We start from the raw sequence: 56,335 nt of genomic DNA, 5'->3' as shown, positions 1-56,335 counted from the left end.
AGGCCGCTGAGTAAAGAAAGTTACCACACATCCTGGCCGGCGCCTGCGACTGACGGAGAAAATGTGCATACCCATGTCTGCAAAAGCGCTTTGTGCTTCTCCCCCTCCCTCTCACCGTGTATTCGTGTATCTCTTTATAATTTTAGCCGACATTCTTTTTGCATGTATTTGCACACCGTGAACGCAGGAGGGTGGGGGAGAGGAAAGAAACTGTTGCGGCTACCTCTGACAACATGGACAGACCGAGCAATCGCCGCTTTGTTGTTGCCGTCCTTGTTATTATTGCAGCCGCGGCGTCCTCCTCTTCTGTGATGTTGCGATTTTTATGCTATCGCCGTCATCATTACTGCATGCAGGCTCTGCTCAAAAGCCGGACGAAAGGATAGACGTGCGGGCAAGGGAAATAAGCGTCAACCTTCCCCTGTACGGCAGGACTCTCACCGGCTACCACCTCTATATCGTGTACTCTGATGCGGCAGGGAAAGAATTTGTATGCGAGGGCTTTCCCTTCTATTCTTCTGCCGGTCAGGTGCCATCCACGCACGCTCTCTTCTATGGCGCCCCTGGACTATTGACGCAGGGGCACTGCGGCTTTATGCGGGATGATGGTCCTGCCGCCGTCTATGGTGGAAACGGTGGGCCACTGCAGGGTCGTCGGCACTCTGTGACCGTCCTCTGGGGCAAAGGGGCAGGAGAGGCGTACCGGTGCTTTGAAGAAGAGACCGCCATGTTCAACGCCGAAAAGGTACCTTACCGGATGGCTACGGGCCCAAACAGCAACACTTTTGTCAGGACCATCCTCGACAGGTGCGGCGTCCCTGCGCTAAAGCCTGCAGGCGCCGTACCTGCGCCGGGGTGGGAGATCAGCCTAGTTCGTTGATTAAAGGAGTGCGTAAAGTTTGCTGGAAAAAGGAGAGAGCAGGCAACAATGGCCTGCCAAATGCAGGCACATGCATCAGACGCATTCGGCAAATGTCTGTGCTGTCTGCTTTTTCTGGCCGTTCTGAAACGTAGAACAAGGCCTGAAACATGTTCTGAAACGCAGTCAGCTAATTGCAACCGTAAACTAGGGCAACAAGATATGTCAACGGCAGGCAACAACAATAACATCCCGAAAGGAAAAAGCAGTAACAGCAGCAAGACCAGGCTTGCAGCGCTGGCAGGCGTGCTTGCCCTTGCGCTCTTGGCTTCCGGTTTGATTGGCAGCCAGATGCCTAGCATGGCAGCAGCGCAGACCGGCAGCAGCAGCGGTGGCGAAAGAGGCCCGGAAAAACGGTAACCAGCATGGACGACATTGACTGCAGCAAGGTAAAGTCGGCAGTCCACTGCGTAGATGATTACATGGTTGCCGGGGCGGAGAAGGAAAGCAGCACAAACGCCGGCATACACAACAACTCTGCAGCATCGTCCACCGTCTCGACCTCTGGCGCGGCTGTGACCAAGGTTCGGCCGCTCCGGACAAAGAGATGGTTCCGACGCCATGCTTTTTCATCTCCAAGCAAAGGTTCGACATAAGGGTGGCATCTTTGGCAGTGCTCCCAAGGAGGCAGAAAATCTTTAATGAAGCCGAGTCGTTACTCTTAGCGAAAGGCAATGGGGCCTGGCGTGCAGTTCGATCCGGTTCCCAAAGAGATAGATGTCCACCTGGCAGCATTTGGCAAACAACCTTGGGATGTTGACTATGACCTCTTTGGCTATTGCGACGTATGCAACTCTAGGATAGATGAATTTGGATACTGTGCCTGTGGCGGCTCTGCCGACTAGATCTAAACACCTTGAAATTAGACGCTGATCGATCTTGGGATATTTGGCAATAATGCGCGCTCAACATCACTATCGAGAGCAGATTTTGAACAGTGTAAAAATCCTTACACCGGTGACTTTTCGGCGACCGCTGAGAGAGATATCGTGAAGGGGATATGGCAAATCAGGTCAGGAATTACGATATGTGTTTATGACCCAAGTTAACTACCGGTACAATCACCTAAAACAGGAAAATGTATAAATTCTACACCAAGATCTACCAAACAATGAGCTTCTATCTCCCTTCGAACAGAAAGAAAATTCAGGCATCGTCGAGTCTGGCAGCAGTGCTGATAGCATCTCTTGTTGCCCTGTCAGGAACTGCTACGATCAGGCCTGTTCTGGCGCAGCCTGCCACCGACCCGCAAGACGATTCCCCTGAGCCTAACTTTGACATCAAGACATTTGGTTTCAAAGATGACGGCAAGATATTCATCCAACTTTATGGCAAAGCAGCTAGGACGCTCCCAGTCGAGGACCACGTGGGCTATGCGTATGTCTTTGACACAGACAATGGCGTGTGGGCCATAAACGGTCATCGGGAACCACACAGCACGGCCGTGCCGGAATGGCATGCTGAAAGGATCTTTGTGGATGGCGACTGCATAAGGGGAATTGACGTGCCATCTGAGCGGACACCGATGCTCGCAGGCACAAATGCGATGGTAAAGGCGACAGGAGTGACCAAGATCTTTTCTGTGCAGACGGTGCAATTCCGCCTAAACGTCGATGAGCCCGACAACCCTCCGCCGGGAACAGAATGTGTGGCAAACGTAGTTCGTATATTCGACTCGGCAGCAGGCAGCACTTAAAATTCGCGGGGAGGGAAAGACCCTCCTCTCTTTTTTCTTCATTCTGTCTTTCAAAGCACGCCTCACACTTTCAGCGCATCATCTTCGTGCCGCCGGGACTGGCCGTCTTATTGCTCTGCTCATTGCCTGTCGCCACTTTGGCAGAAGCGCTTGGCACTGTAACATTTACGGGTGTTGGTCTGTTGCAGGACTAATAACGGCACCCGTCAAGGTTACAGTATCTATTATCTAGGAGGCACCTTTGGTCGGACGGCAAACGTTCTTGCATGGACACACCTTATTCTCATGAATGTTGGTACAACAGCCGCAACTGGCATGATGATGTATGCCGGCTACCAAGGAGGAGCAGCGATGCTCCCTCCTGCTCTAGGAGGCAGAGGGTTTGATGCAGTACAGGCCCATGGCGCAATTGGATCATTTGTAGAACCAATCGCCATTTCCATACTACTAATCCTGGCAGGCGTCATGGCTGGAGGAGCAGGTTTCATTTCGAGCTACCAAAGACAAAAGAAGCGACAGCAGGAACCTCAGACGTCGTCGGATAGCGACAGAGGCGCCGGGACGGATGTAGGGGAGAAGAGTAGCACAAGTTCTTTTGGAAAGACAGTGGAGGATTGTTCGGGGTTCTTCCGGCTGTATCCGCAAGTTAATATCAAACATCAGCACGTTGTTGCATGTATCCAAAGGTTCTGGCAATGGTTACACTGGAGCGTGCAGTAAGAGAAATCGAGAGCGTGCGGGTGCAAGGCGCGAAACAGATTGCAGTCTATGGCCTCCAATTTCTGAGGCAGGTTGCATTGGAGCAGGGCTTTGACGAAAGGTTCGACAAGATTGCCGACCGTCTGAGAAAGGTTCGTCCAACAGCCGTCGTGCTTCACAACTGTATCGAGATGATAAAACAAGAGAGAAAGCTCTCTACCATAGACAGGCTAATGGCATATTTGTCAGAGGAATCCTCCGAAAAGATAGCAAAACATTCTGACAGGGTGCTAAGAAGCGGCATGACAGTAATGACGCACTGTCATTCTGGTGAAGCATTGCAATTTCTAAAGCACGGGCATGGCAGGCACGGAAAGAAATTGTCTGTGATAGCTACAGAGACCAAGCCCCTCGAACAAGGCATCAAGACTGCCAAAGAGCTGACGCAGGCCAGGATCCCTGTGACCCTCATCCTGGATAACGCAGTAGGGTTCTTCATGAAGGACGTAGATGCGGTCGTGGTTGGAGCAGATGCATTGCGCAGAGAAGGGGTCGTAAACAAGATAGGCACGTCCCTCTTGGCATTCTCTGCAAAGCACTACCACAAACCGTTCTATGTAGTTGCAAATGCCCTGAAGGTGGACAGGAGAAAAGATTTCAGTATTGAGGAGAGGCCTGCAATGGAGGTCTATAGACAAATTACCACCGCAAAAAGGAAGAGCCTGCACGGAATCAAAATTAGGAACCCTGCGTTTGACGTTACACCCTGGGAATATGTCACTGCCGTCATAACGGATGAGGGGGTGATGAAACCCTCGCAGATGAAGGAGCGACTAAAATGAGCAAGAGCGAGTGGTACGCAGACTTTGTAAAACTGGGATATGCCCCAAAAAAAGACGACATAGTCTGCCTTTTCAGGTTTGAACCCTCAAGCGGCATTGCAGACTCGGAAGCCATGGGCAGGATTGCGTCTGAAAGCTCTGTCGGCACGTGGACAACTTTGGCCGCCCTCCCAAAGATGTTGCCCAAGTTGAAGGCGTATGCATTCTGGAATGACAGAAATTTCTGTAAAGTTGCCTACCCGGGCGCCCTTTTTGAGCCAGCCAGCATCACCGGATTCTTGGCAGGGCCTGCAGGCAACATTTTTGGCATGAAGGCCATAAAGAACCTGAGATTGATAGACGTAGAATTTCCTCGCCACTACGTCAGGCAGTTCAGGGGGCCACATTTTGGCATAGATGCGATCAAAAAGATATTCAAGAAAAAGAGCGGCCCAATAACGGCAGTCGTCCCGAAACCAAAACTCGGCTACACTGCTACCGAGCACGCCGAAAAAGTCGCCTATGCTGTGTGGCGAGGCGGGATAGACTGTGTAAAGGACGACGAGAACCTGACAAACCAGGCATTCAACAAGTTTGGCGAAAGGGTCAACCGTCTGTCAAGGGTCAGGGACAGAGTAGAAAAGGAGACGGGCGAGGTCAAGGAAGCGTTCATCAACGTAACAGCGCCAGATCTCCGGGAACTGGAAAAACGCATCAAGGTGGTGCACGAGCATGGTTTCAGGTACTTTATGCTCGATGTCGTGATCTCGGGCTTTGCAGCCGTGCAAACGGCGTCCAACATCGCACACGATTATGAAATGGCCATCCATGCGCACAGGGCGATGCATGCAATGTTCACGAGGAACAGAAGGCACGGCATGTCCATGCTCTTGCTGGCAAAGCTCATGCGCCTGATCGGCGTGGACCAGCTTCATATCGGAACGGCAATCGGGAAGCTTGAAGGGAGCAGAAGCGAGATCATTGCCACAAAAGATATGGTCTTATCCAGAGAGGTAGGCGAGATTCCAATGTCGAGGCTGCATCAAGACTGGAATGGCATAAAGCCCATGCTCCCTGTCGCATCAGGAGGGCTGCACCCCGGGTTGTTGCCACACGTATTTGACATTTACAAGACTACGGACATGGTCGTCCAGGTTGGCGGGGGCACGCAGGGTCACCCCATGGGAATCGAAGCTGGGGCAAAGGCCGTAGTGCAGGCGATTGAAGCTTATCATCACAAAGTAAACCTTTACGAATATGGGGAGACCCACATGGAACTGAAGGAAGCCCTGAAAAAATGGGGTTCTGTGAGGCCGAGGTGACATAAAATGAGGCTGCGTGCAAAGTACCTCGGCATCGAGTCCGGAAGAAAGCCTGTTGTCACGCTTTGCGGCGATGATGCAGAGGAGCTCGGGGTGCGCAGCGGCGAGAGGGTAAGGCTGAGGTTTAACGGCCGGGAGATAAGCGCCATAGTCAACATCGTGACCAAATCTGTGAGGAAAGGCGTGGTCGGCATCTATGACGAGGTGGTAAAGCCCTTACAGGTAAAGGAAAACGACATGGTAGAGGTAGAGCCGGCGCACTTTCCTGTATCGCTCCAGTACATCCGCAACAAGTTGAAGAGGAGAAAGCTAAACTATGAGGAGATCTTGGAGATCGTCAAAGACACCGTCGCCGGCAACCTCAGCGAGGTGGAAATGGCAGCATTTGTGGTAGCGCTGGAGCAGCAGGGTCTGGACTTGGACGAAGCCACGAGCCTGACGGTTGCAATGGTCGAGACGGGGCAGCATCTGGAGATAGGCAGGGGTCCAGTTTGTGACAAACACTCGATAGGTGGCGTTCCCGGAGACAAGACTACGCTGTTGGTGGTCCCAATAGTTGCGGCAGCCGGCCTCGTCATACCCAAGACTTCGTCCCGGGCGATAACTTCGGCAGCAGGGACTGCGGACCGTGCAGAAGTGCTCATGCCAGTCACGCTTTCAGTAGAAGAAATGAAAGGCGTCGTGGACAGGACCAGCGGCTGTTTTGTGTGGGGAGGGTCGCTCCATCTGGCTCCTGCAGATGACGTTTTTGTGCAGGTAGAGTATCCTTTGTCTATAGACCCCATGCTGCTTCCATCGATAATGGCAAAAAAGAGGGCGGTGCACGCAGACTTTCTCGCCATCGACATCCCCACAGGCAGAGGGACAAAGGTCAAGACCATAGGCGATGCAAATCTGCTTGCCAAGGACTTTATAGAACTTGGAAGGAGGGTCGAGATCAAGACGCAGTGCCTCATCAGTTACGGCGAGCAACCCATAGGGCATGCCATAGGGCCTGCCCTGGAAGCGCGCGAGGCGCTCCAGGTGTTGCAGGGTGCAAGAAACGCGCCCGATCTTGTAGACAAGGCCGTGCACCTGTGCGGGCTGATTTTCGGCATGGCAGGAAAGGGCGGCGGCAACAGCAACGGTAGCAGGCTTGCCCTAGAGATCCTGAGGAGCGGCAGGGCAGATAGGAAGATGAGGGAGATAATGGGACAGCAGGGCGGCAATCCCGATGCAAAGCCGGATGACATAGAGGTGGGAGAGCACAGGGTAGACATTAGATCAGAGAGATCCGGGACGCTCTTGTGGCTGGACAACAACCTGCTTGTGGAAATTGCGCGGGCGGCAGGGGCGCCAAAAGACAAGAAGGCAGGAATATTGCTGTACAAGAAAATTGGAGAAAAGGTGAAAAAAGGCGAGCCGGTGCTAGAGATATACGCGGAAAAGACCACAAAGCTGGCGCTTGCTGAAAAGATCGTCCCAGAAGAGAGCCCGTTTGGGATTGGCGACAGAATGGAGATGCGGATAAGGGAGGTAAAGGAGATACCGGTAGCAAAGAAGGCGTTCATCCTGGAACGCTGATCTGCTCTCTATAGCCGACGTTAAATATGACCCCTCCCCTCTTCTCTTGAGAAGCAGGGTACATGACCAAAGGGGCGGCCGGCGGCAGGAATGATAAAGTCTTTGTCATAAAAAGGTCCGGAGAGCGCGAGCTGTTTTCTGACGCAAAATTGAGGCATTCCTTGGAGAAATCCCTAGCTCCGCCTGCGGCAATAAACGACATTGTCAACCACATAAAAGACGAACTGCGGGACGGGATGACTACTTCGGAGATATACCGGCACGCCTTTTCGCTGCTTAAAAAATACGATGCTCCTCTGGCCGCACGGTACAGCCTGAAAGAAGCGATCATGGATCTGGGCCCTGCCGGCTATCTGTTTGAAAAATTTGTCGGGGAGCTGCTGAAGCACAAAGGATTCGCAGTAGAAGTAGGCAGGCCTGTAGGAGGCTTTTGCGTTACACACGAAGTTGACATCGTTGGCGAAAAAGCTGGGCAACATATTATGGTCGAGTGCAAGTTTCACAACAGCCCCGGGGTGAAATCAGACGTTAAAGTCGCCCTGTACGTACAGGCGCGTTTTGAAGACATCCGAAAGCGGTGGGAGGCCCAGCCAGCCCACGAACAAAAGTTCCACGAGGCGTGGCTTGTAACCAATACAAAACTGACGTACGATGCTGTCCGTTATTCAGTCTGCGTCGGCTTAAAGGCCATAGGCTGGAACTACCCTGGCGGAGAAAGTCTACAGAGCCTCATAGAGCAATCCGGGCTCCACCCGCTCACATGCCTTGTCACTCTGAGCCGCTCCCAGAAACAACAGCTTTTGAACAGGGGGCTCATACTCTGCAGAGACATCGCCAGGGATGCGCGTCTCTTGAAGTCTGTCGGGGTCGACGGTCCGGCGGCAGCAAAAGTAACTGACGAGATCAGAGAACTGTGCAAGATCGTCTAGACGAGATTTTTTGGGTATGCTGGATTTGATGATAATGATCCTTTTGCCAGTCGCAGCCCGAGGGATTTCGGCAACCTACTTGACCACAATATCTGGCGAAACGCCATGCATTACCAGTCCGTCCTTAAGAAAGAGACTGTGTAACCAGTTCGTCAGAATGGCCTTCTCGAGGATCGCTTACAGGTAATCTTAACAGCCCGTCTGGCTCCTGCAGAACCTGCCACGACCCGACAGGCGCAGAGCCCATGACCCTGTGGAACGCAGGCCAGAGTATATAGAGTAGTGCAGGAATGCAGAGCAATCATCAAGACAGCACACGACGACCATGCAGGGAAAAAGTGCGTATGTGCCCTTTCTTTTAAAATTAGCAAACGGGCATATGCAGTTAAAGGTCTGTACCGGGAATTATAAATCTTATAAGGTGCAGACCTGTTGAAGTTCCGTGGACTATGTTGTCAGGCTCGACGAGGTAGACAAAGATGATCTGAGAATTGTGGGCGGCAAGGGAGCAAATCTCGGGGAAATGATCAAAATAGGCATCCCGGTGCCTGCAGGTTTTGCCGTAACTACCGCCTCGTTTGACCTGCTGATGAGCATGCACAACCTCGGCGAGAAGATAAAACAGGTCGTCAACGCCGTCGACGTAAACGACACTGCCAAGCTGCTGACAGCTTCCAAGGAAATAAAGGAAATGATCCTTTCCCATGAGATGCCGCCAGAAGTCCGATCAAAAGTTGAACAAGCCTATAGAAATCTGGCAGGCTCTGGCATTTCAGATAGCGGCGACCTGCCGCTAGTTGCAGTTAGGAGTTCTGCCACCGCAGAGGATTTGCCGACTGCCTCCTTTGCAGGACAGCAGGCCAGTTTTCTTAATGTCAAGGGCTCAAACGAGCTGGTCGACTCGATCAGGAAGTGCTGGGCTTCGTTGTTTGAGCCGCGTGCGATTTTCTACCGTGCAAAACACGGCTTTGCAAAGTCAAGTATTGCAGTAATAGTCCAAAGGATGATAGAGGCCGAAAAATCTGGCGTCATGTTTACAGTCGATCCTACCACCGGTGAAAACGTGGTTCTGATCGAAGCGACGTGGGGGCTGGGAGAGAGCATAGTCGGAGGCGAAGTTTCGCCGGATTCGTACAAAGTCAGCAAGAACGGAGAGATTATTGACGTGCAGGTTTCCAACAAAACAAAGATGCGCATACGTGATTACACTTCTGGCGCTACTGTGGAAGTCGCCACCCCGCAGAGCAAGGCCGCTGCCCAAGTGCTGACCCGAGAAGAGATTCTAAAACTGGCCGACTTTGCCGTGAGCCTTGAGCGCCACTATGGCCGACCACAGGATATCGAGTTTGCCATAGAGAAAGGCAGGATAGCAATCGTTCAGACGCGTGCGATTACCACCAAAGAAAAGGCTCAAAAAGTCAGGATTGGGGGCAACCTGCTTCTAAAAGGGGTGGGGGCCTCACCCGGAGCAGCCGTCGGGAAGGTGAGAATCGTTTTGGGCAAAGACGACATTACCAAGGTCAACTCAGGAGACATAATTGTGACTACCATGACTTCGCCTGATCTAGTCCCTGTCATGAGCAAATCGGCTGCGATCATTACTGACCTGGGCGGCAGAACTTCCCACGCTGCAATAGTTTCAAGAGAAATGGGCATTCCTGCCATCGTTGGCACGCAGCAGGCTACGGCGATTTTGAAAGACGGCCAAGAAATCACGGTTGACGCATACAACGGCGTCGTTTATGATGGACGGATCGAGATGGGCAGAGCTGCTGCCCCTGAAATGGCTTCAGAAATCCCTGCCAAGGCGACCAAGACAAAGGTGAAGGTAAACCTTGCGTTTGCGCAAAGGCTGGACGAGATTGCGCCCAGGGTCGATGGCGTAGGCCTGCTAAGGATAGAGCATTTGATTGCCCAGTTTGGCGTGCATCCTGCCAAACTGATGAAGGAGGGCAAACAGGAGGAGTATACACGGATCCTGGTCGACGGCATAAGACCTATCGCAAGAGCCTTCTACCCAAAGCCCGTTTGGGTAAGAACTTTGGATGCACGGTCAGACGAGTTCAGAAACCTGATGGGCGGCGAGGACGAGCCCCACGAAGCAAATCCGATGCTTGGCTGGCACGGGATACGCAGAAGCCTGGACGAGCCGGAGTTGCTAAAGTCGGAATTCATGGCAATAAAGAGGATGTACGAAGAGGAGGGTCTAACGAATCTGCACGTAATGCTTCCCTTCGTGATTTCTGTAGAGGAGGTGCAAAGTGCCAAAAAGATCGCCCGAGACGTGGGTTTATCCGATAAAGTAGACATTGGCGTAATGGTAGAGACGCCTGCTTCTGTGATGATCATTGAAGACCTGTGTAAGGATGGTGGCATAGCATTTGCCAGTTTTGGAACAAACGACCTCACACAGCTGACCTTGGGCATCGACCGAGGGGAGGAAAGGCTGGCAAAGATCTCCTCTCCCTTCCATCCTGCAGTCCTGCGCTCGATGAAAAAGGTGATAGATGTCTGCAATCGCTACGGTGTAGAGACCTCCATCTGCGGCGAGGCAGGAAGCGACCCGGAGATGGCCAAAATCTTGGTGGGCTATGGCATAAGGAGCATTTCCTGTAACATAGACGCCATCGCCGCCATACGGACAGCAGTGCATCAAAAAGAGCAGGAGCTCTCAGAGCAAGGCTTCTGACTACAGAATAGATAGGCATGCAATGCATACATGGAGACACGTCTCTTTCTCTCTTTTTCCCATCTTTTACGTGTGCCGCACAGATGTAGTGGTAGCAGCAGTAACTTGCGATGACGACGACGCCTGTTCAGGCAGCAGCACATCTTCAGGTGCAGGAACAAGCTCCTTTACCTTCACGCGCTTGAGCGACAAGGCATTGAGTGCCACAACAAGTGATGAGCCAGACATCGCAATTGCAGCGATTTCTGGCCTCAGAATCAGGCCTATCGACGGATACAAAATCCCTGCAGCTATGGGAAAAGCTATCATGTTGTAGCCTGCCGCCCACCAGAGGTTCTGCTGCATCTTTTTTCGCGTGGCCCTGCTGAGAAGAACTACTTTGGCGACATCGAGCGGGTCGCTTCTGGTGAGGACGACATCCGCAGTCTCCATAGCCACGTCAGTTCCTGCGCCAATTGCGATCCCCACGTCTGCCTGGGCCAGGGCAGGACCGTCGTTAATGCCGTCGCCTACCATGGCCACTCTTTTTCCCTGCCCTTGGAGCTCCCAGACCTTTGCCGCCTTGTCTCCGGGCAGGACATCGGCAAAGACAGTGTTTATCCCAAGCTCCGCTGCTATCCGCTCGGCCGTAGCGCGGTTGTCCCCTGTCAGCATAGCGACCTGGATGTCCATAGATGTAAGCCTCCTTACAGCTTCTCTGCTTGTCGGGCGTACTGCGTCAGCAACCGCAAAGGCGCCTTCGAGCCGGCCGTCTACGGCCGCCAGGATTACCGTTCTGCCTGCTCCTTGGAGCACCGCGGCGCGGTTATCAACGTCTGTAAAGGCGATCTGCCTGTCGCGCATGAGCTTTCGGTTCCCTATCAATACTCTTCTCTGACCGTCGACAAGTGCACTTACGCCGTGGCCCGGGATGGCATCAAAGTCTGTCACGTTGCCAGGGCGAACCCCTTTTTCATGGGCCTTTTCAAGAATCGCCTGCGCCAAGGGATGCTCGCTTCCTTGCTCAACCGAAGCGACGAGGCGGAGAACCTCTGCCTCCGAGAGCCCGTCCTTTGCAGTCACGATTTCTACAACCTTGGGCTGGCCGAGGGTGAGCGTTCCGGTCTTGTCAAGGATGACAGCGTTAATTTTGCCGGCTTCTTCCAGAGCCACAGCGTTCTTGTACAGGATGCCGTTCATGGCACCAAGCCCTGTGCCCACCATAACGGCCGTTGGGGTGGCCAGGCCCAGCGCATCAGGGCATGCGATCACGATGACGGTGATTGCAAGGGTGGTGGCAAATACCAGGGGCTCCAGTGCGACCCCGTACCAGATGAAAAAGGTGGCAATGGATGCAGCAATAGCTGCGATAACAAGCCACTGAGACGCCCGGTCGGCAAGCCTCTGGGAAGAGGCCTTGGAGTTCTGCGCCTCTTGGACAAGTTTCACTATTTGCGCAAGAGCCGTGTCTCGCCCGACCTTGGTTGCTAGGAACTTGAACGAACCTGTCTTGTTTATGGTAGCGCCGATTACCTCGTCTCTCTCTGATTTCTTGACAGGCACGCTTTCGCCCGTGATCATCGATTCGTCTACCTCTGACATCCCTTCGATCACGACACCGTCGACCGGGACCTTGTCGCCTGGCCTGATGACTACTATGTCTCCAACAAGGACATCAGAGGTGGACAGCTCGACCTGCCGCCCGTCACGGATCACGGTAGCTCTTGGAGGCGCCAGATTCATCAACGTGCGAATGGCTTGCGATGTGCCCGCGCGGGCCCGCATTTCCATCAGATGACCAAACAGCACAAAGACTAGCAGCAGCGAAGCAGCTTCATAAAAGACCTCGGACTCGAAAAAGAACGTTGCACCTACGCTGAACGCATACCCTCCCAAGACAGATAGTGAAACGAGCACTGCCATGTTGAGCACGCGGTTCTTCAAAGCCCGCCAGGCGCCAACATAAAAGACCCAGCCCCCATAGAGCACCGCAGGAGTCGCAAGAATGAACGACAACAGTTCATTGGAGACTCCAGACGGCAAAGGAGCCTGGATTTGAAAGACTTGCGTAAATAGCGGAGAGTAGATAAATACAGGGATTGCAAAGACGAGGGCAACGATAAAACGCCTTTGCATGTCTTGGACCATAGCTTCCATAGACATTCCTCCACCGTGACCCATTTCGTGCGCCATTGCAGCCTGGGCCCCCGCTTCTGCCATCCTGTCATCGTGGCCTGCATGTCTCGGCGGAGGAGCCGTCTCAGGCGGGCTTTCTGCCGATGTCGGCGGCATGCCTTTGTGCCCGCTCCCGTGCTCCTTTCCCTCTGCATAACGACCTTCATGTAGGTCTGACGGCGTGCGGATAATGTGCAGGGGAACCTGCTCGCCAGAACAGTGGTAGCTGCACTCTGCGATCATTCTTTTGACATCGGCCAACGTCACCTTGGACTCGTCGTATCTGACCGTCGCCGTGCCACTGAGGAAGTTGGCTTCGACGCCCAGTATGCCCGGACGGGTCAAGAGCCGTTTTTCGACTCCCAGTCCGTCGCATACAGACATCATGCCGTCGATGTTCAAGACGGCGGTCTTCATGACTACATGACGTTTTTGAAACTAATAAAGGATCATACCGGTGGAGCGCACATACGCATATGGGTATTCCACGGCCACACCAGCGAATACGACGGGTAGCAACCGAGGTTTTTCGTGGATGATACAACCGACATAACTGCCGTTTCGCAAACCTTGGCAGAGCGTCAACAAAAGGTTATGCGTTTGCCCATCGTCAAGAGAGACACGCACGGAAAACAATAATTAGAGAGAGACCTGCATTTTAACAACTTTCTGAAAGCCGGCGTAAAATTTCTGACAGGCGTTAACGTTGTTACTACTGGTCAGCAGTGCATTGCAGACTGCCTGCGCAGGAGCCATACCTTTTTCGCCTGTATTTTATCTCCCTGACGGAATTCTATGGTTACAGGCGATTTGGCCAATTCGTTATCTCCGGGAGTAAGGTAAACTGCCGACAGCCCCTCTCCACCGCCGACAAAACTCCCCGCAGTGCATTTCCATTCTGCTGTTTTTACAGCTGGGCTGAGGCCATCCACCTTGGTCTTTTTTGTACCATGGATCAGCCAGAACTCTCCTTTACGCTCCTCTGTTGCTGCAAGTTTGACGTATTCTGAAGTAGTCATGTATCTACTCACGTTTGCCGCAGACCATGATGATTGCTCAGCTTCGATCCTTATGTTGCATTCTCTGCATGGATCGTCTAGATCAGGGCCAGGTGCTTCTTCAGCATCAACATCTTGCGGCGGTAGCACTTGCAGCTGGGCGGAATAAGAGACTCCTTTGCCAAAACCATCCTGCCTCTTCAAAGTCAGGTATACGCTGTGGCGGGTTTCTTTCCCTGCAGAGGATGTCAAAATGAGCATGCCAGTTCTTACCTCCTGTCCGGTGGATATGTCGGGTGGTGGGTAGTAAATTACACACTCGCCGGCCTCTTTAGCTCGGTATTCGTCGCTTCCGCCATGACCGATCTTGAACGCGCCGCTCTTCTTTAATTCGCCCTGAATGAGCCACTCGATGTCTGGCTGTACGTCAAGCTCAAAGCGATGAAGGCGCCCGTGTCCACACGTAACTTCAATAAGGGCTGCGGAATTGACTGATAGCTTGATTGGAAGGCCTTCTCTGTGCCTGAATGAGACCGGGCCTGCCGGATAAGCAACGGTGACCACGGTCTGCATCTTTACCCTGTAAGAGACTAACGAGCCACTTTCACGATTCTGGTCAGCTATCGCCAACAACGGGATGTATGGCAGCAGCTTCTAAAAGCCTTTTTTGCAGCAGGAAAGCCGCCAAGCCCTTTCGATTTTAGATGCTTGTACCTCTGTTCAATTATAATATTGTTGGTACGCGCAGGGCCCCAGTGTGCTGCACTGCATTGCATGGAATTCTTGCCAGTGAAATGCCAGAGTGACGAGTTACTAACCATGGCAAAAGACCTTGCTCGTGGAATGGCAGCATACTTGACGACTGCTGACCTCCTGGCAGGTAGAGGTGAAAGGAGTCCAGAGCATGGTTGACGATGCACCACGCAGCCATTACGTCATGAAGTTAAGCGAGGCTTCACGCCCGGACACAGGATGCGCTGGAGTTAAAGCCTCAAACCTCGGCGAACTGGCCAGAGCAGGGTTTCCGGTTCCAATAAAGAAGGCTTTATCACTCCACGATGGCCCGGAAGCGACCGTGGATGGAAGTGCAGGAACGGTGGAGACAAAATAAAGGGAATTTGAAGGAGCGCCGAAGAAGATGATGATGTCTTCTGGCAGCATTGAAAGAAAAGCGGCTAAAGCACTTCCCATCAGATTTTGCTTGTGCACCGGGGTTCACGTGGATACTTTTGCAGCCTGCTCTAGAGTAGCCTCCGCCGGTACTGCTGTTTCTCTCATTTGCTGCGAGCTATCCAGATCGACTATTTTCATGCGCTTGAGCAGAGACGAGTTTGCTATCACGGATATCGAGCTGAGGGCCATAGCAGCCGCGGCTATGATCGGGCTGAGCAACCCTATTGCAGCAACCGGTATTCCTGCAGTGTTGTATATCAGCGCCCAGAACAGGTTCTGCTTTATCTTTTTCATCGTAGCCTTTGCAAGCTTTATGGCTCTTGCAACATCCCTTACGTCGTCTTTGATCAGTATTATGCCGCCCGTTTCTTTGGCAATGTCTGAACCGCTCCCGATGGCTATTCCAATGTCCGCCTGGGCAAGGGCAGGAGCGTCGTTTATGCCGTCGCCTACCATCGCCACAACCTTGCCTTCAGATTGCAGTTGCTTTATCACGCCGGCCTTTTCGCCCGGCAGTACGTTGGCAATGACTTTGTCGATCCCCACACTTTTTGCCACCGCCTTGGCCGTCTTTTCATTATCTCCTGTGAGCATCACTGCCTCTACTCCGAGTTCCTTCAGTGCCTTTACTGCGGCTGAGGAGGATTCTTTTAGGGTGTCTGCAACAGCGATTATTCCCACGATTTTATCATCAATGCCTATTATCATCGCCGTCTTGCCTGCCGACTCTAATTCCTCCATTTGCTCCTCTATGGATTCAGAATAGATGCCAAACTTGCGCATCAGTTTCCTGTTGCCAAAAAGGACGCGTTTCTTTTCAACGGTCGCCTTGACGCCCATGCCCGAGATGGCCTCAAAATCCTCTGGCTGTCCGAGGTCAAGGCGTTCATGTTTTGCCGCTCTTACCACAGCTTGGGCCAACGGATGCTCGGAGCCAGTTTCAACTGTCGCTGCAATTTGCAACACTTGCTCCCGGCTATGACCCGCATACGTAACAACATCCGTGACAGACGGCTCCCCTTTTGTCAGAGTGCCTGTTTTATCAAACACTACCGTCTTTATTTTCTGCGAGCGCTCCAAGTATTCCGCCCCTCTTATCAAGATGCCAGCTTCGGCACCCTTGCCGACGCCCACCATGAGTGCGGCCGGGGTGGCGATCCCCAGAGCGCACGGGCACGCGATTATCAGCACGGCGATGAACGATAGCAGCCCCATTACGAAATTGCCAAAGACGAAATACCAAATAGCAAATGACGCCAGAGACACTCCCACCACTGCAGGGACAAATTTTGCTGATACCGAGTCAACCAGTCTTTGGATGTGTGCTGTCGACCCCTGGGCCTCTTCCACAATGTGCACTATTTGAGCTAGAGCGGTTTCCTTGCCAACTTTTGTGGCTTTTATCTTGAGCAGTCCCTGTTTGTTAAGGGTCGCCCCGATCACCTCGTCTCCTGGCTGCTTGTCAACAGGTATGCTCTCCCCAGTGATCATCTTCTCATCGACCGCAGAAGTCCCCTGAATTACAATGCCGTCCGTGGGTATCTTCTCCCCCGGCTTTACAACCATCACATCGTCCACGACGACTTCGCTTGCTGGAACGTCTACCTCGGCCCCGCCGCGTATCACTCTGGCCATGGAAGGTCGCAGGTCCAGCAGCTTTCTGACGGATGCGGAACTCCTTTTCTTTATGGCCTCTTCCATGAATTTGCCTAGTAGTACGAACGCGATGATTACTGCCGACACCTCAAAGTACACGTCTCTTTCCTTGACAGGCAGGGCCCCGGGGAAGAACAGAACAATCGTACTGTAGATGTAGGCGGCCAGCGTACCAATAGATATCAAAAGATCCATATTGGCGGTTCTTCGCTTGATCGCTTCATAGGCGCCCACATAGAACGTCCATCCTCCGATGAATTGTATCGGGGTTGTTATGAAGAATAGCAATAGTCCCCAGGTCAGAAACGGGATGTTTGGTATCGGTGCCCACGTAACGGCCACCGCTCCAAACGCAAGCCCGAGATAGAGGGCGCCACGCATTATGGCCAGGATCAGGGCGCCAGAAACAGCCACATACATCCTCTTCTTCAGTTTGCTAAGTTCCTTTTCGGGATTGACAAAGGTATTCAAGCAATTACTGCTGCAGAAGTAAAACTGCCTGCTGCCTATTTCGGCGCTGAGGGCTGTTTTTTCATCAACAACCATTCCGCACACAGGGTCTTTGGCCATATGGTTCTGACCCTATTTGGTTTTCCGTCTATATTTCTGCAAAGTGTTGGGTGCAATGCACTGCAATACATGTTGCAGCGATGCTCCTCCTGTCTTCAAGTCTGTGGAGGTTCGACGCCCAGAGAGGATCGCATGATTCCCCTCGTACATGGAGATCCGTCCTATGGTGAATATGGGAACACCATCACCATGATGCTGGATGCATCATAAGCCGATGTATTTCCATCAAGATTTATGTCTACCGCCGTGGCGGACCTCCATCCTGCTCTTAGGAAATTGCTGCCTGATTGGGATGGAACGCTCATTTGGGAGGGGGACATTGAGGTCTGGTTTCCAAGATTCATCATAGACCCGGGTTGCCCTTGTGTGCTGTTCATCCCAAGGTTGCTCGGCATAGACGAAGACCGGCCGGTTCCATTAAAGCCCGTCATGTTAGAACCATCGCCCATCATCATCCCCTGACCCATCATGGCAGACATCATCGGCCCGTGCATCATAAGCATCATTCCCATGGGTTCTGTTATTGCAACTACGGAGACGCCGGGTGATCTTCCTTCGCCAGTATAACGCAAACTTGCCGATATTTTATTATCTCCAGTCACAGATACACCTGTCACCTGCACATTGTTTACCATGCTGAACGCCTTGACATTAAACATTGACATTTTCTTTGTATATGCAGCAGTTGCAGCAGTTGTTGATTGTTGACCAGTTTGTGATTGGTCGGGGTGATGTGGATCTCCTTGCTGGGCAAAAGATTGAGTAACGGATGACGGGAGCAAGGTTAGGGTGCCAACCGAGCCGACGACAGCCATCATGACTGCGGCTAAAATAAATTTCCTATTCATATCAATGCGGCGTATAACACAGATAAAACCTGTTTGGTACAACTCACTAAAAGTAATTCTATTCAGGGCTCTTTTTGAGCACCGCCTTTAGCGCGATTAAGGTTCTACAGGACCTAGGTTTCTTTATTCGTGACATATGCGCAAGTTTCCAAACAAAAAGTTACACTGGCACATATACCGCGTGACACCATACGAACCAAATGGCAGAAGATCGTCTATTTTCCAAAATACTCGTGCTGGTGGACGGCTCTGACCAGAGTATGGCTGCCTGCTGCAGACACGACTATCAGATATTAGCAAAACGCGATAAAGCCGAGATCATGACTCTGCACGTTATCCAACTACCTTCTATAGGTCATTACACCCAAAGCATGCTGGGTGACGTAGTACAGATGGGCAAAAATGAGGCAGAGAAATGGTTGAGCAGCATCAAAAGCGAGGCTAAGATAATGGCATCAAAGTAGAGGCAAAGATTGCCGAAAGTATAGGCTCGCCCACTCTGTCGTGGTTGATTACGCCGGGAGGGAAAAATTGGCCTGATTGTCAGGGGAACTGGAGGAAAGACGAAACTGGAGAAGTTGGTGCTTGGAAGCGTTGCCTCCGGCGTGGTCACGCACGCTCCCTGCACAGTCATGACAGGTTGTAAAATAAATCCTGTCTGGTACAGTTCACTAAACCAAACTTGCAGTGCACTGCAGCGAATACCGCCCGGAGATATACTTGAAGCGTCATTTTGATTTTAAATGACAAAGGACCCTGTCTGCGGTACAGAGGTAGAGGCTGAAAAGAGCGAATCAGTGATCTACAACAATAAAGAGTATCATTTCTGCTGTGCCAGCTGTAGATGGGCATTCGAAAAAGACCCAAAACAGTTCGTTGGTGACAGAGCATGAAAGTAGAGATACTTACCACTCCAAGCTGCGTTAACTGCAGCGTCGTAGAGAGAATGCTTGACGAGATGGGTGTTTCTTATGATGTCATTGACGTAACTGAAAAACCCGAATATCTAGAAAAGTATCCGATTTACACGGCACCGGGAGTCGTGATTGACGGAAAACTAGAATTCACAGGAGTTCCAAGCAAGAAAAAGCTGGCTGAAAAAGTGAAGCTGCCAGCAAGGTAGTATCTGACATGATGCATCATCGCTTTCCGACGGAATTGGAAAGGGTTCTCACGCAGGGCGGTGATGAAAGATGAGCCAATTAACAGAAAGGGAAAAGAAGTTCAAGACGTATCTCGTTGCTGCAGTTTTCATCCTGGGGTCTGTCACCCTGTTTGGCTTTATTTATCTCGCTGCGACCCCTACTGCAACACTCACTCTACTTCTTTCATTTGCCGGAGGCGTCTCCAATATCGTTCTGCCATGCACGCTGCCGCTAGTTTTCATCATAGTTCCAATCTCGATGAGAGCATCTTCTGGAAGGAAGGGGCTGGTCATGGCAGGGCTTTTTGGTCTCGGTCTGATCATCACACTGTCATTCTATGGCGCGGCCGTGGCTCAGGCAGGCAAGTACGTGGGGCTCGATAATGCTACGCGTGGGATGTATGCTGCAGCAGGACTGGCAGCCTTTGGATTTGGCCTTACAGAACTAAAGCTCGTTAAATTCAAGATGCCAGCCTATTCTGGAACACCAAAGTTCATCCAGAATCAAGGAGATTACCTGAAGATCTTTCTGCTCGGTTTACTTTTAGGCAACGCCGGCGTAGGCTGCCCAAACCCTGTAACATACATCATCCTAATTTTTTCCGCTTCTTCGGGAGACTGGATGCAGGGCGCCCTCTTGATGGCCATAAACGGCATAGGGAGGGTTGTTCCGTTGCTTTTCCTGACCGCCTTGGGTCTGCTTGGCATTAACGCAACAGGCGGACTGACAAGAAGGATGGAGACCATAAGAAAGTTCACAGCATGGTCTCTCGTAGTGTTAGGTTCGTTCATAGTGCTCAACGGGATCTTTGGCCATCTCTGGTATGAAGGCGGAGTATTTCATGAGGGATTGAACCTAGCGTTCATGGCAATGGGCGGAAAGATGATAGGCGAAGCCGACATACCGATAGAGCAGCTGGAACAAAGAGTCCCATATGTAGAGTATGGAGCGCTGTTTAACCTGATTGTTACCGTGGTTCCGGTATTCTGGTACTGGCGCAAGCACGACAACAAACGTGAAGTGCTAAAAGTCCTTGCCGTATTCCTGGTCTGGGACGCGCTGCTGTTTAACATAGGGCTTGATGCGATGGACTTGCTCGGATTGCCAGAAGGTCTGCCGGGAGGTTCATGACCAATTATACAATATGAAATGCTTGATATGTCGTCGTTTGTTTTCTTTCTCAAGAAATATGAGGTAAAAGTATCGGGATCAAGGCTCCCGGATGACAGTGGAACGAGGCGTCGCTAGCATAACATGTGGTTAGTACTCACTCAACCTATGTGCATAGAATGCGGGAATTGATCGATTACCCCATGAACTAACTAAAGCCGCCAAGAAATTTGAGAAGTTATTTGCTATGATGAGCAATGATCACCTGAAGGACCAGAAGCGACCAAGATTTATACAACAAGGCAAAAGTAGAAAGAAGTATTACAAATGCAGCAAGAGGGCGTGCCAGTTGTTATACTTGATGATGAAGTTTACAGTCCTTATTCGTATAAACGGGAGGAAGAATTAGAAAAGCTGGCAGTAGAACATAGTGCGAGGTTATTCGGAAAGAATACTCATTTTTTCAACGTCAAGAGAAAGATAGTAAGCAAGAGCGGAATCGGCAGCACGCCCGATGGCTACTTGGTCGATCTCGCAAGCGACAAATTCTTTATCATTGAAGTGGAGCTGAGTTCCCATGACATCGTACATCACGTGATGAACCAGCTCTCTAGGTTCAAGCTGGCCATGGGCAACTCTGAGACAAGAAACGATCTGGCAAAGTTTCTAGCCAGCACGGCAAGAAAGGGTCAAAAAGTCTCTGATGCAGATTACCTGGCGCGCATTATAGAACAGGGTGTAGGAATATTCATAATCATTTAGCGTCTCGGAGCAGCTTACCGAAGTGGTTGAGCATCTGGCAAAGGACGGGACGGATGTAAGAGCAATACCGTTCGAGACATATGCCAATAGCAGGAACCAGCTTCTCCACAAATTTACCACGTTCACGAAAGAGGCTTTGGAGCGGGAAGCCAAGAAGTGAACCTTCAAGTGGACAACGGTTCCAGTGGACGAGCATCTGGACAAGACTGATGGTGGCCTGAAGAGCGTTTTCTCGACATTGAGCAAACAGATTTGTTCCTTGCCCAACGTCAAGGAAAAATCAAGAAAGAACTGGATCACTTATCAGACTTCGCCGCTCAAGAACTTTTGCACGGTAAAAGTTCTGCCGGACTGTCTGGAAGTTCACATAAAGTGTAATGATTTGTTTATGGATGAAAAGGGTCTCACAAAGAAAATCAAAAGGACTCCTTCGTGGACCTTTGACAGGGTATTTACAGTCAGATCCCAGAAAAATATAGGAGATGCGATGCATCTCATTAGACAGGCATACCAGTGTACGTGTGTCAGGTAATACGACAGTTAACCTCATTACCGCAAGTCGTATAGATATTACCGTCGTTATGCCAGCGATCGCAGCAATGTTTAGATCTATTCCAACTGTATAGAACACGTAGAGTACTATTATTCCTGCAACGCTTGCTGATGCATAAAGCTCCCTGACAAATACCACAGGGATTTCACGTACAATCACATCTCGCAAGATTCCCCCAGCTATGGCAGCCAGTACGCCGGCAACCCCATGACAAGCAAATTCGGACCAACCATGTTCAAGGCGACTATTGCGCTGCCTGCTGTAAACGCCCCAGAACCAATGGAATCCAGTTTCATGAACAGGCTGCGGTACTTCACTAGGCGACTATAAAGCAGAAAAATAGTGATTCCAGAGGAAACGGTTATGCCAAGATAGAGTGGATTTAGCAGAACAAAAGATGGCGATATTCCAAGAACCATATCTCGTATCATCGCGCCGCCGATGCCGGTTATTGATGACAATGTTATTACTCCAATTATGTCAAATCTGTGCTCGATTGCCTTGAACGCTCCTCCAGCTGCAAATGTCATGCAGCCAAAGAAATCCAGAAGTTGTATGAGAGTGGAAATTGTAGAAAAATCGCCTGCCACTGAAGCGTCAAGAGACATTAAAAATCTGGGCAATGTCAAGGATATGTGCCTCTCGAAAAGAAGCCATCAGTGCGCCTTTGCTCTGTCCTCTGTACCGCCATGGTTTAGTCTGAAACGGCATGTTAATTGCATGGCAAACACCCGATACGAAAGTTGCAAGAATGCCTGCAACGAGTGTGCTGATGAATGCGAGATTTGTGTAACGGCTTGCCTTCAGGGCGACGCAAAGATGATGGCGAAATGCATACAAATCTGCCGAGATTGTGTCGACGCCTGTTCTATCTGTGCGCGGCTTTTGGCTAGGGACAGCGACCTTGTAAAGCAAGCGTGCGAGTTTTGTGCCGCTGTATGTGACGAATGTGCGAAGGAATGTGACAAGCATGCGAGCCACATGGATGAGTGCAAGAAATGCGCTCAAGCGTGCCGTATGTGTGCGTCAGAATGCCGCAAAATAGCCAAGTAACACAATCCTTCAATATTTATAGAAATAAACGGCGACGCAGCGCCACATCATATATACTTGCACTGGACAAACAGAATGCAGAAACGTTGATGCGGTAGCCGATCTGCTGTTTGTGGAGTTTTGCAAAAGTGCCACTGATTAATTAATTACTGTTCCACTTGTAGTAGACTGTCCCGCCCCGGCACGTCGCGTACACGTCTGACCGCGACTCTTTGAGCGAGCTTGCCACTTCCAGCTCGGCAAGCAGCCTGTCTATTTCGCCGTCGCTTTTCCTGTCTGCAAGCAGGTTCAATATCTCTTCTTTTGAGTACATCCTGCCGGGCTCTCGCCGCAGTATCTTTTCTATCTCGGCCAGCAACCCTGCCCTGTTGTTGACAACGTTATTGTCGTCTGCTGCTGCCATTTCCAGCTACTTGCCCTTTTTCTTGGCAGACACTATTGACAGCACGTCGCGGTCCTTCAGGTGATAGTCGGTGGGAAGGTGCAGGCCGTCCCGCGCATCGACTGCGTACAGCAGGCCCTTTGCAAGGTCTGTATGAATTTCTTTAGCAAGGTCTTCCACGGTCGAGCCGGCGCGCATCAGGTAGACGTCTGGGAGCACGTTGCCGTGCTTGTCTGCAAGTTTCTTGGCGTCTGCGACCGGATAGATGGCATTCATCTTTAGCAGCTTGAACACGGCGACGTTGATGGCAAACTGGACGCCTGTGCGCATGTACTCTCCTAGGATGTCCTTGCGTATGAGGTTGAGCGCCCACTTTTGCTTGTCGTTGAGCGAAGACTGGTCGCGTATGTCAAACCGCTCGTCGCCGGGGACGTATTTTATCAGCCCCTTGCTCTCTGCCCGGCGCAGGGTCAGCTCGGCGTCGGCGCTTGACGGCACGACTATCATGTCCTTGTACTCTTCGCGGAGGCGGCGGAAATTGTCAGTCGCAGTCGGCAGGTCGACCTTGTTTGCGACGATGAGCGTCGGCTTGGATATGTCGCGCAGGCTCCAGCAAAAGTCCTTGCTCTGCTGCGGACCAAAATCGTCAAGGTCGACGCCGGCCAGCTTGTTCTGCGCAAGCGCCGCCTGCACGTGCTCCTCCCGCACCCCGATTCCCCGGAACACTTCGGTTATTGACGCCACGGGGTCGGCCCCGCCGCCTATGGCCCGGGCTATCTTGTCACGGTTTGCCTCGAACAGCTTCAGGTACCACATCACCATCTCTTCCTCGATGTCGCCCACGTCGGCGACCGGGTCGCCTGAGCCCGGCTCTGCTATCTTGCCCGACGCGTCGATGCTGCCCGACGCGTCGACGATGTGCAAGAGCGCGTCCGACTGGGCCGCTATCGAGAGGAACTGGTTGCCAAGCCCCTTGCCCTCCCACGCCCCCTTTATCAGGCCGGGCAGGTCGACAAGCTCTATCGGTATAAAGCGCCAGCCGTCTATGCAGCGGGAGTTGCGCGGCTGGTCCTGCACCGCAAACTCTTTGTGCACGCACAGCGTTATCGCGTGTGCGTTGCCGACGTTCGGCTGCTTTGTGGTGAACGGGTAGTTGGATATCTCGGCCGACGCAAGCGTCGCAGAGTTGAAGAACGTGGTCTTGCCGGTGTTGGTCTTGCCGATCAGGCCGATCTTGATCATGAGTAGAGCCTGCACCTTTTATTATTTATAGACTTCTGAGCATCAGCGCCAGGATAGCTGCTTTCAATCCGGGTTTGAAAAGAGCATTGCATTTGGCAGGCATCTTTTGGCGGCCGTCGCTTCTATACTTTATGAGAGCGGCCAGCCGCGGCGGCTGCAAAGTTAAATTTCCGGCGTTCGATCCATATGCTCGGATGCACATAGGCCCCTATGGCATATCCGGTTACGCCCCGTGGGCCACATGGCTGGAAATCCTGCTGGTAGTCGCCGGCGTTGCGGCAGCAGTTGCGGTAACTGTCTGGCTCTCTTCCCACAGAAAGCGAAAGGCGGCCGGTTCGCGTCTCTGATTCTCTACCACAGGTCGCAGGGCAGAATCAATGAGCAAGGTGGTAGCATATGACACCCAGGTACCCGACCAATGCCGCAAACGAGAGAGGAAGCGACAGGTGTACCGCAAAGTACAGCTTTTTCCTGACATCCTTGCTGACTACGGGCAGCGATATTGCCGGCGGTGACGACGACGATTCCATCTGCGCCATTTCAGGCTAGTATAACGTCAAACTTGTGAATAAGAGTTTCTTCCATAAAATCAGTCAGTGAGTGTGAGGGTGCATGTCGCCTGCACGCTCCAGAGCCATCTTGATCTCGTCGCATCGCCACAAGATTTCAGAGAGGTTGTCTTGTGAGAGTTCGCCGTCCCATTTCTCAAGGAGCGTCTTGGATATCTCGGTCGCATGGTACAGCATGCCCCAGTACGGGTGATGCTCGGCGGTAGTGTATGCAAGCTCCAGCACCTCCGCAAGGCCGGATGACGCCTTTTTCAGTGCGTCAGACCGCTCCTCATATACTTTGACTATGCCGGCGTCCCTGTCGACTCCGACCTTGGTGACGATGCCTTCCTGTTCATGCAGCCTGTCAAGCGCCGCCTTGACTGCCTGAACCACCCTCTCGATGCTCTCTTCTGACACGTCGTTGATGTGGACGCGGCGCTTATTATATTCCTAGGCCGGCTTTATTTTGCGCGCCAGTTTTTTCTTCTTTTGCCAGAAAGGCAGGAGAATCTAGTCTCCAAAAAGCCGCTGGTGCTCTTCCAGCATGCATCGGTTGTAAACCACCCTGATGCCCTTTTCATTTGCAAGTTTCTCTGCCTGCTCGTTGTAGATCCCAAGCTGCATCCAGACCACCTTGATGCCCGGCTTTTTTACCGCGTCCTGCACGACTGCAAGCACGTCCTCTGATGGCCTGAACACGTCGACAATATCTACAGGCTCGGGGACGCTGGAGACGGTCGCGTACGACTTTCTTCCCATTATCTCTGGCGCAGTCGGGTTCACCGGTATTACGTGATAGCCCTGCTCGAGGAGGTATTTTGGGACATAGTTTGCGGCCTTGCCCTCGTTCTTGGACATGCCGACCACTGCAACGTTTTTCAGCTTGTAAAACTCGCGGATCTCGTCGTCAGAGAAAGAGTCATGGTTCATGGTGCTTGTACAGAGTAAAATGCCGCGCTCTTGTTATTTAAATTGAATCAGGAGCCTATCATGCCCGGCAGCTTGATGGGCTTTCTGTACTGCTGCACCACCTTGATCCCATGGTCGGCAGTCACCGTGACCGAATCGAGCGGCGAGCCTTCTGGCGGCGAGCGGAACGCCTTTTCGCCCGGCGCAAGCGAGCCCACCTTTTCCTGCTGGCTTGCGCCATAGTCGATGACGATGTTTGTGAGCTCTTGCCGGCCCGTGTTTGTCAGGACCACGCGCGCGTTTGTAAAGAGGGACTGCTCGTCCTTGAGCGCGTCGACGTTGAGCGAGTAGTCCGAGGTGGGGATTGTGGACGCCAGCATTGCAGCTATTGTGGCCACTACTATGCCGCCTGCTATCGCTGCAACCACGACTATGCGCACGCGTAATTTCAGGGCAGTTTTGTATTTAAGCTATCGTTGCAGCTTTCCAGTCACTCGCCCTTGATCTGGGCTCGGGTCTTGAAGACCGGCTTTATCCCAAGCGGCGCATAGTTGCCGGTAGAGCAGGTAAAGCACAGCTCTTCTTCAGGCATCCCGATGGCCCGCGCAAGGTTGGCCGTGTCGTTGTACGCCACGTAATCGGCGCCGATGACACCTGCGACCCTGCCGGCTATTTTTTCGTTCGACTTTTCCTCTTCTGCGCCCTGCTGGAACGCGATGAGCTCTTCCTGCGACGGAAAGTCGATTCCTGCGTAGCATGGGTAGCGGATTGGCGGGTAGGTGACAACCAGGCTTATGCGCCGGGCGCCGGCAGCCTTGAGCGTGCTTATTATGGAGGCTGAGCTTGTGCCCCTCACTATGCTGTCGTCTACCACCACCACGTGGCGGCCCTCTATCACCTCCCGTATCGGTATGATGCCCTTGTTTATCTCGACCCTGTCGTTCTGGTACGGCTCGATGAACGAGCGCATCGAGCCCTTTTTGCTGTACCTGTCCTTGAGCAGCCCCTCCTCAAACGGCAGGCCGGATTCCAGCGCGTAGCCGAGCGCGGCAGGTCTGGCAGAATCCGGCACGGGCACCACCACGTCGGCGTCCCTTATCGGGAACTTTTTTGCCAGGAACTGCCCTATGCGCTTTCTTGCCGCATAGACGTTTATCCCCTCCATGATGCTTGATGGGTGCGCAAAGTAGGTGTATTCAAAGGCGCAGTGTGCGTGCGGTTTTTCAGTCGCAAACTGCTTGGACTCGACTCCCCCGGGGCCCATCTTCAAAAGCTCGCCCGGCTCGACGTCGCGCACCAGCTGTGCCCCCACTGCCGACAGGGCGCACGACTCTGACGCCACCATGTAGGTGCCAGTCTCCTTGTGGAACCCAAGGACGAGCGGCCTAAAGCCCCGCGTGTCCCTTGCCGCGTACACCGAGCCTTCGTCTGTAAGGAAAGTAAAGCAGAACGAGCCCACCATCTCGCTCTTCAAGATGGACATCGCAGTCGCCATGTCGTCCTTTTCTGCGATGTGCATGACAAGCCTCTGCGCCGCAACCAGCGTGTCGCTCATAGTCTGCGGCGTGAAGGTGCATCCGCCCACCATGCCGGAGAGCTGCTCGACGTTTGCTATCGTCCCGTTGTGTGCTATGCACAGGTCTTTGACCTTGAGCGGCTGCGCGTTTTCAAGGTTGCTCTTGCCAAAAGTGGAATAGCGGACGTGGCCGATGACTGCGCTTGACTTGTACTTGCGGACAATGTTTTGAAAGTCGGATGCAGACGCCGAGACGAGCCCGAGCCTCTTGAAAGGTGGCTTGTTCGGGACTGCTATGCCCCACGCTTCCTGCCCCCTGTGCTGGAGCGCGCGCAGCATGTCTATTGCAAACGGGACGACGTTGTGGCCGGCAAGCGAGAATATGCCCACCACGCCGCAGTTCTCATGGACCATTTATTGCCAAGCCCCCCTTCCACGGCAAGAACAAGCGACAAGCCAAGCTACTTATCACAGGTATTCCGGCCTTATGCGTTAAAAAACGTATCTTCCTCTTCTTTTTTCTCAACCAGAGTTATTGCATTATGCGGTCTATAGAGTAAAAGGCAGACTCGAGCTTTGACAGTGGCAGGGATATCTTCTTCCTGGCCTTGCCCTTTTTCGCATTCTTTCCAGTGCCACTTCTTTGCACAAACTCTACCCTGCCTTTCGCGGCGCGGCCGATCAGGGCAAACTTGACACCCTCCGACTTTAGCATCAGGGAAACTTGCTCGGGCTCTTTTGTCCCGATTATGTAGCGAGAGTGCGATTCTGAGAACAGCAGCTCGTCCGGCCTGGCGCAGCCGTTGTTTGGCACGGCGTCCATGTCCACCCTAAAGCCCGTGCCGCCGGCGACTGCCATCTCGGCCAGCGCGACTGCAAGCCCGCCCTTGGAACAGTCGTGGGCGCACGAGACCAGATTGCCGCTGCGTATCAGCTTTAGCACCGCCGCGCCGTTTGCCCTGTCGGCTTGCATGTCCACAGACGGTGGGCTGCCGGCCGTCAGCTTGTGAACGTATTCCCAGTATTCCGAGCCGCCCATCTCAGGCAGGGTCTCGCCTACGACAAAGATGTGGTCGCCGGCGCCAAGCGCCGCTTTCGTTATCCACGACGCGTCCTCTATCAGGCCGAGAGTCCCCATGACAGGCGAGGGCTTGATCGGGCCCTTGGCAGTCTCGTTGTAAAAGCTGACCTTGCCCCCGACGACTGGGATCTCCCTGAACTTGCAATAGTCGACTATGGCGTTTATCGCCTGCGTGAACGTCCAGAATATCTCTGGATCTTCAGGACTGCCAAACTGGAGGTGGTCGACTACCCCTATCGGCTCGGCGCCGGTGCAGATGACGTTTCGGCACCCTTCTGACAGGACGCCAAGCGTCCCCTGGTACGGGTCGAGGTAGCAGTGCTTTGAGTTGCCGTCCAGCTTGACTGACACGAACTTGCCGTTGTCATCGCCCACCCTCATCACGGCCGCGTCTGCCGCCCCCGGCTTTACCACCGTACGCACGCCCACCTCGTGGTCGTACTGCTGGTAGACCCACCTCTTGCTCGCTATCGTCGGGTTTGCAAGCAGCGACAGCAGCACCTTGCTCAGGTCGGCAGGCTGCCTTGGTTTTCGCGTCCCTTTTTTCTGAATCCTGTCCAGGTACGCCGGCCTGCGCGATGCCCTGTCTACAAGCGGCGCGTGCGCCACAAGCTCTGACGGCATGTCTGCCACGATCTTGCCTTCATTTCTGACTATGAGGTTCTGGTGGCCTTCTACCCTGCCCAGGATAGAGTATTTTATCTCGTACTTGTCGAGGATGGACTGGAGCGCAGGCAGCCTCTTGTCGTCTGTCACGTACAGCATCCTCTCCTGCGATTCAGATATCATGAGCTCTGCCGGCGTCATTCCTGCCTCCCTTGCGTGCACTTTTTGCAGCTCTACGTCAAACCCCCTTCCGAGGTTGTCCGAAGTCTCTGACAGGCAGCACGACAGCCCGCCCCCGCCGAGGTCTTTGATGGCCTTGACGCAGCCTGCCTGCACAGCTTCCATCGTGGCCTCTAGCAGCAATTTCTCAAGGAACGGGTCTGGTATCTGCACCGCAGAGCGGTTTTCCGCTTCCAGCGCCCGGGAGGCAAACGACGCGCCGTGTATCCCGTCCCGGCCGGTCGAGCCGCCGGCCAGGACGATATAGTCGCCTTCGTCTGCGCGGTTTGATATAACCTCCTCCTTTTTGCCGACTCCTATCGACGCCACGTCTACGAGGCAGTAATCCTCAAAAGAGCCGTCAAACTCGATCTCGCCCCCCACCGTAGGGATGCCTATGCAGTTGCCATAGTCGGCTATGCCCTTGACCACGTTCTTGAACAGCCATTTCGACTTGGCCGATTTCTTCCCGGCGCTCTTGTCGTCGATCGGGGCAAAGCGCAGCGCGTCGAGGATCGCTATCGGCCTTGTGCCCATCGACATGATGTCGCGGATGACGCCGCCGACGCCTGTTGCGGCCCCGCCAAACGGCTCAACAGCCGACGGGTGGTTGTGGCTCTCTATGTGGACTGTGAGGACGTAGCCGTCCCCGATGTCGAGCACGCCGGCGTCATAGCCGGGGCCGACCAGGACCCGCCCGCCCTTTGTCGGCAGCAGACGCAGGTACTTCTTTGACGACTTGTACGAGCAGTGCTCGGACCACTCGGCACCGACAATGTCCTGCTCGACCTCGTTTGCCTTTCTTTTCAGCCGGCCCTCAAGGTGCGCCAGCTCGCTCTCTGTCAGGACGCCGCTGCCCATTCTTTCCCTCACGCTACCGCCTTTTGCTGCTCCAGATAGGAGACAAGTGAGCGAAAGATGGCAATGGCCTCGTCCGTGCCTGCCGCGTTGACGATGCGCTCGCTTGCCCTCTCCGGATGGGGCATCATGCCCATTACGTTGCCCTGCTCGTTGCACACTGCTGCGATAAGGTCTGTCGAGCCGTTTGGATCATCGTTTGAATACTGCAACACTATCTGGTTCTTTTTCTTTAATTCTTTTAGCATGCCGGCGTCTGCGACGTAGCGCCCCTCGCCGTGGGCCACGGGTATGTCAAACTCTTGCTTTTTAGAGAATTGCATGGTAAAGGGCGTCTGGTTGTTCTGCACCTTCACCTTTGTCCACCTGCACACAAAGCGCAGGGAATCGTTCATCATCAGGGCGCCGGGCAAAAGCCCGGATTCTACCAGAATCTGAAAGCCGTTGCAGATGCCAAGGACCGGCGCGCCGTCCTTGGCCATCCTCTTGACCTCCTGCACTATTGGGCTGTGGGCGGCTATGATGCCTGCCCGCAGGCGGTCGCCAAACGCAAACCCGCCGGGGATCACCATGGCGTCGTAGCCAGATATGCGGTCCTTGGTGTGCCATATGAAATCCGCCTGTACGCCCACGACCTTGTTCAAAACGTGGTGGACGTCGCGGTCGCAGTTGCTGCCGGGGAAAACGGCAATCCCGATCTTCAAGCAAGAGAGACTCCCCCCGACTCGTATTAATATCTTGCAGGCGGCAGCAGGCTTGGAAATTTATTTGGAATCAAGAACGTTTCTGACTGGTAATCTGCATTTGTTAGCTCGCATTATAGCAATCCTGCACGTTAAAGGGCGCGAATGAAAAAGATCGAGATCATCATACCGGACAGGGCGCTCCCGGAGCTGAACAGGGTGTTCCGCGACGCAAACATCGGTGGCATGAGCCACTACAGGGTCGAGGGGAGGGGGAGGGGCAAGGCCAAGCCTGTCTCGTTTGGCAGGGGGACGAGCCAGTATGTGCCAGAGTTCATACCGAGGACAAAGGTGGAAGCAATAGTGGCCGACTCGCAGCTGGAAGACATACTTGCCAAGATACTGGACAAGATAGGCGGGCCGCAGTACGGCGGCAAGATATTCGTCTCCGACATGTCAATAGCAATCGACCTCATAACAAAGGAAAGGGGAGAAGGCGCCATCTGACTGACTGCCTGCAACCAACAAGCCACGCATTACGGCAGTCATGGCTGGCACACAAGAAAGATTAAATCCGCAGGCAGCGAAAGGACTGCGTCAACAGCAGCATGGTAGCCTCCGTCGTCCGCGACATCATGACAAAAGAAATAGTCACAATCGACGCCGACAAGAGCGCGCTCGAAGCGGCCAGGCTCATGACTGAAAGGGGCATCAGCTCGCTCTTTATAGTAAAGGACGGCAACCCTGTCGGCATCGTGTCAGAGCGCGACTTTATCAAAAAGATTTGCGCCAAAGAGCTGCCGGTCGCGCAGGTCAAAGTGGGCGACATAATGTCCAAGATCCTGACGACTGCAAGCCCCGACACTTCAATCGAAGTCGCGGTGCAGCGCATGGTGAACCACAAGATCCGCCGGCTCCCGATAGTGGAGGACAGCGGGAAAGTAGTCGGCATAATCACAGTGACCGACCTTGCAAAGCACCTGCGCACTACGCTCCTGCTTGAAGGCGCGCTGTCAGACACTGGCAGCATCGACGACGTAATAGCCACCATGGACCATGAAAAGCACTGACCGGCGGCAACAACGACAATAAAAAACTTGTTTTCAGGCCGCCGCCTTGGACGCCTTGACGGTGCAGTTGCTGACCACGGGGTTAAAGATCCGCAGCTCCTCGCACAGCTTCTGGACGGTCTTTTCTGCGTCCTTTTCAGAGCCGGCGCTCACCACCATCTTGAGCATCTTGGCTGCCCGCACCGACTTGACGGCAGAATACCCTCCCTTGACGATGAGGTCGCGGTGGATGGTCTCGCCCTCGGGGTCGTTGATGTAGGGCTTGTTCTCTATGATGACCTGTACCAGGAATTTTTGCGCCATCTCTGTGTATACGCCGTAACTCTTGATGGCCGGCGGTAATTTAAATACATGGTCACTAGCCGCTTTAACTGCCGGCCGCGGCAACAAAGGCCATCGCTGTAAAAAGAGTCAGCGCCTGCAAGCCATTATCAGGCTGCAGGTTGGAAATGGAGCTTATAGTCAATGGCGTGGGCAGTATTGTCAAGAGGCAAATAGACGGTGGTAGCAGCGGCAGCAGCAGGGGGAGCGGGCAGGGCAGGCCCGCACAACCCGGGAACCCGCGAAGGCAAGGGCAACGCCTGCAAATACGCCCAGATGTGCAAGTTCTACCGGTCGCAAAGCTACACTTGCAGCGACCAGGAGGAAGCCTCGACCTACTGCGGCACGTACGACCTGTTTGACAATTTCAAGCCGCAGGCGATTGCCGAGCGATAAGAAGCGGTCATCGGCCAGAGATCAGGCAGGCCGGCTCACGAAAGGATTAATTATCTTCGACAAATCTGCCAGTGGATAGTAGAAGAGGCGGTCATGTAGCTCAGCCTGGCAGAGCGGCTGACTTGTAATCAGCAGGTCGTGGGTCCAAATCCCACCATGACCTTTTTCCTTCTACTTTTCTTTTTGTTCTTTCTCTCTCATGCCTCCCGCCATATCGCCTTTGTCTTTGCAAGGGCAACGAAACCCACCAGATAAACCACCTGCACCGCAAACCCGAATGCTGGCGACCACTCTGCCGGGACAGGCAGCCCCATTATGCTCTGCAGGAGCAGCGACGCATGCGTCGTCGGGACAGCGTACGACAGGTAGCGCAGCCACGCGTCGTGCAGGTTTGCTATCGGGTAAAAGACGGGCGGCAGGACGGCCAAAATTACGTTCACAAACGAGATCACCTGCGTCGCATTACGCATATGGAGCATGTGCGACGAGAGGAAAAAGCCCATGGCAGACATTGAGCTCCAAAGCAAGAGTATGGTGGCTACTAGAAGCGGCACCGAGACTAGCGAGGCGCCAAAGTACATGACGAGGACTGCAAGCACGGTCAGGGCAGGCAGGCCAAACATCAGCTCCGAGAGCGCAAGCCCCATCATGTAGGTAAGCGGAGAAACAGGCGACGCGACAAAGACGTCCTGTATCTTGTATTCGGTCTTGTAGAACGAAATGTCCTGCCCAAGAGCAAGGCCGTACCCAACGAGCGCCATTACGAGGCTGCCGGCCACCGCATAGTGGACGTACTGGCCGTTGCTCACGACAAAGAGCACGAACAGGAGCGAGAACGGGCTTATTGCCGTGAACACGAGCGACATGGGGTTGCGGCGGAGCCACAGGATGCCTGTCGAGTATGCAATGAGGAACGCCTGCCTCACGGGCAAGAGCTGCTGCCGCTGTTTCAAGCTCATTCCGAACTATTCTCCTCCGACGAAGACGACGACAACGATGTCGAGTTCACGCTCTCGCCCACCAGGTATACAAAGACATCGTCGAGCGTGACGGGCGAGACTGTAAAGGGCAGGTTGCGGCGGATGGCAAGCTCGGACAGCTCCCTGACTGCCGACTCGACTGCAAACACCCGCAGCATACCTGCGCCAGTGTCTACCACCGAGCCGTAGGATTTCAAAAAGTCAGGGTCGAGCCCGTCCTTGGCAATGTCTATCCTCGTGTTCTGCGGTATCACCTTGCGCAGCTGCGGGATGGTGCCCTGCGCTACCACCGTCCCGCGGTCGATTATCACGACATAGTCAGACAGTGCCTCTGCCTCGTCCATGTAGTGGGTGGTAAGCAGTATAGATCCGCCCCTGGCCTTCCAGTCCTTTATCGCGGCCCAGACCTGCCTCCTCGATACAGGGTCGAGCCCGATGGTCGGCTCGTCCAGAAACAGCAGCTGTGCGTCGGCCGCCATCGCCATCGCCACGAGCACCTTTTGCTTCATGCCGCCGGACAGGTTCATAGCCGGCCTGTCCCGGGCTTCCCACAGCTCTAGCTTTTTCAAAAAGGTCTCGGCCTTTTTCCGGGCCTGCTGCCTGTCCTCTCCCCTTATCTGGAGCCAGTTGTAAACGTGGTCCCACGGCGTTAGGGCGCGAAGGGGCCTGCCTTCCTGCGGCACGACCGAGATCAGGCTGCGCACCTCCCTTGCCTGCTTGACCGCGTCGTAGCCGAGCACGGTTATCTGGCCGGAGGTGGGCTCTAGCTGGGTGGCGCACATCCTCACAAACGTGGTCTTGCCGGCGCCGTTTCGGCCAAGCAGCGTAAACACCTGGCCGGCCTCCACCTGGAGCGACACGTTTTCAAGAGCAGGTCTTGCAGACCCCTTGTATCTCTTGGTGACCTGCCTTGTCTCTATAGCCAGCAATGTACTAGGATGGCGCGCCTCCTCTGCAACGATCTATCTAGAGCTACGGCCCATAATGTAAGGTTTGACTCTATAGCAGGATGGTAGACGGATCATCGACAGTCCTTTTATGCCATTTGCACGAAATATGGCGCAGTCAGGCAAAGCCCAGCAGCAAAACGCCTGACGACCAGCAGCAACAACAACAGCATCATAGAAGCCCTTACACAGCGAGAGAAAGAGAGAAAGACCAGACCGTACCCCGTGGCGGCCGCCCGTATCCTCTCTGCCCAGATTGCAGGGCCGCCCGGGCTACGATATCCAAATAAGCCCCATCCGACCACCTTGTGCTGTGAAAAAAGACTTTATCGTCGCCCGCATCGAGGCGTCGCCGGACGGCAGCCCCTACGTCTACGTCACGTTCAACGACCCCAAGGACTACAAGCCGGAGAGCCGCACGATGCAGCCGTTTGGCCCAAACACCATGGCATTTTCCTCGGTAGAAGAGATGATGAAGAATATGCCAAAGGTGATGGCAAGCCTGCCGGGCATGATGGGAGGCGCCGGCCTGTCCGACTCGCCCGTCATAAAATTCAGCATGAGGGACTACCAGGACATGGGGATCAAGGTCGGCGACAAGGTGACCTTTGAAATATCTAAAGTAGAGTCCAGCGGGGTCTAGATATAAATACGAATGGCGCGTAGCTTGGCTGCTTGGAACAGCAGCGAAAGGTGCGCGCAGAGGTCAAGCTGCCGCTAATTCTCATCCACACTCCTTTTGGCCTTGACTTTTTCGACAGGGCAGCAAGGTGGCCGGGCGCCAAGGCGTGGGCCAGCGTCAACACCTATTTCATGCCAGTCATCACGGCGCTTGCGATATTCCTCATAGTAGGCTCACTTGCAGTCCTCTTTGCAAACGAAAACGCAAGGGAAGGCGTGAGGGGTGCAGGGCCGCAGGCAAACCTGCTCATACCGGGGCTCAACCCATACCTGCCGATAACATACGGCTGGATAGCCCTCGTAGTCACGATAATCATCCATGAGGCCGGCCACGGCATACTGGCGCGCGCCTACAACATCAGGGTGGACTCGACAGGCATCGTCCTCTTGCTCGGGATACCGATAGGCGCATTTGTCAACATCGAGCGCGAGGAGCTTGCCAAGGCGACGCTGAAGCAAAAGAGCGCAGTCCTCACCGCCGGCCCGCTCAACAACATGATACTTGCAGGCGTGTCGCTGCTTGCGCTCTACCTCGTGGTGTCGTCGCTCACCCCGCTCCCGCCCGACCCCAACGCCCCCCAGTTTGGAGTCGTGGTCATGAAGGTCAACGGCGGGTCGCTTGCAGAGTCGATAGGCTTGCCGCAGGGCGCGATCATCCAGTCCGTGGACGGCCAGGAGATACGGCAGCTAGAGTCGCTGGGCCAGCTGCTGCGCTCCAACCTGGGCGAAACAGTCGACATAACCTGGGTCGAGCAGTCCGGCAGGTCAGTGACAAAGGCCGTGACGCTCCCAGACGCAGTCGAGCCGGGCAGAGGGATACTTGGCATAGAGGTGACGACCCTGGCTCCAGACCCAGGACTGGTGCTTGATAGGTACAAGGGAGCATTCAGCTCAAACCCGCTTGCGATACTGCTTCCACCCACCATGCAGCAGGGCTCGGTGCCGTATTCAGACCTGATGGCGCCAAGGTATTCGTCGGACATCCCGGACTGGAGCCTGATAGCCAACATGCTGTTCTGGCTGTGGTTTGTCAACTTTAACGTCGGAATATTCAACGCGCTGCCGATAGGGCCGCTCGACGGCGGGCAGCTGTACGGCTCGCTAATCGAGAAAAAGGTCAAGTCGGCAATCGTGGCCAAGAACGCAGCAATGCTCCTGACCATAGTGATGGTCGCAATCGTGGCCGCGTCGCTCCTGCTGCCCTATGTGCTGTAATAATAGTAGCAGTGGCGGCAAGAGTTCAGGCATTGGCGCGGATGGGCGCCATTTTTTCTGCCTCAAAATCCTGCTGAAAACTCTATTTCCAGAGGCCGTTGCCATAGGGCACGCAGGCTAGAACGTCAAGACCCTGTCCGATTCGACGACCAGCTTGAGCATGTCCTTCATTGTGGATACCGGGCACACTTCAAATGACTGCATCATGTTCCTTGACTTGATGCAGGTGCCGCAGGCAAGCATGGTCCCGCCAAGCTGGTTCAACCTGTCCAGCTGCTCCTTTACGTTGAATTTCTCGCTCTTGATGCTCTCGATTTCCACAGCCTGCCCAAGGAGAAAAATCCTGACTTTATGATCGTCAAGAATTGCCGTGTTGGCAAACCTGAGTGCGTTCCAGACTATCTCGGGATCGGTATTTGAGAGAATGATGCCTATTTTCACGGATAAAGTACGCAGATCCTAATTATTAATAGCTGCCATCGCCAAAATTAGTTCTTTATTGCTGGACGCCCTTGTTGACAGAACCTCTTTATGAGCATGACACCTCACTCTAAAATGCCATGGCAAACATGCTGAACAACGTTGACCTGGACAAATTGTCCCAAACCGTTGAAACGGGAAGGAAAGATAAATCGACACTGAAAAAGCCGGTCAAGCTGCAGGGCGAATGGAACCTCGATCCAAGCAGGGGCTACCAGTTTAGGACAGAGATGGCATTTGAAAAGGGCAAGCAGGTGATAGAGATCGACGCGCCTTCGTTTCTGGGCGGCAGCGGCAACAGGCTTGGACCGATGGGCTATTGCGTTGCAGGGATGACATCCTGTTTTATGGGCATATTCGTAAACGTCGCGTCCAGCCAGGGGATCAGGCTGAAAAAGCTGAGTGTGAGCGCAGAGTGCAACGTCAATTTTGCCAAGACGTTCGACGTTGCAGACGAGCCAATAATGGAAGGCATTGACTTTCAGGTGGACGTTGAGAGTGACAACGCAGACAAGAGCAGATTGCAGCAGGTCTTGAAAATGGCCGAAGAAAGATGTCCCGCAATGTACAGCATGTCCCACATAATTGGAGTGAAGGCGCAGCTAAAATAGAGAGGTACGGAGAAAAGATCGTTTCCATTTTTTTTCTCTTGCCGCTTGCACCTTTATACGCACTTTACAGCGCCGCAAAGGGTTGCAGGGATCTCCAGATGGCAAAATACCGATTGCGACTAGTTATAAAAGCTGCAACACATGTCTGTCAAGAAAGATGTTTAGCAAGTATTAAATCTGAAATAAGCTGAATAGCAAACCTCTTAGAGAAAAAAGACATGCTCGCCATACTTACCAAGAACGGCAAGATCGTGCAGGGAACTGGCATCTCGTTTGCGGTGGTCGGAACCACCATGCACATTTTGAACGTAGCAAGCATGGTGCCCTCTCCGGTCAGCCACACGTGGTCCACGCTTGCAATCGCTGGGTTCTTTCTGACAAGCAGCAGTCAGATAGGAAGAAGCACTCTTTTCAAGGGCTTGGTAAAGAAGGGCAAAAAATCTCAGGTGTCGCGCACCCACAAAAACGATGTGGCCCTTCCTTGATTTTGGAGGCAAACCTCCACCTGAAAGGTTCTCGCGAGGTTCAGTCGGCTACCAAATGGCAAAGATTCTTGCAAAGATAAACCACCGACACATACCAGCCAGCCCAATATACGCGCGCCCCGTCTGTACCACCACATCATAGAACGATCTTAGCTAACTGAAGCAAGAGCCGCTTTTTAGTCGGGCACCCATTTCTTGCAGCCAGCAATGGTTCCATGAATGCTCCTCCTTTTTCCATACTTGTAGTAGACGACGAGCCAGACATTCTGACAACGATGAAGCTGGCATTTGGGAAGGTTGCAGGAAAAGAAGACTACCGGCTGACCACCGATACGAATCCTCTTCACGTTCTTGAGAACTTTAAGCCGAACCTGTACGACATGGCGATACTGGACGTAAGGATGCCTGAGATGGATGGCTTTGCCCTGTACGAGCGGCTGCGCGCCATCGACGCTGACATGAAGGTGTGCTTCATGACTGCGTTTGACGTGCCAGCCTACCAAGACATCTTCCCGTCAAGATTCCCGTCCCTGTCAGAGAAATGCTACATCAAAAAGCCAATAGCCATCCGGAATCTGATTCAGGTAATTCGCGAGGAGTTGTCCAGATAGTAGACGGAGCGGCTTATTTTTTGCGTCTGCCAAGCCAGCGGTAAACAAGCGGCTCCTTAATCCCGTCACCCTCGATCTAGCAGCGTTGTTTACGGAGAAGCCAGCGCCTCTTTTAGCTGCGATATGTCGTACAGCTCGTGGCATTTTACGCACCGCCACCGTATCAGGGAATGCCGGGCGTCCACTATGACTATGCTTTCTTCCAGCTGGTTTGTGCATCTGGGGCAATGGAGCATTTCTTTTGTTTTCTCACCACCATTTTTTTTGACGATGAATCAATGCTACAACAACCGGTATAAGGCAAGGTGGTGTACAGTGCACAGCGCTGTTTGCACTGCACTGCATTGAAGTCTTGACGCATTAATAGCATGAGCCCACAGCTAGGGCATGGAAGCCATAATCCTGTATTACAGCCGCTTTGGGAACACCGAAAAGATTGCAAAATCCTTGGAGGCAGGTATGAGGCAGGCAGCAGTTCATGCAAAAGACGAGCTGGTTAACCCAATTGTCAAGGGATTAGGTGGCAGAATCCACAAGGTAACAATCCTGAATGAAAAGGACTGTATTAAAGTCAGACAAAAGGGCGGGCTCGACAAGAAAGATCAGGTGGAAATTCATGACATTCGGAGAGTGCAGGGCTTTTCATAGCTGGCAAATGGCAAGGATAGTAGCTGTTGGATTAGAGTGAACTAGCGTAATTTATTGCTCAAAAGGCTTCTTTTGACGTTCTCTTTTCTTCAAAAGAAACACCACAGCAACTGCAGCAACGGCAACCGTACCGACTGCCGCAGGTATATACATCAATACTGCAGAGTCAAGTTCGCTTCCTACTATGATCGCAACAGAACTTTCTGACATAACACCCGTTTCTGGCCATGATATTGATAGGGTATCATTGTATTTACCATCCTGTACGCCTTGTGGAATTGCTACTGTCACAGGCACATTGGTAGTGGTCGTGGAATAACAAGAAGCAGGCATCGAAGGTAAAGATTGTTTGCCGATATGGAACCAGCTTGAATGAGCATTAACAAATATCCTATCATCCAAGTCAACAGGGGCCAAATTAACATAAGTTAGCTGAATGTTCTTGGTAAGATTGCCACCAGCCTTCAGGTTAAAATCGGGAATGTCTATGATTACTTGCCGAGGTACCTTTGGCAACTCAGGGCAATTCTGGTTTGTTGCTAATGCTCCAATCTCTATAGTACCTGTTGCTAATACCACTGCAATGAAAGTAATCAGCGGTATCAACTGTGGATATTGTTCTATACATTAGATATAAGCATCGTGACTAAGAATCGGAGTTGGCTCCCAACCTACAGCAGAAACTTCCTGCTTGAAGCAGGCCGTTCGAGCTCCCGTGTACTAAGCAGAACTAGATTATCAATATGTGGCGCAAGGGCATATTCTCTTTCTTTTAGAGATGAGGGGAATTGCCGCTCAGAGCAATGGATGGTACCGTGTGACAGACAAGGGAAAGGCTGCTGTTTGTGAAACAACTCGTCTTCCTCTAAAAGCTTCCTTGCGGCTTCAAACTATGAGGGCGACGAGGAAGAACTTGGGCGTTATTGATGCGGTAATAGCCACCGACCTGCGACACTAGCAACCGCGCTGCAACCGGCTAACGAAACCACCGAGTACGCAACAGCGCCCCTCTCCGGTATGCTTTTATATCTGCGAAATGCAAGTACATTCAGCCTAGGCCGGTTTGTGCCGATGCATTTTATCGATTGTAATGACCGCGCACAGGCAAAAGAGCAAGTGGACTGAAGAAAGTTTGGAAAAAAACGAAGAGATTGAAGAAGGGTTCGACCAGCGCCCCCCTACTGCCAGGAGGCAGAGGAGGCCGGCGCAGGAGCAGCAGCCGTATCAACAGCAGCATGTTACCAAGGTCACGACCGACAGCGAAGACCAGGTCGCCCAGATAATACTAAAGTCGATACCTGCCGACTCGCAGATAACCACCGTAAGGTTCGAGGGCCCGAACATTGCCCTGTACACAAAGAACCCCCGGTTTGCACTCACCGAGCTGACGTACTACCTCTCGTCGCTCTCCAAGACCCTCAAAAAGAGGTTCATCATACGCACCGACCCGGCAGTCAGGCTGGAAGAGGACATGACCCGGCAGGCGGTGGCAAAGCTCTTGCCAAAGGACGTACAGGTGTCGGCGGTGTTCTGCGACGACGCGACGGGCGAGGTGGTTCTAGAGGTGAGCAGGCCGGAGGCGATAGACCCGGCGATGATAGTCCAGATAGCCCAGTCTACAGGCTGGATAGCGCACACCCGGCGCTCGCCCCACATCCCGTCCACAAGCATCAACACCATCCATTCCACTCTCAAGAGCTCGGCCAAAGAGCGCACCGATTTCCTGCAAAAGCTCGGCAGGCGGCTGTTCAGGGGCCCGCTCGTGGTCGGCAATAATAATAACAGCCATAACGGCTTTTCTACGCCGGAAAACGGCAAGACGGCGGCAGAGGAATTTGCTACACCAACAAGCGTTGGCATCGGCAGGCCGCCGCAGGGTGGCGGAGGGTCGACCATGACCAGCAAGGAAGAAGTCATGCTGTTCTGCCTTGGTGGTGTAAAGCAGGTGGGCAGGTCGTGCTTTGTGGTGGTCACTCCAGAGAGCAAGGTGATGCTCGACTGTGGCATAAACCCGGGCGAAATGTCAGGCCTTGACGCCTATCCGCGCCTTGACTGGCTCAACTTCGACCTTGACGAGCTGGACGCAGTCGTGCTTTCGCACGCCCATATAGACCACCAGGGCTTTTTGCCGACGCTGTTCAAGTACGGCTACCGCGGCCCCGTCTACTGCACCGAGCCGACGCTTCCCCTTACAACGCTCTTGCAGATGGACTCGGTCAAGATAGCGCACAGCAACGGCACCTACCTGCCATACGAGGCGAGGGATGTCCACGAAGTGATAAAGCGCACGATAACGCTCCCGTACGGCAAGCCGACAGACATATCGCCGGACATCACCGTCACGCTCAACAACGCCGGCCACATCATGGGCAGCGCCACCGTGCACCTGAACATCTCTGGCGCGCACAACATACTCTACACAGGCGACTACAAGTATGCACGCACGCAGCTTCTGGACAGCGCCGTCTCTACATACCCGAGGGTAGAGACGCTGATAACAGAGAGCACGTACGGCAACACGGCAGACGTGATGCCTGATCAGCAGTTCGTCTACCGCACATTCACAGAGTCGATAAACAAGGTCCTAATGGAGGGCGGCAAGGTCCTGATACCGGTGCCGGCAGTCGGCAGGGCGCAGGAGATAATGCTCGTCATGGCAAAAGAGATGGCAGAGGGCAGGCTGGTCGAATGCCCGATATACATAGAGGGCATGATATCGGAGGCAAGCGCCATCCACATGTCATATGCGCACTACCTTGGCGCCGATGTGCGCAGGTCTGTCTCGCAGGGCATCAACCCGTTCCAGTCCGAGTATTTCACAGTGATAAGCGGGGGCAAGCGCGAAGACGTACTCAACGACGAAAACCCGGCAATCGTGATGGCCACGTCCGGCATGCTCGAAGGCGGCCCGTCTGTCGAGTACTTTAAGGAGCTGGCGCCGAACCCGAAGAACAAGATAATCTTTGTCTCGTACCAGATAAACGGCACTCTTGGCAGGCGCGTGCTTGACGGCAACGTGTCTGAAGTCAGCATGATGGACAAGTCCGGCAAGCTAAAGGTGGTGCCGGTCAGGTGCCAGACGCAAAAGATAGACGGCTTTTCCGGGCACAGCGACTTTAACCAGATTATGAACTTTGTTGCCAAGATCAAGCCCAAGCGCGTGCTTGTGAACCACGGCGAGCGCTCCAAGTCGGAGAACGTGGCAAGCGCCATCTACACCCGGCTCAAGATCAGGTCAGGCGTGCCCGATAACAGGGAAATAGTCAGGCTCAGATAGCCACAGCGTTTTTATGCTGTGAGCCCCCTAGTGTGTGTGCGAGGACAAAGAGGGGAGAGGAGGAAAGGAAAGGCCTTGGCGATCAGGTACAAGTGCGTTAATTGCAACATTGTCCTTTCGGGCGAAGGAGCGTCAAGGCATTACCTTGCAAACCCGAACCACAAGCTTGAAAAACTGCCCCCGCCGCCCAAGCCGGTGAAAAACCCGACCAGGTAGTAAGAAGAAGAAGCAGCAGTAGGAACGAAAGAAGATTATATCTTATTCGCGGATGCTCTCCAGCGTGGACACGACCTGCCAGAGCATGGTGCGTATGTGCGACTGCATCTGCGGGCTCTGGGTCGCGCTGTCGAGTAGGCTTATTGCGTTTGCCGCCCTCACCGACACGCTGCCGGACTTTTCGTCCTTGAGGGCCATCAGCACCTCCTTTATCATGTTGCGGACGCTTTTTTGCACGTCGTTGTTCTTTGTTATGGCGTCAAGAGTCTCTACTGCGCGCGCAAGGCGCTCCTGATTCTCCTTCTCTTTCTGCTCCTTTTTGGTTGATGATGATGTCACTCTCGCTCGCTCTCCTCAGCCCTGTGCCTTTCTGTGCGTTCAATTAATGCCAGTTGCTTTTGAATGTTTTCGTCCTCTCCCCCTCGTCTTGCTGCTGCCATCGCCACTGTGCTGACACTAGTAGTAACGGTCGGCAGAAGCCGCTGCCTGGCTCTGTTGCTGCGCCACCAGCTGTTCCAGGTAGCTTGTCCCCTTCTCGGTCAGCGAGAACACCTGGGCGTCGCCGTCTTCCATGCCGTCAGGGAGCGTGGACTGGACGTACCCGCCCTGCATCAGCTCGCGCAGGGCCAGGTCGGCGAGCATCTCAAAGTACCCCCTGTTGATGTCATAGTCGTGCTCGTGCTCGGCCTTTTGGGGCACCAGCCACATCTTGATCTGGGCCAGGCTGGCGCCGTGCGTCCCGTGCAGGTTTGCAAGTATCGATCTGGTAGCAGGCCCCATCTCCATGTTGCTGATTTTCCCTCCTCCTTCCTTCTTCCTTTATACAATACAGGCTCATCTCATAAATGGCTTGCGCGCGTACGACAGGAATATAGCCTGGCTCGGAATAACAAGCGATGCATGGCAGAAAAAGAGGAGCTTTTGCGCTGCAACATTTGCAATTTCATGGTGCCGGCGGCAGGCGCCAAGGAGCACGCCGCGTCAGACGAGCACACGCAGCGCAGGAAAAAGCTTGAAGACGAGCTCTCTGCCACAAGGCAGAGGGAGTACGGCGGCGATGATGATGATGACGGCGGCAGCAACTCAGTTGCGGCGCGCTGGGAGCTTACTTTACGATGAGGACAGAGCACCTGGCCCCGCTGACCACCTTGCCTGACACGCTGCCAAGCAGCAGCTCCTTGAACTTGCCAAGACCCCTGCTCCCCATGACTATCATGTCAAACCCGCCCTTTTCCGCGTAGGCGATTATCGACGCGGCAGGCTCGCCCTCTATGATGACAGAGTCGGCCTTGACGCCCCGGCTCTCTGCCAGCGCGTCGTACTCGTCGAGCACCTTTGACGCCTGCTCGCGGCTCATGCGCGAGATCTCGTTCAGTATCTTTTGCGACTCGACGTAGACCGTCGGGGGCTTTTCGGCGACGTTCACGATGGTTATCGAGGCGTTCGACCCCTTGGCTATTGATATGGCCTGGTCAAGTGCCCTCTTGGCGTTCTCCGAGCCGTCAACAGGAACCAGAATCTTGGATGGCATGTTTGTAAAGACACTGTTTGTTGCGAGCAGGCCCTATTTATCCTAGTGCAGCGTCAGGTCCTGCGGCAGCAGGAACTGGATCACGAGGCTCACCGCGTACATGAGCGCAAGTATGATCCCTATCTTTAGGCCGATCTCTTTTTTGAACATCATCCCCACGGCCGCGATGGTGACCGCAGTCACGAGTATCATCTGGTACTCCAGGATAGGGTTTGCGGCAATGTTTGCAAAAAAGCCGCCGTGGTACATGGCGCCAAAGACGGCCACTGCCAGAAGCAGGGTGTTGTTAAGGATCTTGGAGCCAAGCACGTTTGCGACTGCTATCGAAGCGCCTGCCGCCCCCTTTCTCGCAAGGAGGATCATCGATATTTTCTCGGGCATCTCGCCGGCTATGGGGCTGATGATGATGGCAAGTATGATGACAGACACGCCGACCTCGTTTGAAAAGCCCTCAAGCGAGTGGATGAAAGGCTCGGCGCCGATAAAGATGCCGGCGGTGCCGGCTATGAAGGCGAGCATGGCCTTGGTCATGGTGCTACGGCTGATGTGGACCTTGTCCTCCACCTCGACGACCTTGTGGCCACCGGCAGCGGCGGCCTGGCCGTTTGCCGCGGCCTTGGCCTTTTTGTTCTCGTTGCGCATCTCCACCAGCGCCATCACGAGGTAGGCGCCAAACATGCCGGCAAAGATGAACCCGTCGATATAGTTGTAGCCGTCGAGGAACAGGGCCGCGCTCACGATGGCGGTGGCAAGCAGGAATATCTTGTCCAGCTTGAACGTGGAGACATCGATGCCTTTGAGTGGCGCCTTGGAGAGTCGGGTGGTGGCGACAAGCAGCATGACTGCAAGGCCGAGCGTCATCATGAGCAGGTTGCTGCCAAGGCCGGCGCCAATGGCCGTGCCGTAAAAGCCTCCAGCAGCAGCATAGACTACGATTGCGATCTCGGGCAGCGTGGTTGCCACGCTCAGCAGGGTGCGGCCCACGAACTTGGCCCCGTACTTCATGGACAGGTGCTCGGCGCCATACGACAGGACGTAGCTTGCGCCGGTCAGCTCGGCAAGCCAGAGCAGCATCATGAGCAGGTTATTCTCGGCCAAGCTAGTGCCAGTTTACAAGAATCCAGACAATATAAATCACAAGCTGCTGTCGCCGCCGTTGCTGCTGTCGCTATTGCCGCTACTATTATTATTGTCATGGCGGAAGGCGGCAAACACGTATGCCGTGTCAAGCTCCTGATCCATCGTCCACTGCGTCGGGAGCGTGAGCGTCGATATGACCTGCAGCCTGTTGCGGTCTATGACGCTTCCCCAGCCCCATTTTTGCAGGTCGCGCGAGTATTTCTTTAGGCTGTGGCTTCCCATAAAGACAAAGCAGGGCTCGATGTCAGGCAGGGCGAGCACCTGCGAGATGACGCTCTGGGCAAGCATCTCGCCCATCTCTGGCATTGCGGATATAAAGAACACCGCAGGCCCGGACATGCCAAGTGTGGCATAGTCAAACCGCGTCGCGTCTGCGTGCATTACGTAGGCTCCTCTGACTTCTGTCTTTTCAAAGATCGCCTTTTGCAGCCCGGCAAGGTCCCCGTCTATCTCTATGCCCAGCGCGCCGGTGCCAGAGATGCCTGCGCAGTAGGCTATGCGCCCGTCGCCGGAGCCAATGTCGACTACCGTTGTCGCCGTCGTCGCCCTTTCTCCAAAGCCCAGCCGGCGCGCCTCATGCACAAGTGCGTACGCCGACATTATCCAGGTCGGGTAGAACGCCTGGTAGCTGGTGTCGTGTTTGACGCTTGACAGCCAGTGCTCGTTGATGTCTCCCTCATAGACCATGCACGGGACGCCCAAGAGGTCTTGCTGGCTCGAGCGGTAATAGATCGGGTTTGCACTTGCAAACCGGTGCAGCATGGCAAGGTGCGCCGGCTCGACTGGCAGCAGGCCCGACGGCTCTAGCGGCACTGCCTCGTATGTGTGGGCGCCAGACGCCGCCTTTTTTACCAGCTCATGCTTGAGTGCGACTACTCCCTCTGCGATTGTTGTTGCAGCTTTCATCAGAAACACATCATCTTTCTTTTTCTTTACAGGCACGGCCACGAAGCAATCACACACCGCCATATGTCAGTAAACAGACTCGGCGCTTGGCCGCAGGCCTCTCTTTACGCTCTTGCGGCCGCATTCCTGGCACCTGTACGTGCGCCTGCGCTTGTACGTGTATATTGCTTCCGGGTCCTGCAGCACGTCGTGCAAGGTGCGGCTCATGCACCTGTCGCAAAACCGCCGCTCGGTATCCGTGGTGGCCACTGTGTATATACCATTATTGTGTATGCACCCCTCAATTTTAATATGTTATTGCATACGAAAGTCTGCCGTGGCCACGGTCTACACAGAGCTCTTCCAGAAAGAGTGCGAGGGCAGGTTCGGGATCACGAAAGATGTAGTGAGGGACGCAATAGCCCAGCCGGACAAGGAGCAGCGCCTCCAGTCGCAGGGCCTGACCCTGATACTGTACAGCAAAAAGATGGCCGATGCAGCCGGCAGCAGCGACGATAATGCTGGCGGCGACTATCTCGTCGTGAACACGCACGTCCAGGGGCAGGACCTGATGGTTGACCTTGCCTTCAGGCTGAAAAAAGAGCTTGTCGACGAGGCCAAGACCACCCTGCCGTTCCCGCTCATGCAGGCGCTTGCGCTCAGGTTCGGCCTCCCGGTCAAAGTCGGCGAGCGCGAGACCAAGTTCCTGTACAACGAGGTGATACCCGTGGCAAGCAAGGACATCAGGCAGGCGATGCGCATCAGCAACCCGGAGGGCAGGCCGATGGTGTCTGCCATATGGATGCGCATGCTGCAGAACAACATGGGCTTTCTGGCGCAGTGCGCGCTGGTATTTTGCATAAACGCGCAGGCGTACGCCGAATGGCTGGCCGGCGGCGCAGGCACTACCGCTGCGGCTGCCTCCGCCCGGCCACAGCAATAGCTTTTTTATAGTGGAAGTTTCTTACAGCAATCGTCGTGCAGCAGCAGGGATACAAAGCCGTCCAGATGCACTGGGACATTATGAAGCTCCTGTCCTTTGGCGTGGACGAAAAGTTCCTTACAGAGAGCAAGATAACCCCGGAGCAGGCAAGGGATCTGGTCAAGGGCCTCCTGTACCTGCGCGAGCGGTACAAGGACGAGTACCAGCAACAGCAGCAATAACACAGCAGTTTTTACTGCCGCTATTGCCGCTACTACTACTTCCTCATCCTTTGCGCCAGCAGCTCTGGCACTTCCGCCGGCCTCTTGGCCACAGGCACGCCGGCCTTGGCATAGTTTGCCACCTTGGACTCGGCTGAGCCATAGTTGCCGTACACTATTGCGCCTGCGTGCCCCATCCTCTTTTCCTTGGGTGCCGCCCTACCTGCAATGTACGCCACGACCGGCTTGGCAAAAGATGTGTCGATGATGTACTGTGCCAGCTGCTCCTCGGCGTCGCCGCCTATCTCGCCGACGACCACGACAGAGTCGACGTCCGGCCTGTCGCGCACAAGCTCAAAAGCCTCTATCAGGTTCGTCCCGTTGACAGGGTCGCCCCCTATTCCGATGCCTATGCGCTGGCCGTAGCCCTTGTTGGTAAGGTTGAACGACACTTCGTACATCAGCGTGCCGCTCCTGGAAAAGACGGCAGTCCTGCCGGCCTTGAACGGCTGCGCCGGCATGATGCCCACCTTCATCACTTCCGGCACGATGACGCCGGCGGTGTTGGGGCCGACCATCCTTGCCCCCAGGCTCTTGGCGCGCTCGACCACCTTTATCGAGTCCCTGATGGGGACGTGCTCCGGTATCGCAACCAGCAGCTTGATGCCGGCGTCAAGGGCGTCCATCGCTGCTGACAGGAAGAACGGCGCCGGCACGAAAATGCCAGAGACTTTGGCGCCGGTGGCCTTGACCGCCTCTGCCATCGTGTTGTAGACCGGCGTGCCTTCAAAGTTCTGGCCGCCCTTGCCCGGCGTCACCCCTGCCGCCACGTTGGTGCCGTACGCCTTCATCAGCCGCGTGTGCGTCGAGCCAAAGCTGCCCGTGATGCCCTGTATTATCACCGGCTTTTTCCTGTAGTCGCCGTCTGACTCGGCGCCTTCAAGTATCCTGAAAATGTCGAACTTGTCCATCTCTATCCATCAACTCCTCCTATTGCTTTTTCCCCACGGCCGCCACCGCAGCCTGTATCGCCTCATCGACTGTCGGGTACAGCTTGGCCCTGCTCCCCTGCAACATCTCCCTTGATTTCTCAGATTCGGCGCCGGAAATCCTTGCAAACACGGGCACGTTTATCACGTTGTTCTTGTACGCGTCAAGTATCGCCTGCGCGACCAGCGTCGTCTTGACGATGCCACCGAACAGGTTCACAAGGATGGCGTCGATGTGCTTTATCTGGCTGATGACCTTGAGCGCCTCGTAGATGGTCTCAGTCGTCGCCTTGCCGCCAAAGTCCAGAAATGCGCCTGCCTTGCCGCCGGCGTCTGACACAAGGTCGAGTGTGGACATGACAAGGCCGGCGCCGTTGCCAAGGATTGCAATGTTGCCTTCAAGTTCCACAAGCGAAAAGCCGCTCTCCTCGGCCTGCTTTTCAAGCGCCGAGACGTGCTCGTACTTTTTCAGCTCCGGATGTCTGAACATGGCGTTGTCGTCTATTATCACCTTTGCGTCCAGCGCGACCATCGAGCCGTCGCCCAGTATGGCGACAGGATTTATCTCGGCAAGCTCGGCCTCCTTCTCGCTTGCAAATCTGGACAGCTTGGTCGCAAGGTCTACAAAGGCCACCGCCGCGTTGCCTGTCAGCCCGAGTTTTGCAGCCGTGTCCTCGGCAGTCTGCATAGAGATGCCGTCAACCGGGACGTCGACTACGACCTTGTTGCCCGAGCTCTCGATCTCGACGCCCCCCTCGGCAGACGCGATGAGCGAATAGCAGCGCTTGCTCCTGTTCAGGAATAACGACAGATACAGCTCTTGCTTTATCGGGGCCATCTCTTCAAGCAGAATCCCACGGGGGAGCTCGCCCTTGACCTCCTTGTGGAGGAGCTCTGTGAACTTGGGCTCCAGCTCTTCCTGGCTCTTTACCTTCAGGATGGCGCCGGCCTTGCCCCTGCCGCCGACGGTCAGCTGCGATTTCAGCACCAGCGGGATGCCTATCTTTTTTGCGCCTTCCCTTGCCTCGGTGATGTTGTTTGCCAGGTGCGAGCGCGGCACGCGTATGCCGTACTGGTCAAAAAGCTCCTTGCCCTGATATTCTAGCAGTCGCATTGGTACAGGGGGCAGCTATTTCTGTCACTTATAATCCTATTTTGGACCGGAACCTGCCGGCTACACACCGGTGTGAAAGATGCGCTTTGCACGAAAGGGCTCAGGACGCACATTGACACGGTCATTGTCGAGTAACGCGGTCGTGCGCGTGGGACAGGGTCACGCCTTCTTCTTCCCCTCGTGCATGGCTGCAGGGGCGTTCTTTGCGAACCGTACAAGCGCCAGGTAGATGAGCGAGGCGGCAGCAAGACTTGGCACGGTGGCCCCTATCGCAGGCATCTCCTTGACAAATATCGGCGAGAGCGGCGACATTGCAAAGTTCAAAAGGGTGCCGGCGGCCCAGGCTGCGATTGCGGGCCAGCGCACGGTCCTGCTTCCGTACATCATCTCATGCGAGTATCTCTGGCGCCTGACGACGTAATAGTCAGTGAGCACTACTCCAAACAGCGGGACGAACACGGCCCCTATCAGGAGTAGAAAGGTCTCATAGTCCTGGATGGTGACGAACATGGCAAGGGCCGTGCTGACTGCCGTAAAGCCCACTATCAGGTGCTTCTGGCCCACCTTTGAGAAAATGTCCTGCGCGGACACGGCGGCAGAGTACACGTCGGCAAATGCGTTATCCGCCTCGTCGACTATGAGCAGCAGCATGAGGAACCCAAAGAATATCGCCTGTATGGCGATTATTATTGCGACCACGTCGAACGTGCCGAGGAGCACGCCGCCAAAGTAGAACAGGATGTTTGTGAGGGCAAAGCCCACCATGGTCGCCCAGAACGCGCGCCTGCGGCTGCCTTTCTTTGCAAAGCGGTTATAGTCGGCGGCAAGGGGCATCCACGATATCGGCATGGCTATCACGAGGTCAAGCGCCGTGAAAAAGGACATCCCCTTGCCCGGCGACGAGATGACCCCCTGGGCTCCCGGCGACATGAGCAGAGTCACGATTATCACAGTCGACGTGCCGTACGCTATCCAGACTGCAAACTTGCCAAGCCACTGCCGGGCCACCGCAAGGGGGCCGGCTATCGCAAGCAGGGCCACGAGCGCGCCAAATATCCCTGCCCAGACAGCATACGGGACATAGTTGCCGGCCAGCAGGTCTGCCGCGCGGGCCATTATCATTATTTCAAAGGTCGTCCAGCCCACAAGCTGCAGTATGTTCAGGACGGCGGGCGCGTACGAGCCCCTTATCCCAAGCGACGGCCGCATGCTCACAAGCGACGTAATGCCGTGGTCGCTCCCTATCTTGCCGGCAAGGGCGAGCAGCAGCGAGCCGCCGACAGAGCCGGCGACTATTGCAAGGACGGCGTCAATAAAACTGGCTTCGGACAGGAACGAGCCGGCCGACAGCACCAGGAGTCCCACGCCGAGGCTCGACCACAGTATGAAATAGTCCCTGCCGCCGAGCCTGCGCTGGCCTTCCGGCACGGGCGCAATGCCCCACTCGGGCGTCCTGATTATCGACACGATCTTTTTCCTCCCTTCCTCTTCTTCTCCGTCTTGGATGGGGGCGGGCTTTAATATCCTTCTTCCATCGCTGTTGTTATTGCAGCATGGACGCGCACGCGCGCACACGCACACACGTACGCAGACGATGGTCAAAAGTCGTCGAAGGCGACGAGCATCATGCTGTCGGTGACCTCGCGCTCGATCCCCTTGCGGCCAAGCTCCGAAAGCGCCTGGGCGCAGATCTCGGCGACCAGGACGGAAAAGTTGTGGCCAAGCGAATGCTGGATTGCCACCTGGCGCCGTCCTGCCATCGCCTGGTTCATGAACGCAAAGTCCGATTCTTTGGAGAGCGTGCCGAGGGTGTCAAGGAAGGTCTCGACTGTATAGCGGCCGTGCATCAGTATGTGCGCGCTCTTGATGTTGTCCCGCAGCTCCTTTGCCACCTGCACCACCTCGTCCCTGTCAAGCCGGGAGAGCAGGAGCCGCATGAGCTCTTTTGAGACAGGCATAAAGCCGGCCTTGGTGGCCATGCTGCCCCACTTGACGTGGCCGGCAAAGATCTGGTTTGCAAGCGAGGTGAGGTTGAGCTCCTTTTCGTCTGCCTCCTGCTGGAGCTTTTTGAGGAGGTCAGACTTGATCCGAAAAGACGTGGTGATCGTCTTCGAGTCCGGGCTCTCCGCCTTTGGCACAGGACATTTTTACATTTCCAGATCTTATAACAGTACCGCAGACAGGCCAGAACAAAATTAGCTTGCAGCTCTAATTTAGCTTGCAATCCAGATTAACCAATCTTTGGCAGATCTCTTGGCGGCTTGGGCGGCAGCAGCAACAACAAGAACAATAACAACAACATTCAGGCTGTCGCGCCGCAATCGCGGCGGCAACAGGAAGCAGAGAGCGCGCGGACGGTGTTTTGCGAAACGCACGGCCGCCGGTGCGAGCTTGCTTCCGGCAGCCAGAGATGCCCCTGCTGCAGCAAAAAGGTCTGCCTGTGCAACTGCGTGCTGTAATACAACATACGCACACACACATATTTTTACCGGTCCGATAAGGTGATAAAGTCTCTCCAGCCATGAACCTGCATATTGCTATCGTCGTCGCTTAAAGTGGCGCTGTCCGTGGCAGGGAGCGATTCTGGAGCCGGCGCAGGCATACAGGCAGACCTCAAGACGTTCTCGGCGCTTGGAGTCTATGGCTGCACGGCGATAACCGCCATCACGGCCCAGAACACGAAAAGGGTGACCGGCATACTCGAGATCGAGCCGGCGATGATAGAGGCGCAGGTGGCGTCGGTGGTCGCAGACTCGCCGCCAGACGCCGTCAAGATAGGCATGGTCTACAGCAGGCAGGCGATAGAAGCGGTGGAAGGCTCGCTCAGGGCGTCCAGGGCATCACCCATCGTGCTGGACCCGATACTTGCCGCAGGCACGGGCGCCAGGCTGCTGCGCGCCGACGCCGTCGACCACTTTGTTTCAAAGCTGGTACCGCTTGCGACGCTTTTGACCCCAAACAGGATGGAAGCAGAGGAGCTTGCAGGCATCAAGATAAGGAGCGAGCAGGCAGGCATAAAGGCCGCCGAGAAGCTGAGGTCGCTTGGCGCAAGGAACGTCATCGTCAAGGGCGGCCACTTTGGCAGGGCTACCGTGACAGACCTGCTGATAGACGACAGGGGCGAGCTGACCAGGATCTCAAACCCGAGGATAGACGTCGAAGAAACCCACGGTTCTGGCTGCAACTTTTCTGCCGCAGTCACAGCCTGCCTGGCAAGGGGATACCCGCTCCAGGAGGCATGCGTGGCGGCAAACAGGTACGTGCACGCCGCGATAAAGACGGCCGTGAGGGTCGGCAGGGGCCTGCCGGTCACAAACCCGCTCTCCTCCATATACAGGGACGCGATGAAGTATTCCGTGACGTCAGAGCTGCAGGCGGCAATAGACAGGCTGGTCGCCCTGGACGGTTTTTACAGCCTGATACCAGAGACGCAGACAAACTTTGCCTACGCGCTGCCCGACGCTGGCTCGCACGACGACGTGGCGGCCGTGAAAGGCAGGATAGCAAGGGCAGGCAGGGGCGCGGTGCAGGTCTCCCGGGTCGAGTTTGGCGCGTCAAGGCACATGGCGTCTGCCATACTGGCCTTCAAAGACGTCAGGCCGGCGTTCAGGTCGGTCATCAACATACGGTACGACCCGTCCATAGTCAAAAAATGCGAAAAGATCTGCCCCGTGTCAAGCTACGACAGGAGCAGGGAGCCAAGGGGCGTCAAGGAAAAAGAGGGCTCGACCATAGCATGGGGCACAAAGGAGGCGCTCAGGCAGAACCCGCTTGCCGAGGCCATCTACCACACAGGCGACGTGGGCAAAGAGCCGATGGTGACCATATTTGGCAGGGACCCGGCAGATGTGCTTGCCAAGGTGGAAAAGCTGCTGCTACTGCTGCAGATGTCATAGTGTGCCGGGCTTGCGGCCTGCTTTGCACAAGACGCGAGGACTGCACGGCAAAAAGACAGCCAGAGTATAACAAGAATACCCATTTTTTCTCTATATTCCCGTGGTTTTTCCTTAAATACAAGTGAGCGTGAGAGGCAAGTAAATGAAGGCAGTAATACTCGCAGGCGGCCTCGGGACTAGGCTGCAGCCTTATACCTTTTTCATACCAAAGCCGATGCTCCCGCTTGGCAACAAGCCGCTGCTCGAATACACGATAGAATGGCTGAGGAACGCCGGCGGCCTGAAGGAGATAGTGATATGCGTCAGCTACCTCCACAGGACGATAGAGGACTATTTCGAGGACGGAAGCAGGTTCGGCGTGAAAATAGAGTACGCGCGCTCTGACCGCCCGCTTGCGACTGCGGGCCAGCTCAAGACTGCCGAGCGGTTCCTGGACGAGACGTTTGTGTGCGTCTACGGCGACTCGGTCTACGAGTTCAACCTGCGCAAGATGCTAAAGATGCACAAGGAGGAAAAGGCGTTCGTCTCGATGGCGCTCATGCCCTACACTACAAAGCTAAAGTACGGGTTCATAGACACAGACGACAGCAACGTGACTGCGTGGCGCGAAAAGCCCGAGATTTCGGGGCTGATAAACATAGGCTGCTATGCGATGGAGCCCGAATTCCTGAAGATGATACCGGCCTCTGGCGCGTTTGGCATGGACGACGCGGTGCGGGCGGTGCTCGACAGGAAAAAGACGGTCAAGGCGTTCCGGGTGGACGCAAGCAGCTTTATCGACATCGGCGACAAAAAGTCGTACCTGGACGCGTACAAGCAGTTTGCAAGCAGGCTGGGCAAGATATAAGATATGGCACTTCTGGCGCTCTTTGAGGACCACCACTGGCGCAACCTCGCCCCGCTCACGCTCACGAGGGCGACGTTTGACGTCAAGGTGGGCGCAAGGAGCTACCTAGAAGAGTGCCTGCACGTTGCTGCCGGCGGCGGTAATGATGATGATGATGATAAAAAAAAGCCGTCGCTTTTGCTGCTGACAAGGCGGCACCTGCAAAAGATAACGGAGGAGCGGCACGGCGGCATCGCGGTAAACCCTTCCTCCATAGACGCAGCAGGCACGGTCTTTGTCAACGGCCTTGTCCACCCGGCGGCCTTTGACCTGCGCCGCCTGGAATCAGTCGGCCACACGTTTGCCATCACGTCCGGCGACAGGCTGCTTGCAGCCAGGCTTGGAAAGAAGGACGCTGAGTACCTTGCAGGATGCGTCGCCGCAGGGAGGCAGGTGAGCCTGAAAAAGCTGGACGTTGAAAAATCCACAGAGCTGAAAGGCGGGGCAGAGGGCGGCATCATCTCCAACCTGTGGGACATTATCGGCGTGCTTGAAAACTCGCTTGCAGTCCAGTGCGCCGCGCAGGAGGATGGCGATGGTGGCGGTGGCGGCTCCGGCGTGAATGCGACCGTGATTGGCGCAGGAGTGACGGCAGAAGGCGCCGAGATCGAAGAGGGGACGGTGCTTGACGCCCGGCGGGGCCCGATATACATAGGGCCCGGCGCGTCGATTGCGCCAAGCAGAATAGTGGGGCCTGCATACATCGGCCCGGAGACGCAGGTAAAGCAGTTTTCCATAATCGAATCGAGTTTTATAGGAAGGAACTGCAGGGTGGCCGGCGAGGTGGAGCACTCGATAATCTCCGACTACTCGAACAAGGCGCACGCGGGGTTTGTCGGGCACTCGTACGTCGGCGAGTGGGTCAACCTCGGGGCCATGACCACCACTTCGGACCTGAAGATGACGTACGGCAACATCAAGATGACGCAGCCTGCCGGCAACAGAAAGGTCGACACGGGCCAGAACAAGGTAGGCTCGTTCTTTGCAGACATGTGCAAGACTTCGATAGGGACGCTCGTGTACAGCGGCAGGCGGCTAGGCCCGTCGTCGCACCTGCACGGCCTCGTCGCCCAGGACGTGCCGGCGTTCACGATATACGGCGCAGGCGTCGGCGCCAGGAATGCAGAGCTAGAAATTGAATCGGCCATAGAGACTCAAAAGAAGGTGATGCCCCGGCGCGGCCAGTCGATGAGCAAGGCATACGAGCAGATGATGAGGGACGTGTTTGCGATGACGGCGCAGGACAGGAGAAAGGCCGGCGTGAAAAGGGCCAAGTTTGCGCTCTAGAGGCTCTGCGACCCGTGCCTGGACGGCAGACGGGCAGGGCAGTACAATACACGCCCTGTCGTGCATGTGCGTGCATGTATGCGTGCGTGCGCGTTTCCAGTCTTCTACAACTACAATGGTAGTTGTAGGTGTTTGTTCTTTTATAGGCGGTCATCATACGATAAAACACACACGCATGTGTGTATATGTGCCGCCTCTGGCGCCGATTTTAGTACAGGGCCTTTCTGGCCTGCCCGCCTGCCCACCCATCCGTCTCTGCGCGGCGCTTGAAGAAGAGTGAATGAGAGTTTCCACTCACACATACATACGTTATTTGCCAATGCAAGGGACGCCCGGATCATTATTGTCATGATGGTCGACAGCAGAGCGCCGTCACCCATGGCAACTTGCAATCTCGACTACTCGGAGATTTCAACTTGGGCATGTCTTTCTTTCAAACGTGTAGCCTGTAGGATAATTGTCGCATGCGTGTGTGCGACGAAACGAAAGAAGAAGAAAAACGGAAAGGGGATGATGAAACGACTTCTCTCCGACACGCCGAATGACGTGGCTAAAGCGCCCTCGTGGGCCTGACCCTTTCCAGCTCTTCTTTGCGCAGAAGGGGCGCTTAAAGGTTGCGCCTCCGGCTAGAGTTTCAATCCTTGTTCTAGTGGATTAGTCTTTCAGACTAAAGCTGCTGACTGCCGAGGGCCGCGCAAAGAAGTTTCAATCCTTGTTCTAGTGGATTAGTCTTTCAGACAGAGAGGGGCACGCGAAAGGGCGGAATTATTAATGTTTCAATCCTTGTTCTAGTGGATTAGTCTTTCAGACTTTTTAACA

The 56,335-nt window shown here is 54.4% G+C and carries 61 protein-coding genes, 1 tRNA gene, 1 pseudogene and 1 CRISPR repeat array; of the genes and pseudogenes, 33 read left to right on the top strand and 30 right to left on the bottom strand.

Features of this window, described 5'->3' with window-relative positions; translation table 11 throughout:
* The first annotated feature begins 325 nt into the window (after positions 1-325).
* From WKI84_RS02710 to ppsA, 9 genes are all read left to right on the top strand, one after another.
* The gene (locus WKI84_RS02710) at positions 326-880 is read left to right on the top strand and encodes a hypothetical protein (protein WP_337861983.1); all 555 of its coding nucleotides are present in this window, start codon (positions 326-328) and stop codon (positions 878-880) included.
* 201 nt (positions 881-1,081) lie between these two features.
* Positions 1,082-1,279, top strand: coding sequence for a hypothetical protein (locus WKI84_RS02705; RefSeq protein WP_337861982.1), 198 nt, complete (start codon positions 1,082-1,084; stop codon positions 1,277-1,279).
* A gap of 5 nt (positions 1,280-1,284) precedes the next feature.
* Complete coding sequence (locus WKI84_RS02700) at positions 1,285-1,515, top strand: hypothetical protein (protein ID WP_337861981.1); 231 nt, start codon at positions 1,285-1,287, stop codon at positions 1,513-1,515.
* 575 nt (positions 1,516-2,090) lie between these two features.
* Entirely contained in the window at positions 2,091-2,615 is a 525-nt protein-coding gene (locus WKI84_RS02695) for a hypothetical protein (RefSeq protein WP_337861980.1), read from the top strand.
* A 674-nt stretch (positions 2,616-3,289) separates the two neighbouring features.
* Positions 3,290-4,156 carry a translation initiation factor eIF-2B subunit gene (locus tag WKI84_RS02690; protein ID WP_337861979.1) on the top strand — a complete coding sequence of 289 codons (867 nt, stop codon included), beginning with the start codon at positions 3,290-3,292 and terminating at the stop codon, positions 4,154-4,156.
* The gene (gene rbcL / locus WKI84_RS02685; RefSeq protein WP_337861978.1) at positions 4,153-5,457 is read left to right on the top strand and encodes a type III ribulose-bisphosphate carboxylase; all 1,305 of its coding nucleotides are present in this window, start codon (positions 4,153-4,155) and stop codon (positions 5,455-5,457) included. The genes WKI84_RS02690 and rbcL overlap by 4 nt, the downstream gene beginning before the upstream one ends.
* A 6-nt stretch (positions 5,458-5,463) precedes the next feature.
* Positions 5,464-7,020 (top strand): AMP phosphorylase, encoded by a 1,557-nt coding sequence (locus WKI84_RS02680; protein ID WP_337861977.1) that lies wholly within the window; start codon positions 5,464-5,466, stop codon positions 7,018-7,020.
* A gap of 62 nt (positions 7,021-7,082) precedes the next feature.
* Entirely contained in the window at positions 7,083-7,949 is an 867-nt protein-coding gene (locus WKI84_RS02675) for an ATP cone domain-containing protein (RefSeq protein ID WP_337861976.1), read from the top strand.
* 442 nt (positions 7,950-8,391) lie between these two features.
* Positions 8,392-10,638 carry a phosphoenolpyruvate synthase gene (gene ppsA, locus WKI84_RS02670; protein ID WP_337861975.1) on the top strand — a complete coding sequence of 749 codons (2,247 nt, stop codon included), beginning with the start codon at positions 8,392-8,394 and terminating at the stop codon, positions 10,636-10,638.
* Positions 10,639-10,704: 66 nt separating this feature from the next.
* Here ppsA and WKI84_RS02665 read toward each other — a convergent pair whose 3' ends face one another.
* Complete coding sequence (locus tag WKI84_RS02665; RefSeq protein WP_337861974.1) at positions 10,705-13,209, bottom strand: heavy metal translocating P-type ATPase; 2,505 nt, start codon at positions 13,207-13,209, stop codon at positions 10,705-10,707.
* Between the two features lie 302 nt (positions 13,210-13,511).
* Entirely contained in the window at positions 13,512-14,420 is a 909-nt protein-coding gene (locus WKI84_RS02660; protein ID WP_337861973.1) for a hypothetical protein, read from the bottom strand.
* Positions 14,421-14,694: 274 nt separating this feature from the next.
* On the opposite strand from WKI84_RS02660, the gene WKI84_RS02655 reads away from it, so the two are divergent.
* Complete coding sequence (locus WKI84_RS02655; protein ID WP_337861972.1) at positions 14,695-14,901, top strand: hypothetical protein; 207 nt, start codon at positions 14,695-14,697, stop codon at positions 14,899-14,901.
* Positions 14,902-15,005: 104 nt separating this feature from the next.
* Here WKI84_RS02655 and WKI84_RS02650 read toward each other — a convergent pair whose 3' ends face one another.
* Together WKI84_RS02650 and WKI84_RS02645 are read right to left on the bottom strand one after the other, a co-directional pair.
* On the bottom strand, positions 15,006-17,189 hold the full coding sequence (locus WKI84_RS02650) for a heavy metal translocating P-type ATPase (RefSeq protein ID WP_337861971.1): 2,184 nt from the start codon (positions 17,187-17,189) through the stop codon (positions 15,006-15,008).
* 161 nt (positions 17,190-17,350) lie between these two features.
* Positions 17,351-18,079, bottom strand: a complete 729-nt coding sequence (locus WKI84_RS02645) for a hypothetical protein (protein WP_337861970.1) — start codon at positions 18,077-18,079, stop codon at positions 17,351-17,353.
* A 158-nt stretch (positions 18,080-18,237) separates the two neighbouring features.
* On the opposite strand from WKI84_RS02645, the pseudogene WKI84_RS02640 reads away from it, so the two are divergent.
* From WKI84_RS02640 to WKI84_RS02625, 4 genes and pseudogenes are all read left to right on the top strand, one after another.
* Positions 18,238-18,774: pseudogene (locus tag WKI84_RS02640) on the top strand (universal stress protein).
* A gap of 152 nt (positions 18,775-18,926) precedes the next feature.
* On the top strand, positions 18,927-19,160 hold the full coding sequence (locus WKI84_RS02635) for a thioredoxin family protein (protein ID WP_337861969.1): 234 nt from the start codon (positions 18,927-18,929) through the stop codon (positions 19,158-19,160).
* A 70-nt stretch (positions 19,161-19,230) separates the two neighbouring features.
* Entirely contained in the window at positions 19,231-20,313 is a 1,083-nt protein-coding gene (locus WKI84_RS02630; RefSeq protein WP_337861968.1) for a cytochrome c biogenesis protein CcdA, read from the top strand.
* Between the two features lie 306 nt (positions 20,314-20,619).
* Positions 20,620-21,054, top strand: a complete 435-nt coding sequence (locus WKI84_RS02625; protein ID WP_337861967.1) for a hypothetical protein — start codon at positions 20,620-20,622, stop codon at positions 21,052-21,054.
* Positions 21,055-21,786: 732 nt separating this feature from the next.
* On the opposite strand, the gene WKI84_RS02620 is transcribed toward WKI84_RS02625, so the two are convergent.
* The 10 genes from WKI84_RS02620 to purQ all read right to left on the bottom strand — a co-directional run bounded on the left by WKI84_RS02620 (position 21,787) and on the right by purQ (position 30,728).
* Complete coding sequence (locus tag WKI84_RS02620) at positions 21,787-22,236, bottom strand: TRIC cation channel family protein (RefSeq protein WP_337861966.1); 450 nt, start codon at positions 22,234-22,236, stop codon at positions 21,787-21,789.
* A gap of 566 nt (positions 22,237-22,802) precedes the next feature.
* On the bottom strand, positions 22,803-23,063 hold the full coding sequence (locus tag WKI84_RS02615) for a hypothetical protein (protein ID WP_337861965.1): 261 nt from the start codon (positions 23,061-23,063) through the stop codon (positions 22,803-22,805).
* Between the two features lie 6 nt (positions 23,064-23,069).
* Entirely contained in the window at positions 23,070-24,299 is a 1,230-nt protein-coding gene (locus tag WKI84_RS02610; RefSeq protein WP_337861964.1) for a redox-regulated ATPase YchF, read from the bottom strand.
* A 359-nt stretch (positions 24,300-24,658) separates the two neighbouring features.
* On the bottom strand, positions 24,659-24,823 hold the full coding sequence (locus tag WKI84_RS02605; RefSeq protein WP_337861963.1) for a hypothetical protein: 165 nt from the start codon (positions 24,821-24,823) through the stop codon (positions 24,659-24,661).
* Between the two features lie 54 nt (positions 24,824-24,877).
* Complete coding sequence (locus WKI84_RS02600) at positions 24,878-25,252, bottom strand: hypothetical protein (protein WP_337861962.1); 375 nt, start codon at positions 25,250-25,252, stop codon at positions 24,878-24,880.
* 93 nt (positions 25,253-25,345) lie between these two features.
* The gene (locus WKI84_RS02595) at positions 25,346-25,765 is read right to left on the bottom strand and encodes a CoA-binding protein (protein ID WP_337861961.1); all 420 of its coding nucleotides are present in this window, start codon (positions 25,763-25,765) and stop codon (positions 25,346-25,348) included.
* Positions 25,766-25,812: 47 nt separating this feature from the next.
* Complete coding sequence (locus WKI84_RS02590; RefSeq protein ID WP_337861960.1) at positions 25,813-26,172, bottom strand: hypothetical protein; 360 nt, start codon at positions 26,170-26,172, stop codon at positions 25,813-25,815.
* Positions 26,173-26,234: 62 nt separating this feature from the next.
* Positions 26,235-27,674 (bottom strand): amidophosphoribosyltransferase, encoded by a 1,440-nt coding sequence (gene purF, locus WKI84_RS02585; protein WP_337861959.1) that lies wholly within the window; start codon positions 27,672-27,674, stop codon positions 26,235-26,237.
* 118 nt (positions 27,675-27,792) lie between these two features.
* Complete coding sequence (gene purL, locus WKI84_RS02580) at positions 27,793-30,039, bottom strand: phosphoribosylformylglycinamidine synthase subunit PurL (protein ID WP_337861958.1); 2,247 nt, start codon at positions 30,037-30,039, stop codon at positions 27,793-27,795.
* The gene (gene purQ, locus WKI84_RS02575; RefSeq protein WP_337861957.1) at positions 30,036-30,728 is read right to left on the bottom strand and encodes a phosphoribosylformylglycinamidine synthase subunit PurQ; all 693 of its coding nucleotides are present in this window, start codon (positions 30,726-30,728) and stop codon (positions 30,036-30,038) included. The genes purL and purQ overlap by 4 nt, the downstream gene beginning before the upstream one ends.
* A gap of 144 nt (positions 30,729-30,872) precedes the next feature.
* On the opposite strand from purQ, the gene WKI84_RS02570 reads away from it, so the two are divergent.
* Both WKI84_RS02570 and WKI84_RS02565 read left to right on the top strand, forming a co-directional pair.
* On the top strand, positions 30,873-31,214 hold the full coding sequence (locus tag WKI84_RS02570; protein WP_337861956.1) for a P-II family nitrogen regulator: 342 nt from the start codon (positions 30,873-30,875) through the stop codon (positions 31,212-31,214).
* Between the two features lie 101 nt (positions 31,215-31,315).
* A complete protein-coding gene (locus WKI84_RS02565; RefSeq protein ID WP_337861955.1) occupies positions 31,316-31,777 on the top strand; it encodes a CBS domain-containing protein in 462 nt (153 codons plus the stop codon).
* A 33-nt stretch (positions 31,778-31,810) separates the two neighbouring features.
* Here the strand turns inward: WKI84_RS02565 and purS are convergent, their stop codons facing one another.
* Positions 31,811-32,080, bottom strand: coding sequence for a phosphoribosylformylglycinamidine synthase subunit PurS (purS, locus tag WKI84_RS02560; RefSeq protein ID WP_337861954.1), 270 nt, complete (start codon positions 32,078-32,080; stop codon positions 31,811-31,813).
* A gap of 198 nt (positions 32,081-32,278) precedes the next feature.
* Here purS and WKI84_RS02555 point away from each other — a divergent pair, with 198 nt between their 5' ends.
* Complete coding sequence (locus tag WKI84_RS02555) at positions 32,279-32,494, top strand: hypothetical protein (RefSeq protein ID WP_337861953.1); 216 nt, start codon at positions 32,279-32,281, stop codon at positions 32,492-32,494.
* Positions 32,495-32,583: 89 nt separating this feature from the next.
* A tRNA-Thr gene (locus tag WKI84_RS02550) sits at positions 32,584-32,657 on the top strand.
* Positions 32,658-32,691: 34 nt separating this feature from the next.
* Here the strand turns inward: WKI84_RS02550 and WKI84_RS02545 are convergent.
* On the bottom strand, positions 32,692-33,453 hold the full coding sequence (locus tag WKI84_RS02545) for an ABC transporter permease (RefSeq protein WP_337861952.1): 762 nt from the start codon (positions 33,451-33,453) through the stop codon (positions 32,692-32,694).
* Entirely contained in the window at positions 33,450-34,403 is a 954-nt protein-coding gene (locus WKI84_RS02540) for an ABC transporter ATP-binding protein (protein ID WP_337861951.1), read from the bottom strand. The genes WKI84_RS02545 and WKI84_RS02540 overlap by 4 nt, the downstream gene beginning before the upstream one ends.
* Before the next feature lie 331 nt (positions 34,404-34,734).
* Here WKI84_RS02540 and WKI84_RS02535 point away from each other — a divergent pair, with 331 nt between their 5' ends.
* A complete protein-coding gene (locus WKI84_RS02535) occupies positions 34,735-35,064 on the top strand; it encodes a hypothetical protein (RefSeq protein WP_337861950.1) in 330 nt (109 codons plus the stop codon).
* A 32-nt stretch (positions 35,065-35,096) separates the two neighbouring features.
* Positions 35,097-36,317: a M50 family metallopeptidase gene (locus WKI84_RS02530; RefSeq protein WP_337861949.1), complete on the top strand. Its 1,221-nt coding sequence runs from the start codon at positions 35,097-35,099 to the stop codon at positions 36,315-36,317.
* 117 nt (positions 36,318-36,434) lie between these two features.
* Here the strand turns inward: WKI84_RS02530 and WKI84_RS02525 are convergent, their stop codons facing one another.
* Complete coding sequence (locus WKI84_RS02525; protein WP_337861948.1) at positions 36,435-36,758, bottom strand: DsrE family protein; 324 nt, start codon at positions 36,756-36,758, stop codon at positions 36,435-36,437.
* A gap of 119 nt (positions 36,759-36,877) precedes the next feature.
* Here WKI84_RS02525 and WKI84_RS02520 point away from each other — a divergent pair, with 119 nt between their 5' ends.
* The 3 genes from WKI84_RS02520 to WKI84_RS02510 all read left to right on the top strand — a co-directional run bounded on the left by WKI84_RS02520 (position 36,878) and on the right by WKI84_RS02510 (position 38,504).
* Positions 36,878-37,408, top strand: a complete 531-nt coding sequence (locus WKI84_RS02520; protein ID WP_337861947.1) for an OsmC family protein — start codon at positions 36,878-36,880, stop codon at positions 37,406-37,408.
* A 218-nt stretch (positions 37,409-37,626) separates the two neighbouring features.
* Positions 37,627-37,893 (top strand): hypothetical protein, encoded by a 267-nt coding sequence (locus tag WKI84_RS02515; RefSeq protein WP_337861946.1) that lies wholly within the window; start codon positions 37,627-37,629, stop codon positions 37,891-37,893.
* Between the two features lie 215 nt (positions 37,894-38,108).
* The gene (locus WKI84_RS02510; RefSeq protein WP_337861945.1) at positions 38,109-38,504 is read left to right on the top strand and encodes a response regulator; all 396 of its coding nucleotides are present in this window, start codon (positions 38,109-38,111) and stop codon (positions 38,502-38,504) included.
* 89 nt (positions 38,505-38,593) lie between these two features.
* Here WKI84_RS02510 and WKI84_RS02505 read toward each other — a convergent pair whose 3' ends face one another.
* A complete protein-coding gene (locus WKI84_RS02505; protein WP_337861944.1) occupies positions 38,594-38,740 on the bottom strand; it encodes a hypothetical protein in 147 nt (48 codons plus the stop codon).
* A gap of 151 nt (positions 38,741-38,891) precedes the next feature.
* On the opposite strand from WKI84_RS02505, the gene WKI84_RS02500 reads away from it, so the two are divergent.
* The gene (locus tag WKI84_RS02500) at positions 38,892-39,152 is read left to right on the top strand and encodes a hypothetical protein (protein ID WP_337861943.1); all 261 of its coding nucleotides are present in this window, start codon (positions 38,892-38,894) and stop codon (positions 39,150-39,152) included.
* Positions 39,153-39,203: 51 nt separating this feature from the next.
* Here WKI84_RS02500 and WKI84_RS02495 read toward each other — a convergent pair whose 3' ends face one another.
* Positions 39,204-39,758: a hypothetical protein gene (locus WKI84_RS02495; RefSeq protein ID WP_337861942.1), complete on the bottom strand. Its 555-nt coding sequence runs from the start codon at positions 39,756-39,758 to the stop codon at positions 39,204-39,206.
* Positions 39,759-40,284: 526 nt separating this feature from the next.
* Between WKI84_RS02495 and WKI84_RS02490 the strand changes: the two genes are divergently transcribed.
* Both WKI84_RS02490 and WKI84_RS02485 read left to right on the top strand, forming a co-directional pair.
* Positions 40,285-42,429 (top strand): beta-CASP ribonuclease aCPSF1, encoded by a 2,145-nt coding sequence (locus WKI84_RS02490; protein ID WP_337861941.1) that lies wholly within the window; start codon positions 40,285-40,287, stop codon positions 42,427-42,429.
* A gap of 75 nt (positions 42,430-42,504) precedes the next feature.
* A complete protein-coding gene (locus WKI84_RS02485) occupies positions 42,505-42,645 on the top strand; it encodes a hypothetical protein (protein WP_337861940.1) in 141 nt (46 codons plus the stop codon).
* A 42-nt stretch (positions 42,646-42,687) separates the two neighbouring features.
* Here the strand turns inward: WKI84_RS02485 and WKI84_RS02480 are convergent, their stop codons facing one another.
* Both WKI84_RS02480 and WKI84_RS02475 read right to left on the bottom strand, forming a co-directional pair.
* The gene (locus WKI84_RS02480; protein WP_337861939.1) at positions 42,688-42,984 is read right to left on the bottom strand and encodes a UPF0147 family protein; all 297 of its coding nucleotides are present in this window, start codon (positions 42,982-42,984) and stop codon (positions 42,688-42,690) included.
* Between the two features lie 117 nt (positions 42,985-43,101).
* Positions 43,102-43,431 (bottom strand): hypothetical protein, encoded by a 330-nt coding sequence (locus WKI84_RS02475; protein WP_337861938.1) that lies wholly within the window; start codon positions 43,429-43,431, stop codon positions 43,102-43,104.
* Positions 43,432-43,545: 114 nt separating this feature from the next.
* Between WKI84_RS02475 and WKI84_RS02470 the strand changes: the two genes are divergently transcribed.
* A complete protein-coding gene (locus tag WKI84_RS02470; RefSeq protein WP_337861937.1) occupies positions 43,546-43,764 on the top strand; it encodes a hypothetical protein in 219 nt (72 codons plus the stop codon).
* On the opposite strand, the gene WKI84_RS02465 is transcribed toward WKI84_RS02470, so the two are convergent.
* From WKI84_RS02465 to WKI84_RS02450, 4 genes are read right to left on the bottom strand one after another with little or no spacing between them, the layout of a single operon-like run.
* Complete coding sequence (locus tag WKI84_RS02465; RefSeq protein ID WP_337861936.1) at positions 43,751-44,176, bottom strand: universal stress protein; 426 nt, start codon at positions 44,174-44,176, stop codon at positions 43,751-43,753. The two genes, WKI84_RS02470 and WKI84_RS02465, sit on opposite strands and share 14 nt — an antisense overlap.
* A 42-nt stretch (positions 44,177-44,218) precedes the next feature.
* Positions 44,219-45,274 (bottom strand): hypothetical protein, encoded by a 1,056-nt coding sequence (locus tag WKI84_RS02460; protein WP_337861935.1) that lies wholly within the window; start codon positions 45,272-45,274, stop codon positions 44,219-44,221.
* Between the two features lie 36 nt (positions 45,275-45,310).
* Positions 45,311-46,264: a hypothetical protein gene (locus WKI84_RS02455; RefSeq protein ID WP_337861934.1), complete on the bottom strand. Its 954-nt coding sequence runs from the start codon at positions 46,262-46,264 to the stop codon at positions 45,311-45,313.
* Positions 46,265-46,288: 24 nt separating this feature from the next.
* Positions 46,289-46,471: a hypothetical protein gene (locus WKI84_RS02450; protein ID WP_337861933.1), complete on the bottom strand. Its 183-nt coding sequence runs from the start codon at positions 46,469-46,471 to the stop codon at positions 46,289-46,291.
* 67 nt (positions 46,472-46,538) lie between these two features.
* Here WKI84_RS02450 and WKI84_RS02445 point away from each other — a divergent pair, with 67 nt between their 5' ends.
* Together WKI84_RS02445 and WKI84_RS02440 are read left to right on the top strand one after the other, a co-directional pair.
* Positions 46,539-47,144 carry a hypothetical protein gene (locus WKI84_RS02445; protein ID WP_337861932.1) on the top strand — a complete coding sequence of 202 codons (606 nt, stop codon included), beginning with the start codon at positions 46,539-46,541 and terminating at the stop codon, positions 47,142-47,144.
* A gap of 35 nt (positions 47,145-47,179) precedes the next feature.
* The gene (locus WKI84_RS02440) at positions 47,180-47,365 is read left to right on the top strand and encodes a hypothetical protein (RefSeq protein ID WP_337861931.1); all 186 of its coding nucleotides are present in this window, start codon (positions 47,180-47,182) and stop codon (positions 47,363-47,365) included.
* Between the two features lie 35 nt (positions 47,366-47,400).
* Here WKI84_RS02440 and sucD read toward each other — a convergent pair whose 3' ends face one another.
* From sucD to WKI84_RS02420, 4 genes are all read right to left on the bottom strand, one after another.
* Complete coding sequence (gene sucD / locus WKI84_RS02435; RefSeq protein ID WP_337861930.1) at positions 47,401-48,315, bottom strand: succinate--CoA ligase subunit alpha; 915 nt, start codon at positions 48,313-48,315, stop codon at positions 47,401-47,403.
* Positions 48,316-48,334: 19 nt separating this feature from the next.
* Positions 48,335-49,447, bottom strand: a complete 1,113-nt coding sequence (locus WKI84_RS02430) for an ATP-grasp domain-containing protein (protein WP_337861929.1) — start codon at positions 49,445-49,447, stop codon at positions 48,335-48,337.
* Between the two features lie 159 nt (positions 49,448-49,606).
* On the bottom strand, positions 49,607-51,022 hold the full coding sequence (locus tag WKI84_RS02425) for a cytosine permease (protein WP_337861928.1): 1,416 nt from the start codon (positions 51,020-51,022) through the stop codon (positions 49,607-49,609).
* Between the two features lie 23 nt (positions 51,023-51,045).
* On the bottom strand, positions 51,046-51,585 hold the full coding sequence (locus WKI84_RS02420; RefSeq protein WP_337861927.1) for a hypothetical protein: 540 nt from the start codon (positions 51,583-51,585) through the stop codon (positions 51,046-51,048).
* A gap of 123 nt (positions 51,586-51,708) precedes the next feature.
* Between WKI84_RS02420 and WKI84_RS02415 the strand changes: the two genes are divergently transcribed.
* The 4 genes from WKI84_RS02415 to WKI84_RS02400 all read left to right on the top strand — a co-directional run bounded on the left by WKI84_RS02415 (position 51,709) and on the right by WKI84_RS02400 (position 55,516).
* Positions 51,709-51,906 (top strand): hypothetical protein, encoded by a 198-nt coding sequence (locus tag WKI84_RS02415; RefSeq protein ID WP_337861926.1) that lies wholly within the window; start codon positions 51,709-51,711, stop codon positions 51,904-51,906.
* A gap of 75 nt (positions 51,907-51,981) precedes the next feature.
* The gene (gene thiD, locus WKI84_RS02410) at positions 51,982-53,343 is read left to right on the top strand and encodes a bifunctional hydroxymethylpyrimidine kinase/phosphomethylpyrimidine kinase (RefSeq protein ID WP_337861925.1); all 1,362 of its coding nucleotides are present in this window, start codon (positions 51,982-51,984) and stop codon (positions 53,341-53,343) included.
* 142 nt (positions 53,344-53,485) lie between these two features.
* Entirely contained in the window at positions 53,486-54,190 is a 705-nt protein-coding gene (locus tag WKI84_RS02405; RefSeq protein WP_337861924.1) for a nucleotidyltransferase family protein, read from the top strand.
* Between the two features lie 3 nt (positions 54,191-54,193).
* Positions 54,194-55,516 carry a putative sugar nucleotidyl transferase gene (locus tag WKI84_RS02400; RefSeq protein WP_337861923.1) on the top strand — a complete coding sequence of 441 codons (1,323 nt, stop codon included), beginning with the start codon at positions 54,194-54,196 and terminating at the stop codon, positions 55,514-55,516.
* Between the two features lie 631 nt (positions 55,517-56,147).
* A CRISPR array of direct repeats spans positions 56,148-56,327; the repeat unit is 37 nt; unit sequence GTTTCAATCCTTGTTCTAGTGGATTAGTCTTTCAGAC.
* Positions 56,328-56,335 lie beyond the last annotated feature (8 nt).

The sequence above is a fragment of the Nitrososphaera sp. genome, from assembly GCF_037447015.1.
Lineage (GTDB): Archaea > Thermoproteota > Nitrososphaeria > Nitrososphaerales > Nitrososphaeraceae > Nitrososphaera.
The sequence above is the reverse complement of the archived record's forward strand: the minus strand, read 5'-3'. Positions and strand labels throughout refer to the sequence as shown.

Bases quoted from the DNA above. Each gene is read 5' to 3' on its own strand.
- WKI84_RS02680 (WP_337861977.1), top strand. From the start codon at position 5,464: ATGAGGCTGCGTGCAAAGTACCTCGGCATCGAGTCCGGAAGAAAGCCT.
- WKI84_RS02505 (WP_337861944.1), bottom strand. From the start codon at position 38,740: ATGCTCCATTGCCCCAGATGCACAAACCAGCTGGAAGAAAGCATAGTC.
- WKI84_RS02625 (WP_337861967.1), top strand. From the start codon at position 20,620: ATGCAGCAAGAGGGCGTGCCAGTTGTTATACTTGATGATGAAGTTTAC.
- WKI84_RS02405 (WP_337861924.1), top strand. From the start codon at position 53,486: ATGAAGGCAGTAATACTCGCAGGCGGCCTCGGGACTAGGCTGCAGCCT.
- WKI84_RS02605 (WP_337861963.1), bottom strand. From the start codon at position 24,823: ATGGCGCAGATGGAATCGTCGTCGTCACCGCCGGCAATATCGCTGCCC.
- WKI84_RS02500 (WP_337861943.1), top strand. From the start codon at position 38,892: ATGGAAGCCATAATCCTGTATTACAGCCGCTTTGGGAACACCGAAAAG.
- rbcL (WP_337861978.1), top strand. From the start codon at position 4,153: ATGAGCAAGAGCGAGTGGTACGCAGACTTTGTAAAACTGGGATATGCC.
- WKI84_RS02520 (WP_337861947.1), top strand. From the start codon at position 36,878: ATGGCAAACATGCTGAACAACGTTGACCTGGACAAATTGTCCCAAACC.
- WKI84_RS02510 (WP_337861945.1), top strand. From the start codon at position 38,109: ATGAATGCTCCTCCTTTTTCCATACTTGTAGTAGACGACGAGCCAGAC.
- WKI84_RS02465 (WP_337861936.1), bottom strand. From the start codon at position 44,176: ATGCCATCCAAGATTCTGGTTCCTGTTGACGGCTCGGAGAACGCCAAG.
- WKI84_RS02430 (WP_337861929.1), bottom strand. From the start codon at position 49,447: ATGCGACTGCTAGAATATCAGGGCAAGGAGCTTTTTGACCAGTACGGC.
- purS (WP_337861954.1), bottom strand. From the start codon at position 32,080: ATGGCGCAAAAATTCCTGGTACAGGTCATCATAGAGAACAAGCCCTAC.
- WKI84_RS02400 (WP_337861923.1), top strand. From the start codon at position 54,194: ATGGCACTTCTGGCGCTCTTTGAGGACCACCACTGGCGCAACCTCGCC.
- WKI84_RS02515 (WP_337861946.1), top strand. From the start codon at position 37,627: ATGCTCGCCATACTTACCAAGAACGGCAAGATCGTGCAGGGAACTGGC.
- WKI84_RS02700 (WP_337861981.1), top strand. From the start codon at position 1,285: ATGGACGACATTGACTGCAGCAAGGTAAAGTCGGCAGTCCACTGCGTA.
- WKI84_RS02570 (WP_337861956.1), top strand. From the start codon at position 30,873: ATGAAAAAGATCGAGATCATCATACCGGACAGGGCGCTCCCGGAGCTG.
- WKI84_RS02595 (WP_337861961.1), bottom strand. From the start codon at position 25,765: ATGAACCATGACTCTTTCTCTGACGACGAGATCCGCGAGTTTTACAAG.
- WKI84_RS02545 (WP_337861952.1), bottom strand. From the start codon at position 33,453: ATGAGCTTGAAACAGCGGCAGCAGCTCTTGCCCGTGAGGCAGGCGTTC.
- WKI84_RS02615 (WP_337861965.1), bottom strand. From the start codon at position 23,063: ATGGCAGCAGCAGACGACAATAACGTTGTCAACAACAGGGCAGGGTTG.
- purF (WP_337861959.1), bottom strand. From the start codon at position 27,674: ATGGTCCATGAGAACTGCGGCGTGGTGGGCATATTCTCGCTTGCCGGC.
- WKI84_RS02470 (WP_337861937.1), top strand. From the start codon at position 43,546: ATGGCAGAAAAAGAGGAGCTTTTGCGCTGCAACATTTGCAATTTCATG.
- WKI84_RS02565 (WP_337861955.1), top strand. From the start codon at position 31,316: ATGGTAGCCTCCGTCGTCCGCGACATCATGACAAAAGAAATAGTCACA.
- WKI84_RS02690 (WP_337861979.1), top strand. From the start codon at position 3,290: ATGTATCCAAAGGTTCTGGCAATGGTTACACTGGAGCGTGCAGTAAGA.
- WKI84_RS02675 (WP_337861976.1), top strand. From the start codon at position 7,083: ATGACCAAAGGGGCGGCCGGCGGCAGGAATGATAAAGTCTTTGTCATA.
- WKI84_RS02475 (WP_337861938.1), bottom strand. From the start codon at position 43,431: ATGGAGATGGGGCCTGCTACCAGATCGATACTTGCAAACCTGCACGGG.
- WKI84_RS02705 (WP_337861982.1), top strand. From the start codon at position 1,082: ATGTCAACGGCAGGCAACAACAATAACATCCCGAAAGGAAAAAGCAGT.
- WKI84_RS02630 (WP_337861968.1), top strand. From the start codon at position 19,231: ATGAGCCAATTAACAGAAAGGGAAAAGAAGTTCAAGACGTATCTCGTT.
- sucD (WP_337861930.1), bottom strand. From the start codon at position 48,315: ATGGACAAGTTCGACATTTTCAGGATACTTGAAGGCGCCGAGTCAGAC.
- WKI84_RS02635 (WP_337861969.1), top strand. From the start codon at position 18,927: ATGAAAGTAGAGATACTTACCACTCCAAGCTGCGTTAACTGCAGCGTC.
- WKI84_RS02665 (WP_337861974.1), bottom strand. From the start codon at position 13,209: ATGAAGACCGCCGTCTTGAACATCGACGGCATGATGTCTGTATGCGAC.
- WKI84_RS02710 (WP_337861983.1), top strand. From the start codon at position 326: ATGCTATCGCCGTCATCATTACTGCATGCAGGCTCTGCTCAAAAGCCG.
- WKI84_RS02655 (WP_337861972.1), top strand. From the start codon at position 14,695: ATGGTTGACGATGCACCACGCAGCCATTACGTCATGAAGTTAAGCGAG.
- WKI84_RS02650 (WP_337861971.1), bottom strand. From the start codon at position 17,189: ATGGCCAAAGACCCTGTGTGCGGAATGGTTGTTGATGAAAAAACAGCC.